Annotated in this window: 58 protein-coding genes, 1 tRNA gene and 1 pseudogene (1 of these 60 cut by a window edge); 25 read left to right on the top strand and 35 right to left on the bottom strand. The window is 64.3% G+C overall.

Annotated features, from left to right (window positions below):
* Nucleotides 1-2551 carry the 3' portion of a HAMP domain-containing protein gene (locus JJC00_RS11650; protein WP_200472697.1) on the top strand. 3743 nt of this gene lie to the left of the window's left edge, so only the last 2551 of its 6294 coding nucleotides appear in the window; its start codon lies beyond the left edge, outside the window; its stop codon occupies nucleotides 2549-2551.
* Nucleotides 2552-2565: 14 nt separating this feature from the next.
* Nucleotides 2566-4059, top strand: coding sequence for a sensor histidine kinase (locus JJC00_RS11645; protein ID WP_200472696.1), 1494 nt, complete (start codon nucleotides 2566-2568; stop codon nucleotides 4057-4059).
* Here the strand turns inward: JJC00_RS11645 and JJC00_RS38065 are convergent.
* Nucleotides 4056-4397 (bottom strand): hypothetical protein, encoded by a 342-nt coding sequence (locus JJC00_RS38065; RefSeq protein WP_246774178.1) that lies wholly within the window; start codon nucleotides 4395-4397, stop codon nucleotides 4056-4058. The two genes, JJC00_RS11645 and JJC00_RS38065, sit on opposite strands and share 4 nt — an antisense overlap.
* A gap of 21 nt (nucleotides 4398-4418) precedes the next feature.
* Between JJC00_RS38065 and JJC00_RS11635 the strand changes: the two genes are divergently transcribed.
* Complete coding sequence (locus JJC00_RS11635) at nucleotides 4419-4688, top strand: hypothetical protein (RefSeq protein WP_200472695.1); 270 nt, start codon at nucleotides 4419-4421, stop codon at nucleotides 4686-4688.
* Nucleotides 4689-4783: 95 nt separating this feature from the next.
* Nucleotides 4784-5017 carry a hypothetical protein gene (locus tag JJC00_RS11630; RefSeq protein ID WP_200472694.1) on the top strand — a complete coding sequence of 78 codons (234 nt, stop codon included), beginning with the start codon at nucleotides 4784-4786 and terminating at the stop codon, nucleotides 5015-5017.
* A 165-nt stretch (nucleotides 5018-5182) separates the two neighbouring features.
* Here JJC00_RS11630 and JJC00_RS11625 read toward each other — a convergent pair whose 3' ends face one another.
* Nucleotides 5183-5383: a hypothetical protein gene (locus JJC00_RS11625; RefSeq protein WP_200472693.1), complete on the bottom strand. Its 201-nt coding sequence runs from the start codon at nucleotides 5381-5383 to the stop codon at nucleotides 5183-5185.
* A 35-nt stretch (nucleotides 5384-5418) separates the two neighbouring features.
* Entirely contained in the window at nucleotides 5419-5628 is a 210-nt protein-coding gene (locus tag JJC00_RS11620; RefSeq protein ID WP_200472692.1) for a hypothetical protein, read from the bottom strand.
* A gap of 149 nt (nucleotides 5629-5777) precedes the next feature.
* Here JJC00_RS11620 and JJC00_RS11615 point away from each other — a divergent pair, with 149 nt between their 5' ends.
* The gene (locus JJC00_RS11615) at nucleotides 5778-5972 is read left to right on the top strand and encodes a DUF3072 domain-containing protein (RefSeq protein WP_200472691.1); all 195 of its coding nucleotides are present in this window, start codon (nucleotides 5778-5780) and stop codon (nucleotides 5970-5972) included.
* Nucleotides 5973-6044: 72 nt separating this feature from the next.
* The gene (locus JJC00_RS11610; protein ID WP_200472690.1) at nucleotides 6045-6326 is read left to right on the top strand and encodes a DUF6496 domain-containing protein; all 282 of its coding nucleotides are present in this window, start codon (nucleotides 6045-6047) and stop codon (nucleotides 6324-6326) included.
* A gap of 12 nt (nucleotides 6327-6338) precedes the next feature.
* Here JJC00_RS11610 and JJC00_RS11605 read toward each other — a convergent pair whose 3' ends face one another.
* The 12 genes and pseudogenes from JJC00_RS11605 to JJC00_RS11550 all read right to left on the bottom strand — a co-directional run bounded on the left by JJC00_RS11605 (nucleotide 6339) and on the right by JJC00_RS11550 (nucleotide 18157).
* Nucleotides 6339-6701 carry a hypothetical protein gene (locus JJC00_RS11605; RefSeq protein ID WP_200472689.1) on the bottom strand — a complete coding sequence of 121 codons (363 nt, stop codon included), beginning with the start codon at nucleotides 6699-6701 and terminating at the stop codon, nucleotides 6339-6341.
* Between the two features lie 284 nt (nucleotides 6702-6985).
* A complete protein-coding gene (locus JJC00_RS11600) occupies nucleotides 6986-8527 on the bottom strand; it encodes a Do family serine endopeptidase (RefSeq protein ID WP_200472688.1) in 1542 nt (513 codons plus the stop codon).
* Between the two features lie 198 nt (nucleotides 8528-8725).
* Nucleotides 8726-8938, bottom strand: a complete 213-nt coding sequence (locus tag JJC00_RS11595) for a hypothetical protein (RefSeq protein ID WP_200472687.1) — start codon at nucleotides 8936-8938, stop codon at nucleotides 8726-8728.
* Nucleotides 8939-9128: 190 nt separating this feature from the next.
* Nucleotides 9129-9402 (bottom strand): annotated as a pseudogene (locus JJC00_RS11590) (EAL domain-containing protein); the annotation flags it as partial.
* Nucleotide 9403: 1 nt separating this feature from the next.
* Nucleotides 9404-10141 carry a ribulose-phosphate 3-epimerase gene (rpe, locus tag JJC00_RS11585; protein WP_200472686.1) on the bottom strand — a complete coding sequence of 246 codons (738 nt, stop codon included), beginning with the start codon at nucleotides 10139-10141 and terminating at the stop codon, nucleotides 9404-9406.
* Entirely contained in the window at nucleotides 10138-11070 is a 933-nt protein-coding gene (gene cbbX / locus JJC00_RS11580; protein ID WP_200472685.1) for a CbbX protein, read from the bottom strand. The genes rpe and cbbX overlap by 4 nt, the downstream gene beginning before the upstream one ends.
* Before the next feature lie 97 nt (nucleotides 11071-11167).
* Nucleotides 11168-11575, bottom strand: coding sequence for a ribulose bisphosphate carboxylase small subunit (locus tag JJC00_RS11575; protein WP_200472684.1), 408 nt, complete (start codon nucleotides 11573-11575; stop codon nucleotides 11168-11170).
* 11 nt (nucleotides 11576-11586) lie between these two features.
* Nucleotides 11587-13047, bottom strand: a complete 1461-nt coding sequence (locus JJC00_RS11570; RefSeq protein WP_200472683.1) for a form I ribulose bisphosphate carboxylase large subunit — start codon at nucleotides 13045-13047, stop codon at nucleotides 11587-11589.
* 31 nt (nucleotides 13048-13078) lie between these two features.
* Nucleotides 13079-14164 carry a class II fructose-bisphosphate aldolase gene (gene fba / locus JJC00_RS11565; protein WP_200472682.1) on the bottom strand — a complete coding sequence of 362 codons (1086 nt, stop codon included), beginning with the start codon at nucleotides 14162-14164 and terminating at the stop codon, nucleotides 13079-13081.
* A 14-nt stretch (nucleotides 14165-14178) separates the two neighbouring features.
* Nucleotides 14179-16200, bottom strand: coding sequence for a transketolase (tkt, locus tag JJC00_RS11560; protein WP_200472681.1), 2022 nt, complete (start codon nucleotides 16198-16200; stop codon nucleotides 14179-14181).
* 31 nt (nucleotides 16201-16231) lie between these two features.
* The gene (locus JJC00_RS11555) at nucleotides 16232-17107 is read right to left on the bottom strand and encodes a phosphoribulokinase (protein WP_200472680.1); all 876 of its coding nucleotides are present in this window, start codon (nucleotides 17105-17107) and stop codon (nucleotides 16232-16234) included.
* Between the two features lie 12 nt (nucleotides 17108-17119).
* Nucleotides 17120-18157 (bottom strand): class 1 fructose-bisphosphatase, encoded by a 1038-nt coding sequence (locus JJC00_RS11550; RefSeq protein WP_200472679.1) that lies wholly within the window; start codon nucleotides 18155-18157, stop codon nucleotides 17120-17122.
* Nucleotides 18158-18277: 120 nt separating this feature from the next.
* On the opposite strand from JJC00_RS11550, the gene JJC00_RS11545 reads away from it, so the two are divergent.
* Nucleotides 18278-19255, top strand: coding sequence for a LysR family transcriptional regulator (locus JJC00_RS11545; protein ID WP_200472678.1), 978 nt, complete (start codon nucleotides 18278-18280; stop codon nucleotides 19253-19255).
* Between the two features lie 220 nt (nucleotides 19256-19475).
* On the opposite strand, the gene JJC00_RS11540 is transcribed toward JJC00_RS11545, so the two are convergent.
* The 4 genes from JJC00_RS11540 to JJC00_RS11525 all read right to left on the bottom strand — a co-directional run bounded on the left by JJC00_RS11540 (nucleotide 19476) and on the right by JJC00_RS11525 (nucleotide 22183).
* On the bottom strand, nucleotides 19476-19673 hold the full coding sequence (locus JJC00_RS11540; protein WP_200472677.1) for a hypothetical protein: 198 nt from the start codon (nucleotides 19671-19673) through the stop codon (nucleotides 19476-19478).
* A 135-nt stretch (nucleotides 19674-19808) separates the two neighbouring features.
* Nucleotides 19809-20228: a DUF4118 domain-containing protein gene (locus JJC00_RS11535; RefSeq protein WP_200472676.1), complete on the bottom strand. Its 420-nt coding sequence runs from the start codon at nucleotides 20226-20228 to the stop codon at nucleotides 19809-19811.
* A 139-nt stretch (nucleotides 20229-20367) separates the two neighbouring features.
* A complete protein-coding gene (locus tag JJC00_RS11530) occupies nucleotides 20368-21561 on the bottom strand; it encodes an MFS transporter (protein WP_200472675.1) in 1194 nt (397 codons plus the stop codon).
* 67 nt (nucleotides 21562-21628) lie between these two features.
* Nucleotides 21629-22183 (bottom strand): TetR/AcrR family transcriptional regulator, encoded by a 555-nt coding sequence (locus JJC00_RS11525; RefSeq protein ID WP_246774177.1) that lies wholly within the window; start codon nucleotides 22181-22183, stop codon nucleotides 21629-21631.
* Between the two features lie 1190 nt (nucleotides 22184-23373).
* On the opposite strand from JJC00_RS11525, the gene JJC00_RS11520 reads away from it, so the two are divergent.
* Nucleotides 23374-23526, top strand: a complete 153-nt coding sequence (locus JJC00_RS11520) for a hypothetical protein (protein ID WP_246774176.1) — start codon at nucleotides 23374-23376, stop codon at nucleotides 23524-23526.
* Between the two features lie 214 nt (nucleotides 23527-23740).
* Nucleotides 23741-24067, top strand: a complete 327-nt coding sequence (locus tag JJC00_RS11515) for a hypothetical protein (protein ID WP_200472673.1) — start codon at nucleotides 23741-23743, stop codon at nucleotides 24065-24067.
* A 35-nt stretch (nucleotides 24068-24102) separates the two neighbouring features.
* On the opposite strand, the gene JJC00_RS11510 is transcribed toward JJC00_RS11515, so the two are convergent.
* From JJC00_RS11510 to JJC00_RS11500, 4 genes are all read right to left on the bottom strand, one after another.
* Nucleotides 24103-24384, bottom strand: coding sequence for a hypothetical protein (locus tag JJC00_RS11510; RefSeq protein ID WP_200472672.1), 282 nt, complete (start codon nucleotides 24382-24384; stop codon nucleotides 24103-24105).
* Nucleotides 24385-24466: 82 nt separating this feature from the next.
* Nucleotides 24467-25063 (bottom strand): type ISP restriction/modification enzyme, encoded by a 597-nt coding sequence (locus JJC00_RS38585; RefSeq protein WP_283816813.1) that lies wholly within the window; start codon nucleotides 25061-25063, stop codon nucleotides 24467-24469.
* Nucleotides 25064-25077: 14 nt separating this feature from the next.
* On the bottom strand, nucleotides 25078-27807 hold the full coding sequence (locus JJC00_RS38580; protein ID WP_283816812.1) for a type ISP restriction/modification enzyme: 2730 nt from the start codon (nucleotides 27805-27807) through the stop codon (nucleotides 25078-25080).
* A gap of 303 nt (nucleotides 27808-28110) precedes the next feature.
* Nucleotides 28111-28187, bottom strand: a tRNA-Pro gene (locus JJC00_RS11500).
* 68 nt (nucleotides 28188-28255) lie between these two features.
* Between JJC00_RS11500 and JJC00_RS11495 the strand changes: the two genes are divergently transcribed.
* The 6 genes from JJC00_RS11495 (at nucleotide 28256) to JJC00_RS11470 (ending at nucleotide 34153) form a co-directional block, all read left to right on the top strand.
* Nucleotides 28256-29245 (top strand): L-threonylcarbamoyladenylate synthase, encoded by a 990-nt coding sequence (locus tag JJC00_RS11495; protein ID WP_200472671.1) that lies wholly within the window; start codon nucleotides 28256-28258, stop codon nucleotides 29243-29245.
* A gap of 21 nt (nucleotides 29246-29266) precedes the next feature.
* Nucleotides 29267-30694 carry an FAD-binding oxidoreductase gene (locus JJC00_RS11490; RefSeq protein WP_200472670.1) on the top strand — a complete coding sequence of 476 codons (1428 nt, stop codon included), beginning with the start codon at nucleotides 29267-29269 and terminating at the stop codon, nucleotides 30692-30694.
* Nucleotides 30691-31134, top strand: a complete 444-nt coding sequence (locus JJC00_RS11485) for a GNAT family acetyltransferase (RefSeq protein ID WP_200472669.1) — start codon at nucleotides 30691-30693, stop codon at nucleotides 31132-31134. Before JJC00_RS11490 ends, JJC00_RS11485 begins: the two co-directional genes overlap by 4 nt.
* 9 nt (nucleotides 31135-31143) lie before the next feature.
* Nucleotides 31144-31725 (top strand): NUDIX domain-containing protein, encoded by a 582-nt coding sequence (locus JJC00_RS11480; RefSeq protein ID WP_200472668.1) that lies wholly within the window; start codon nucleotides 31144-31146, stop codon nucleotides 31723-31725.
* 266 nt (nucleotides 31726-31991) lie between these two features.
* Nucleotides 31992-32921 carry a glycine reductase gene (locus tag JJC00_RS11475; RefSeq protein ID WP_200472667.1) on the top strand — a complete coding sequence of 310 codons (930 nt, stop codon included), beginning with the start codon at nucleotides 31992-31994 and terminating at the stop codon, nucleotides 32919-32921.
* 38 nt (nucleotides 32922-32959) lie between these two features.
* Nucleotides 32960-34153, top strand: a complete 1194-nt coding sequence (locus JJC00_RS11470; protein ID WP_200472666.1) for a CaiB/BaiF CoA transferase family protein — start codon at nucleotides 32960-32962, stop codon at nucleotides 34151-34153.
* Nucleotides 34154-34164: 11 nt separating this feature from the next.
* Here JJC00_RS11470 and JJC00_RS11465 read toward each other — a convergent pair whose 3' ends face one another.
* On the bottom strand, nucleotides 34165-34929 hold the full coding sequence (locus JJC00_RS11465) for an SOS response-associated peptidase (RefSeq protein ID WP_200472665.1): 765 nt from the start codon (nucleotides 34927-34929) through the stop codon (nucleotides 34165-34167).
* Nucleotides 34930-34990: 61 nt separating this feature from the next.
* Here JJC00_RS11465 and JJC00_RS11460 point away from each other — a divergent pair, with 61 nt between their 5' ends.
* The 4 genes from JJC00_RS11460 (at nucleotide 34991) to JJC00_RS11445 (ending at nucleotide 36772) form a co-directional block, all read left to right on the top strand.
* Nucleotides 34991-35488 (top strand): hypothetical protein, encoded by a 498-nt coding sequence (locus JJC00_RS11460; protein WP_200472664.1) that lies wholly within the window; start codon nucleotides 34991-34993, stop codon nucleotides 35486-35488.
* An 18-nt stretch (nucleotides 35489-35506) separates the two neighbouring features.
* The gene (locus JJC00_RS11455) at nucleotides 35507-35941 is read left to right on the top strand and encodes an NUDIX hydrolase (protein ID WP_200472663.1); all 435 of its coding nucleotides are present in this window, start codon (nucleotides 35507-35509) and stop codon (nucleotides 35939-35941) included.
* Nucleotides 35942-35988: 47 nt separating this feature from the next.
* Entirely contained in the window at nucleotides 35989-36366 is a 378-nt protein-coding gene (locus JJC00_RS11450; protein WP_200472662.1) for a TIGR02301 family protein, read from the top strand.
* Between the two features lie 139 nt (nucleotides 36367-36505).
* Nucleotides 36506-36772 (top strand): hypothetical protein, encoded by a 267-nt coding sequence (locus JJC00_RS11445; protein WP_200472661.1) that lies wholly within the window; start codon nucleotides 36506-36508, stop codon nucleotides 36770-36772.
* 41 nt (nucleotides 36773-36813) lie between these two features.
* Here the strand turns inward: JJC00_RS11445 and JJC00_RS11440 are convergent, their stop codons facing one another.
* The 5 genes from JJC00_RS11440 to JJC00_RS11420 all read right to left on the bottom strand — a co-directional run bounded on the left by JJC00_RS11440 (nucleotide 36814) and on the right by JJC00_RS11420 (nucleotide 40952).
* Entirely contained in the window at nucleotides 36814-37134 is a 321-nt protein-coding gene (locus JJC00_RS11440; RefSeq protein WP_200472660.1) for a cupredoxin domain-containing protein, read from the bottom strand.
* A 10-nt stretch (nucleotides 37135-37144) separates the two neighbouring features.
* Nucleotides 37145-37678, bottom strand: a complete 534-nt coding sequence (locus tag JJC00_RS11435) for a DUF4142 domain-containing protein (RefSeq protein ID WP_200472659.1) — start codon at nucleotides 37676-37678, stop codon at nucleotides 37145-37147.
* 90 nt (nucleotides 37679-37768) lie between these two features.
* Nucleotides 37769-38458 (bottom strand): RNA polymerase sigma factor, encoded by a 690-nt coding sequence (locus JJC00_RS11430; protein ID WP_200472658.1) that lies wholly within the window; start codon nucleotides 38456-38458, stop codon nucleotides 37769-37771.
* Between the two features lie 102 nt (nucleotides 38459-38560).
* Nucleotides 38561-39430, bottom strand: a complete 870-nt coding sequence (locus tag JJC00_RS11425; RefSeq protein WP_200472657.1) for a sulfurtransferase — start codon at nucleotides 39428-39430, stop codon at nucleotides 38561-38563.
* Nucleotides 39431-39617: 187 nt separating this feature from the next.
* The gene (locus JJC00_RS11420) at nucleotides 39618-40952 is read right to left on the bottom strand and encodes a dihydroorotase (protein ID WP_200472656.1); all 1335 of its coding nucleotides are present in this window, start codon (nucleotides 40950-40952) and stop codon (nucleotides 39618-39620) included.
* A 101-nt stretch (nucleotides 40953-41053) separates the two neighbouring features.
* On the opposite strand from JJC00_RS11420, the gene JJC00_RS11415 reads away from it, so the two are divergent.
* The 6 genes from JJC00_RS11415 (at nucleotide 41054) to JJC00_RS11390 (ending at nucleotide 47533) form a co-directional block, all read left to right on the top strand.
* Nucleotides 41054-41935 (top strand): YgfZ/GcvT domain-containing protein, encoded by an 882-nt coding sequence (locus JJC00_RS11415; protein ID WP_200472655.1) that lies wholly within the window; start codon nucleotides 41054-41056, stop codon nucleotides 41933-41935.
* Nucleotides 41932-42558 carry a DNA-3-methyladenine glycosylase I gene (locus tag JJC00_RS11410; RefSeq protein WP_200472654.1) on the top strand — a complete coding sequence of 209 codons (627 nt, stop codon included), beginning with the start codon at nucleotides 41932-41934 and terminating at the stop codon, nucleotides 42556-42558. Before JJC00_RS11415 ends, JJC00_RS11410 begins: the two co-directional genes overlap by 4 nt.
* Complete coding sequence (locus tag JJC00_RS11405; protein WP_200472653.1) at nucleotides 42555-43172, top strand: YfbR-like 5'-deoxynucleotidase; 618 nt, start codon at nucleotides 42555-42557, stop codon at nucleotides 43170-43172. Before JJC00_RS11410 ends, JJC00_RS11405 begins: the two co-directional genes overlap by 4 nt.
* Nucleotides 43173-43306: 134 nt before the next feature.
* On the top strand, nucleotides 43307-43813 hold the full coding sequence (locus JJC00_RS11400) for a tyrosine phosphatase family protein (RefSeq protein WP_200472652.1): 507 nt from the start codon (nucleotides 43307-43309) through the stop codon (nucleotides 43811-43813).
* A gap of 19 nt (nucleotides 43814-43832) precedes the next feature.
* Nucleotides 43833-44795 carry an NUDIX hydrolase gene (locus tag JJC00_RS11395; protein WP_200472651.1) on the top strand — a complete coding sequence of 321 codons (963 nt, stop codon included), beginning with the start codon at nucleotides 43833-43835 and terminating at the stop codon, nucleotides 44793-44795.
* 47 nt (nucleotides 44796-44842) lie between these two features.
* Nucleotides 44843-47533 (top strand): DUF2339 domain-containing protein, encoded by a 2691-nt coding sequence (locus JJC00_RS11390; RefSeq protein WP_200472650.1) that lies wholly within the window; start codon nucleotides 44843-44845, stop codon nucleotides 47531-47533.
* 3 nt (nucleotides 47534-47536) lie between these two features.
* On the opposite strand, the gene JJC00_RS11385 is transcribed toward JJC00_RS11390, so the two are convergent.
* The 6 genes from JJC00_RS11385 to JJC00_RS11360 form a co-directional block, all read right to left on the bottom strand.
* On the bottom strand, nucleotides 47537-49225 hold the full coding sequence (locus tag JJC00_RS11385; protein ID WP_200472649.1) for a methyl-accepting chemotaxis protein: 1689 nt from the start codon (nucleotides 49223-49225) through the stop codon (nucleotides 47537-47539).
* A 329-nt stretch (nucleotides 49226-49554) separates the two neighbouring features.
* A complete protein-coding gene (locus tag JJC00_RS11380; protein WP_200472648.1) occupies nucleotides 49555-51315 on the bottom strand; it encodes a methyl-accepting chemotaxis protein in 1761 nt (586 codons plus the stop codon).
* A gap of 194 nt (nucleotides 51316-51509) precedes the next feature.
* Complete coding sequence (locus JJC00_RS11375; RefSeq protein ID WP_200472647.1) at nucleotides 51510-51761, bottom strand: DUF6894 family protein; 252 nt, start codon at nucleotides 51759-51761, stop codon at nucleotides 51510-51512.
* A gap of 167 nt (nucleotides 51762-51928) precedes the next feature.
* Nucleotides 51929-52531 carry a hypothetical protein gene (locus tag JJC00_RS11370; protein WP_200472646.1) on the bottom strand — a complete coding sequence of 201 codons (603 nt, stop codon included), beginning with the start codon at nucleotides 52529-52531 and terminating at the stop codon, nucleotides 51929-51931.
* 113 nt (nucleotides 52532-52644) lie between these two features.
* Entirely contained in the window at nucleotides 52645-53631 is a 987-nt protein-coding gene (gene acuI / locus JJC00_RS11365) for an acrylyl-CoA reductase (NADPH) (protein WP_200472645.1), read from the bottom strand.
* A 40-nt stretch (nucleotides 53632-53671) separates the two neighbouring features.
* On the bottom strand, nucleotides 53672-54922 hold the full coding sequence (locus JJC00_RS11360; protein WP_200472644.1) for an MFS transporter: 1251 nt from the start codon (nucleotides 54920-54922) through the stop codon (nucleotides 53672-53674).
* Between the last annotated feature and the right edge of the window lie 58 nt (nucleotides 54923-54980).

Below are 54980 nucleotides of genomic sequence, written 5' to 3'. Positions count from 1 at the left end.
CTATGCCGGCGACGGTGTCTATCCCTATCAGCGCGTGCTGCAATTTGGCGACGGCCTGATCGGCCAGTGCGCGCTCGACAGGCGCCCGCGCGTGGTCGCCGACATTCCTCCCGATGTGGTGCCGATCAACTCGGCGCTGCTTCGCGTCGCACCGAAGAACCTCGTGGTTCTGCCGGTGCTGTTCGAGGGCCAGGTCAAGGCGGTGATCGAGCTCGCCTCGCTCACCTCGTTTACGACCTCGCAGATGACGTTCCTGGAGCAGCTCACCGACTCCATCGGCATCGTGCTCAATTCGATCGAAGCGACGATGCAGACCGAAGGCCTGCTGAAGCAGTCGCAGCAGCTTGCCGGCGAGCTCCAGACCCAACAACGCGAACTGCAGCAGACCAACGACCAGCTCGAGCAGAAGGCACAACAGCTCGCCGAACGCAACGTCGAGGTCGAGCGCAAGAACCAGGAAATCGAGCAGGCCCGCCGCGCGCTCGAGGAAAAGGCAACCGAGCTCGCGCTGACCTCGAAGTACAAGTCCGAATTCCTGGCCAATATGAGCCACGAGCTGCGCACGCCGCTGAACTCGATCCTGATCCTCGGACAGCAGCTCACCGACAATCCGGACGGCAACCTCACGGGCAAGCAGGTCGAATTCGCCCGTACCATCCACGGCGCCGGCACCGACCTCCTGAACCTCATCAGCGACATTCTCGATCTCTCCAAGATCGAATCCGGCACGGTGACGGTTGACGCCGAGGAAATCCTCACCGCCAACCTGCTCGAGACGGTCGGACGGCCGTTCCGGCATGAGGCGGAGAACCGCAACCTGTCGTTCAAGATCGACGTCGATCCGAACCTCGCGCGCAGCATCGTCACCGACTCCAAGCGCCTGCAGCAGGTCCTGAAGAACCTGCTCTCCAACGCGTTCAAGTTCACCGGCGAAGGCGAAGTGCGGCTGCAGGTTGCCGGCGCGCTCGGCGGCTGGAGCACGGATCATCCGGTCCTGAATTCCGCCCCGGCCGTGATCGCCTTCGAGGTCTCCGATACCGGCATCGGCATTCCGCTGGAGAAGCAGAAGCTGATCTTCGAGGCATTCCAGCAGGCGGACGCCGGCACCAGCCGCAAATACGGCGGCACCGGCCTTGGCCTCGCCATCAGCCGCGAGCTCGCGAGCCTGCTCGGCGGCGAGATTCACCTGCGCAGCGCGCCCGGCAAGGGCTCGACCTTCACGCTGTATCTGCCGCTGAAATACTCCGGCCCGACCCTGGCGCCGCGCGCCGCGCCAGGGTCGCAGCACAACCAGCCGCCGGCACTCCAGCCGACCGCGCCGGAGCAGCAGCGCGTCATCGAGCAGCTTCCCGACGACCGCCTCAATCTCGAGCCTGGCGACAGCATCCTGCTCATCGTCGAGGACGATCCGCATTATGCCCGCATCCTGGTCGACCTCGCGCGCGACAAGGGCTTCAAGGTCCTGGTCGCCGCACGCGGCGCGGAGGCGCTCGAGCTTGCCAAGCAGTATCAGCCGCGCGCCGTTTCGCTCGACGTGTTCCTGCCCGACATGCTCGGCTGGACGGTGCTGAGCCAGCTCAAGCACAACCCGCTGACGCGCCACATCCCCGTGCAGATCATCACGCTCGACGAGGACCGCCAGCATGCGCTGGCCCGCGGCGCCTTCTCCTTCGTCAACAAGCCGACGACGACAGAGGGGGTCGCCGCGGCACTGACGCAGATCAAGGAATATGCGCAACCGCGGCGCAAGCGGCTGCTGATCGTCGAGGACAACGAAGCCGAGCAGCTGTCGATCCGCGAGCTGCTGCATCACGACGATATCGAGATCGTGACCACCGGCACCGGCGCCGGCGCGCTGTCGACGCTGCGCGAGGCGCCCTGCGATTGCGTGGTACTCGACCTACGCCTGCCCGACATGAGTGGCTTCGAAGTGCTCGAACAGATCCGGCGCGACGATACGCTGTCAAATGTTCCCGTGGTGGTGTTCACCGGCCGCGAGCTCTCTGCGGAAGAGGATGCGGAGCTCCACACCATGGCGCGCAGCATCGTGGTCAAGGGCGTGGAATCGCCCGAACGCCTGCTCGACGAAACCGCGCTGTTCCTGCACCGCGTGATCACGGAACTGCCGATCGAGAAGCAGCGCATGCTGGAGAAGCTGAACAGTTCCGACGAGGATTTGATCGGCAAGACCGCGTTGCTCGTCGACGACGATGCCCGCAACATCTTCGCGCTGTCGAGCGTGCTGGAACGGCGCGGCATGAAGGTGCTGACGGCGACAACCGGCCGCGAGGCGGTGACGCTGGTCGAATCCAACCCGGAAATCGCCATCGTGCTGATGGACATCATGATGCCGCAGATGGATGGCTATCAGACCATCGGCGTGATCCGGGAGAACCCGGCCTTCCTGCGCCTGCCGATCATCGCACTGACGGCGAAGGCAATGAAGGGCGACCGAGAGAAATGCCTGGAGGCAGGCGCGTCCGACTATCTCGCAAAGCCCGTCAACACCGATCAATTGCTGCTTGCGATCCGCATGTGGCTGCACCGCTGAGTTTGGATCCGAGAATGGACCACGAAAAGGTCAACATCCTCCTCGTCGACGACCAGCCGGCAAAGCTGCTTGCCTATGAGGTGATCTTGAAGGAACTCGGTGAGAACCTCGTGATCGCCTCGTCCGGCCGCGAGGCGCTGGAGGTTCTGCTCAAGACCGAGGTCGCGGTGATCCTGGTCGACGTCTGCATGCCCGAGCTCGACGGCTTCGAGCTCGCCGCCATGATCCGCGAGCATCCGCGTTTCCAGAAGACCGCGATGATCTTCATCTCGGCAATCCAGGTCAGCGATATCGACCGCCTGCGCGGTTACGAGATGGGTGCGGTCGATTACGTTCCGGTGCCCGTCGTGCCGGAAGTGCTGCGCGCCAAGGTCAAGGTGTTTGCCGAGCTCTATCGCAAGACGCGCGAGCTCGAACGGCTGAACCAGGATCTCGAGGATCGCGTCCGGGCCCGCACGGCCGAGCTCGAGAACTCCACCGCAAAGTTGCGCGAGAGCGAAGAGCGGCGCAGCATGGCGATTGCCGCCGGCAAGATGGGATCCTGGGACTGGGACTGGGTCAACGGCGACTGGATGTGGGACGAAGGCCAGTACCGCATTTTTGGCGTGACGCCTGAGACCTTCAACGTCACCTCTGCCAACATCCAGGCGCTACTGCACCCGGATGACGTCGACCAGTTCGGTCAGGCGATTGCCGCGTTCAATACCGGTGCCCATGCCCATGAAGGAGAGTTTCGCGTCCGCCGGCCCGATGGCGAGGTGCGCTGGTGCGTCGGCACGGCGGCCGCAACGGTGGATCCGGGCGGTCGCGTCGTGCGGGTGAGCGGCGTCACCGTCGATATCACCGAACGCAAGCGCGCCGAGGAACGGCAGAACCTGCTGGCGCGGGAAGTCGATCACCGCGCCAAGAATGCGCTGGCGCTGGCGCAATCGATCGTGCGCCTCACCCGCGCCGACGAGGTCAAGGCTTATGTCAGCGCCGTCGAGGGGCGCATCAATGCGCTGGCGCGCGTGCACACCATCCTGTCGCTGTCGAGCTGGCAGGGTGCCGAGCTCTCCAAGCTGATCGAGGAGGAACTTGCGCCCTATTCGCTCGGCGGACAGATCAAGCTCGCGGGTCCCGAAGTGCAGTTGCCGCCGGCGACCGCACAGACGCTGGCGCTGGCGCTGCACGAGCTCTTCACCAATTCGGCCAAGTATGGCGCGCTGTCGACCCGGTCGGGGCGGCTCGCGATCGGCTGGCAGGCCGAGAACGATCTCCTCGTCTTGACCTGGGAGGAGACCGGAGGGCCGCTGGTCAGGACGCCGAAGTCGCGTGGCTTCGGCACAAGAAGCCTGCTGGCCAGTGTTGAATCCCAGCTCGGCGGACAGGCCCAGTTCGATTGGCGTTCAGAGGGCCTGCTGTGCCGTCTCGATGTGCCGTTGACGCGCAAGAGCGCGGCGACATCGGGGGCGCAGGACAAGTACGAGGCCAGCACCTCTCCCGAACTTCAGCGCGCGTCGGGTTAGCGCGACCTAGCGACCTTCAACCGTGGCAACGGCCGCGGTTCGTCAGCGACGCGCCCCTCGAGCCAGGCTTCCGTTTGCGCGAGATCACGCAACGCCGTCGCGTAGCGGCGGGCGGCGCTGCGCTCTGCACCGCGCGGCAGCTTGCGTGCCTTGCGCAGCATGTCGGCCGCTGCGTTACGGTAGGCCAGCGAGCGATAGAGAAAGACCACCTTGCCCATATCGAATGTTCCCGTGTTGATGGCGTTTATCCTCGCAAAGTCGGCATGAACGTCGGATGAAGCGGCTGATAACAATTCCTTCATGAAGGTGGAACCCGTGATCACCGCGCGCGTTTTCACGCCAGATCGATCGGCAGTTCCATGCGCACAAAAAAGTCGCCGAAACAGTCGCAAAGTCTGATCTCTCCCGCCGGCGTCATCAAGCTGATGACGCATGCGATGATGGGCGCGGCACTCGGTCTGACCTTCACACTCGCGCTCATTCTGGCCAATCCTGCGGTCGCAGAACTGCTGAACCATGGTGGCCGTGCGGCAGCCTTCGTCTTTGTCGGCACGATGGTGACGACGTTTGCCATCGGCGCCGCATTGACGGGCGTCGTATTCATCCTCGACGAGGACAAGGAGTCTTGAAGCAAGCGCGAACGACAGTGACGCTTTGTTGGGAACTCCTGGGGGCAAATGATAGTTGGCTGCCTGCGTCAATTCAACTCAGGGAGTTCCCCCACATGAAGACGACCAAGCTGGCTCTCGCCGTGATGTTGGCAACCGGCCTTGCCGCCGCGCCGTTCGCAGCTGAAGCGAAATCGCACAAGAAGCACCACTCCTCTATGTCGCAGACCACAACGGGCGCGAACATGAAGAAGACCGTTCCTCCCGACGCGTCCGGCCAGGGCGGTGCCGGGCCTGGCAGCGATCAGGGTGGCAGCATGACCAAGCCCCAGAACGGAATGAGCAAGTAGGCGCGGCCCTCACGGCAATAAAAAGCCCCGCGGCGACGCGGGGCTTTTCGTTGCGTGTTCGCAGCTCCCTCATGCGCCGGTTCACGCTGCGCTACGTTGGGTGTCGCGCCCTTCCTTGATCTCTTCGATGATCTTGGCGCCTGAAGGCTTCAAGGTCATCCTCGCTCAGCGCCACATGGTCGGGGCGCGGATCAGAGCATCCCGGCCGGCCCGCCTCAAATCGTCGACCGAACATTGCCGCGCTCGAACAAGATCGCTCAGTCGTGCGCCAACGCGTCCGCGCGTCGTCGTATCCCACGGAGGAATTTCAGCACAGACTTCATCGAGCACCGCCCGCAGCAGGGCGGCCATTTCGGCATCCGGCATGGACGAGCTCCGGCATGTCGCGTTGCGCGACCGCTTTAGCTGCGTCGGATGTCAGTGATGTTAAGGCGGCGACTTGCGGAGCCCGCCTTCACGAGGTGGTCGAGCTGCGCCCGCTTGCGTGCAATCAGGAGCTGGGCCGCAGCATCGTCGAGGCCCTCACGCTGCAATTGCCGGATCGCAGAGCCCAATTCGAGGATCTCGGCGCGTAGTTTCAGAATCCGGTAGGTGTCCGGGTCTTCCTCCACCGCCTGTCTCCATCCGTCGCCTGCGTGGCATCATTTCCAGCCTCAAGGCGCTGATTTTACGTCGAATTTCATCAATTCTGTTGTCCACGACTTGTTAGAACAAAATAAGAACATATAGTCAAGCCACGAATTCAGAATGGAGAGCGGACATGCAGGTTCAGGGTAAATACGACGCCAAGGCTTTTCTGATGGAGCAGATGACCCGGGCGCAAGGGCTGCGGCTAAAGCGGCTCAGTGAAGAGGCCTATCAGCCCGCCCAATACGATCGCGGTCTGTCCTCTGCCGAAGCCGCGCGCCGCATCCAGGTGCTTGAAGCGGAGATCGAGCTCGCAAACTCCTTCTGAGGCACACAGCCGGCGCCTTTGGAACGTTACGTCAGCACTCCTGTTCTCTTCCGGGGCCAAGGGAGAGAGTTGATGGCACGCAAGGCAAAGAAACGCCGCTACTCACGGAGCTCCGGCAGCGACGTCGAGCGCGAGATGCGGCGTTACAAGAAGGGTACCGCGAAGAGCGGACGCGGCGGGCGCGGTGGGCGCGTGAAGAGCCGCAAGCAGGCGATCGCGATCGGCCTGTCGGAAGCGCGCGCGAAGGGTAAGAAGGTCCCAAAGAAGGCGTCGAAGCGAAAGGCATCCAAGAAGAAGACCAAGAAGAAGACGACCAAGAAGAAGAACTCGAAGCGCAAATCCGCCAAGCGCTGACGCCGGCCGGCGTCAGGTCATGGTGCCGGGCATGAAGCAACGGATCGAAATGCCGAACGCCGTCTTGACCGGCCAAACCATGGTGCGGCCGGCGCGGTTCGGCTCGGTGATCACGGCTTCATCGGGGACCTCAACCCACTGCCCATCAAGACGGACCCGGTAGTGCCCGTTGTGCGAGTCCCAATCAGGATCGGCCACGGCAACGCCGTCGGCATCCGAACAGCACGGACCGAGATGGCTGCGTAGGCTGTCGAACCACGGCTTTAGTGGCGAGTCGGTGAAGCGGCCGTCATCGCGCCCCATGGCACTTCCGGACGACAGCACGAAAGGCGCCGCGAGCAGCGCAAGCTTCAGCGAGAGTTTCAATCGATCCATGTCGGCACCGATCAAATGCGAACTACCGGCCGGTTCCACAAAGCCGCCGGACGTCCGAAGTTCCACTCCTGCACTTTGCCTCGGCGCCGTCATTGCCGCCGAAGCCCACACGCTCCTCCAAAGTATGACGAGCGAACGCGGCTTTTTCGGACGAACCCGTCATCATCGCTGCCGTTAACGAGAATGTTATCGGCGGCCTGTGGGTATCTCGCAAGCGCGCACGAAAAAGGCGGCCCGCAGGCCGCCTTTTGAATTTGCCGTCGAGGCCAAGAGAGGCAAACAAATCAGGCGAGCGGCACCGCCACGAAACGAGTCGCCTCCGCGTTCTTCACCTGCAGCAGCACGCTGTTCTTGCCGGACGATTTGGCCTGCGCCAGCTCGGAGCGGACGTCGCCGACATTGGCGACCGCCTTGCCGCCGACGTTGAGGATGACGTCGCCGGTCTGGATGCCGCGCTGCGCCGCCGGCCCCTGCGGGTCGACCTCGGTGACCACGACGCCCTTCTGGCCTGCGCCCTGGACGTCGCCGGCCGGCGCCAGGCTGAGGCCGAGGCGCGGCGTGCCGGGGGCCTGCTGCGTCTTGCCGTCGTCAGTATTGCCGCTTCCTTTGGCTTGCCGCTCGTTCGGCAGTTCGCCGAGCGCCAGCGTCACCGTCTTGGTGTCGCCCTTGTGGACGACATCGAGCTTCACGGACGTACCTGGTGCCAGCGTGGCGATGGTGCGGGCGAGATCGCGGGAGTCCTTGATCGCGGTGCCGTTGACGGCGGTGATGACGTCGCCCGCCTCGATGCCGGCCTTCGCCGCCGGGCTGCCGTCCTGCGGGTTGTCGACGATTGCGCCGCGCGCCGCCTTCAGGCCGAGGCTGTCGGCGATTTCTGCGGTCACCGGCTGCACCTGCACACCGAGCCAGCCGCGGGTGACGGCGCCCTTATCCTTCAGCTGCGCGACCACAAGCTTGGCGGTCGAGGACGGAATATCGAAGCCGATGCCGACCGAGCCGCCCGAGGGCGAGAAGATCGCGGTGTTCACGCCGATCACGTTGCCGTTCATGTCGAAGGCCGGGCCGCCGGAATTGCCCTTGTTGATCGGCGCATCGATCTGGATAAAGTCGTCATAGGGACCGTTGCCGATGTCGCGGCCGCTGGCCGAGACGATACCGGCCGTGACGGTGCCGCCGAGGCCGAAGGGATTGCCGACCGCAACCACCCAGTCCCCGATCCGCGGCTTCTGGTCGGAGAATTTCACGAACGGGAAGTCCTTCTTGCCGTCGACCTTGATTAGCGCGAGGTCGGTCTTCGGATCGGTGCCGACGACCTTCGCGGTGTAGATCGTGCCGTCGTCCATCGTCACCTGCACGGACTCGGCGTGGTCGACGACATGGTTGTTGGTCACGGCGTAGCCGTCGGCCGAGATGAAGAAGCCGGAGCCTTCGCCCGTGATCACCTGGTGACGCTGGCGCGGCATGCCGTTCATGCCACCCGGGAAGCCGAACTGCTGCGAGAACTGGTCGAACGGAGAACCCTCGTCCTGATCCATCCGGTTCTGTTGCAGCATCGCGCTCTTGTCGTTGTCCTGGTCGATCTTCACCCGCACCGAGATGACGGCGGGCTTGACCTTGCTGACGAGGTCGCCGAAGCCCGGCGGCGTCGCGGCGCTTTCAGCGGCATGCGCCGGTGAAATCAGGGAGTTCACGCCGAACGGCGTCGAAGCGGGAGACGCAGCCAGCACGGCCACGCCAAGCGCTGCCACGGTGCCAAGCAGCGCGAGCCGGCGCGGCTTCAGAATTGTACGGATCCTGGTGGTGTCGGAATTGACGCGATCGATCATATCGAAATGTCCATGTTGGGTAAGTCGCCTTGCACCCAACATGGACATCGTCACCTTACGACGTCCCGTCCACGCGATTAAATCTTGGCAAAGAAAGTGCGGCCGGCGGCCGCAGTCCTTGTTCTTTCAAGATCCTTGTTCTCTCAAGAGACGTCGAAGCCTCAACAACCGTCGCTGTGAAGAATTGCGGATAGACCCTCACGCCGCGGCGGGTCGCTCCCATGCCGCGGCTGCGACGGCGTCGTCTTCGCGTTGTGCATTGCACGCGTCGAAATGCGCTTTCAACGCTACCTCGGCGAGATATTCGAAATGTTCGGCCTGGCCGAGCAGCTGCCAGTTCTGGAGCGGCCGATAGGCGGCCTGCTGGCGACAGAGGGACGCCAGCGCGCGGTAGCGACGTACGTTCTCCATGAGACCCTCCCTCGCATTCACACAGAGCTTATTGCCCTGATTTGCGTCAGGCCGATGGCGATTGTGCAAAACATTTTTTGCGCGCGCCGCACGCCGGATCGCAGTTAACTTTTGAGAAATGCACGCGGGGACTTTAGTTCCAATCGCGCCGAATTGCACGTGGAACTTGGCTAGGTGGCTAGTGGGCCTAGGCGTAGCGGCGGCCGAGCGCCTTCAGCCTCCGCAGCAGATTGAGGGCGCGGGTGAAATCGTCGATCAGCACGCCCTCGGTGGTCTCGACCTCGAGCCGCGTCGGCGCAAGTCCGGTCTCCAGCAGGATCTGGTGGATGGACCGTTCGAGGTCGCCGGCCTGAAACTGGACCGGCGACAGGTTGACCGACCTGCAATGGCCGCGGCCAGGACGCCGCCTCGCGGCACGCCTCGCGCAAAACCCATTCGCCGATCTCAATGATCAGCCCGTTCTCTCTACCGGATACGCACGCTTTCTCCTGCACGCATCGGCAACGCGGAATTATCGTGCAGCTTCGGAACCCCGCCAGCCTCGGAGGCCACGCGAATGGCCGCGATGTTGGCAGCATAATCCGCACAGTTGCTGCCGCGGAACACGGCGGAACCTGCAACGAGTGTGTCAGCGCCCGCGGCGGCAACAGCAGCGGCATTGTCGCGCGTGATGCCGCCATCGACCTCGAGCCGGATCGGCCGCTCGCCGATCATGCTTCGAATGCGCGCGATCTTTTCGAGCTGAGATTCGAGGAAGGACTGGCCACCGAAGCCAGGGTTTACCGTCATCACCAGCACGAGATCCAGACGATCAAGCACGTATTCGATCGCGCTCTCGGGCGTTGCCGGACACAGGCTGACACCGGCCTTCTTGCCGAGTGCGCGGATCGCCTGGAGCGAACGGTCGAGATGCGGGCCCGCCTCGGCGTGGACGGTGATGACATCAGCCCCCGCCTTCGCGAACGCCTCCAGATAAGGATCGACGGGCGCGATCATCAGATGGACGTCGAAAATCTTCTTCGTCACCGGCCGAATCGCCTTGATGACGTCGGCGCCAAAACTGATGTTCGGCACGAAGTGGCCGTCCATGACGTCGCAATGGATCCAATCGGCGCCGGCCGCATCGATTGCTGCGATCTCCTCGCCGAGGCGCGCGAAGTCCGCCGCCAGGATCGAGGGGGCGATAATGATCTCCTTGGTCATGGATTTGCACTCCGCGCATCGGCTCCGCCACTGAAGACGCGGCTCGCCAGGACGTCGATGGGATCGATCGTCTCGAGATCGGCGACGTCGAGCATGCGATCGAGATCCGACACCAGGCGATCGGCCTGCCGCAGCCGGATACGGTCGACCGCGTTGCGGATCGAGCGCGCGTTGGAGAAGAACGGCTGGGTTCGGCGTAACGCGATGTACTTCTCGAACGCCTCGCGCGCCGCCGCCGAAAAGCGATAGCCGCGCTCCCGCAGCATCAGCTCGGCGATGACCAGCAACTCGGCTTCCGCATAATCGGGAAATTCGATGTGATGGGCGATGCGCGAGCGGAAGCCGGGATTGGAGGCGAAGAAGCTCGTCATGCGCTCGCCATAGCCGGCGAGGATCACCACGAGGTCTTCGCGCTGGTTCTCCATCACCTGGAGCAGGATCTCGATCGCCTCCTGGCCGTAGTCGCGTTCGTTGTCGGGCCGGTGCAGGTAATAGGCCTCGTCGATGAAAAGCACGCCGCCCATCGCCTTCTTCAGGATCTCCTTCGTCTTCGGCGCGGTATGGCCGATATATTGCCCGACAAGATCATCGCGCGTCACCGAGATCACCTGCCCACGCCGCACGAAGCCGAGCCCGTGCAGGATTTTTGCCATACGCAGCGCCACCGTGGTCTTGCCGGTGCCGGGATTGCCGGTGAACGACATGTGCAGCGTCGGTGGTGTTGATGCGAGCCCGGCGCGCTGGCGGATCCGCTCGATCAGCAGCAGCGAGGCGATCTGGCGCACGCGGTTCTTGACCGGCTTCAGACCGATCAGCTCCTGCTCAAGCTGTTGCAGCGTGTCGGTGATCCCGGCCGCTTCGGCCTCCTTGCGAAGATCGAAGCTGGTTTCGTTGGGCTCGGTTGTCGTGGCGTGGGGAACGTCGAGCATCGGCACCTCGAAGAAAAGAGCTTCGCCGCGGGGGAGCGGCGAAGCAGTGATCCGCCAAGGATACGGAGCAGGGAGTGCTCCGCGCGGAAGGGAGTGGCTATTGCGAGGCGTGGGTAGCTGGCTTGCGCACAGTGGTGTAGCGGATCGCGCGGCCGCCAACCTCCTGCCGCACCAGCTCGAACTCGGCCTCTTGCGGCGGACGGTTGACCAGGAAGGAGATCCGCACCGATTCCCAGCCGTGGCTCGAGTCGAAACCGCTGATGCGGATGTAGCGATCGCCATAGACCCTGCGGCATTCGGCGAGCTCCATCATCACGCCGGCGGCGTCCTGGAGATCGAACATCGGCAGGCCCCACATCTCCCAATAGGTGTTGCGGGGATGCGGGTCGTCGGTGAACTCGATGTTCACCGCCCAGCCATTGCTGAGGCAATATTGGACCTGCTTGGTGATCTGGTCGTCGGTGAGATCGGGCAGGAACGAGAAGCAACCCTGGGTTAGTTTCATGTCAAAACTCCTCAGACAGTTTCCAGCGCCGTCGGCACGAAGTCCGGCGTGTCGGTGGATTGATAGTTGAAGGTGACGTCCTTCCAGACCTCAAGCGCGGCCTTCAGCGGCGTGCAGGTCTCGGCCGCCCTCGCCAGGATCTCCGGCCCTTCATGGACGTAGTCGCGCCCCTCGTTGCGGGCGAGGATCATCGCCTCCAACGCCACGCGGTTGGCGATCGCGCCCGCCGCAATGCCCATGGGATGGCCGATGGTTCCACCGCCGAACTGAAGCACGACGTCCTCGCCGAGCAGATCGAGCAGCTGGTGCATCTGGCCCGCATGGATGCCGCCGGATGCGACCGGCATCATCTTGTTCAGGCTCGCCCAGGACTGGTCGAAGAACAGACCATGCTCGAGCTTCATCGGATTGAAATCCTCGCGGCAGACGTCGTAATAGCCGCGCGTGGTGTTGGGGTCGCCTTCGAGCTTGCCGACCACCGTGCCGGCATGGATGTGGTCGACACCGGCCAGCCGCATCCATTTGGCGATGACGCGAAACGACACGCCGTGGCTCTTCTGCCGCGTATAGGTCGAGTGGCCGGCGCGGTGCAGATGCAGGATCATGTCGTTGCGGCGCGCCCAGTTCGCCATGGACTGGATCGCGGTGTAGCCGATCACGAGATCGATCATGACAATGCATGACCCGAGCTCCTTGGCGAACTCCGCGCGCTCGTACATGTCCTCCATCGTGCCTGCGGTGATGTTCAGGTACGTGCCCTTCACCTCGCCGGATGCGGCCTGTGCACGGTTCACCGCCTCCATGCAATAGAGGAAGCGGTCGCGCCAATGCATGAACGGCTGCGAGTTGATGTTCTCGTCGTCCTTAGTGAAGTCGAGTCCGCCCTTCAGCGCCTCGTAGACGACGCGGCCGTAGTTGCGGCCCGAAAGTCCAAGCTTCGGTTTGACCGTTGCGCCCAGCAGCGGCCGGCCGAACTTGTCGAGCCGCTCGCGCTCGACCACGATGCCGGTCGCCGGTCCCTGGAACGTCTTCACATAGGCGACCGGGAAGCGCATGTCCTCCAGGCGCAGCGCCTTGAGCGGCTTGAAGCCGAACACGTTGCCGATGATCGACGCCGAGAGGTTGGCGACTGAACCGGGCTCGAACAGGTCGAGGTCATAGGCGATGTAGGCGAAATATGAGCCAGGCGTGCCGGGCACCGGATCGACGCGATAGCACTTTGCACGATACTTCTCGGCAGCAGTGAGGCGGTCGGTCCAAACCACCGTCCAGGTCGCAGTGGAGGATTCGCCGGCAACGGCGGCCGACGCCTCGATCGGATCGACGCCGTCCTGCGGCGTGACGCGGAACAGCGCAATGACATCGGTGTCCTTCGGCGTGTACTCGGGCTCCCAATAGCCCATGCGCTTGTATTCCATCACGCCTGATCGATAGCGTTCCTTGCCGCGGACGGTTCCTGCATGTGCATTCATGGCTCTCTCCTGCTCTTCTCTCTCTGAATGATTAGGCTGCGACCGACTCGCGAGAGCCGATGCGCGGGTCGAGCTCGCCAGTACGGTAGCGCCGCGCCATCTCGCTCAAGGGAACGACCTTGATCCTGCTCGCGTGGCCCGCGGTGCCGAACTGCTCGAAGCGATCGCGGCAGAGCTCGCGCATCGCATCCATCGCAGGTTTCAGGAATTTGCGCGGATCGAACTCGTTGCGGCTCTGTGCAGCGACCTTGCGGAACACGGCGGTCATGGCGAGCCGGCAATCCGTATCGATATTGACCTTGCGCACGCCGCTCTTGATACCGCGCACGATCTCGTCCACCGGCACGCCCCAGGTCTGTGGCATCTCGCCGCCGAACTGGTTGAACATGTCTTGCAGTGGCTGCGGCACCGACGAGGAACCGTGCATCACGAGATGCGTGTTCGGCAGGCGGTTATGGATCTCCTCCACCACCCGCATCGCGAGGATGTCACCATCCGGTTTGCGGCTGAACTTGTAGGCGCCGTGCGAGGTGCCCATTGCAATGGCGAGCGCATCGACCTTGGTGGCGCGAACGAAGTCGACGGCCTGGTCGGGATCGGTCAGCAACTGGTCGTGGCTGAGCTTGCCCTCGACGCCGTGGCCATCCTCCTGCTCACCACCACCATGCTCAAGCGAGCCGAGCACACCGAGCTCTCCTTCGACTGAGGCGCCGACCCAGTGCGCGAGATCGACGACGCGACGGGTGATCGCGACGTTGTAGTCGTAGTCGGCCGCCGTCTTGGCATCGGCCTTGAGCGAGCCGTCCATCATCACAGAAGTAAAGCCATGGGCAATCGCCGACGCGCAGGTCGCCTCGTCGTTGCCGTGGTCCTGGTGCATGCAGAGCGGAATGTCCGGATAGGTCCGCTCCAGCGCGTCGATCATGTGCGAAAGCATGAGATCACCGGCATAGCTGCGGGCACCGCGCGAAGCCTGGATGATGACGGGCGCATCGACCTCGGCCGCCGCCTGCATGATCGCGATGCCCTGCTCCATATTGTTGATGTTGAATGCCGGCACCGCGTAGCCGTGGCTGGCGGCATGATCGAGCAATTGGCGAAGAGTGATACGGGCCACGAGGAGTCCTCCTGTTATTGCTTGCGAGCGCGGGCGATCGCCCGCCGGGCAGCTTCGGCGACGCTTTGCGGCGTGATGCCGAATTCGCGGTAGAGCACCGGAGCCGGTGCCGAGGCACCGAAGCCGCGCATGCCGACGAATTCGCCGTCCGTGCCGATCCAGCGATGCCAGTCGCCAGCCACCGCCGCCTCGATGCCGACGCGCGGCGCGGTGCCAAGAACGGCTGCGCGATAATCGTCCGGTTGCTCCTCGAACAGGGCGAAGCACGGCGCCGACACGACAGCGGCGCGGACATGCTCTGTTGCGAGCAGGCGTGCAGCTTCCAACGCGATCGAGACTTCCGAGCCGGTCGCCATCAACGTCACGTCGCGTCCGCCATCGGGCGAGACAATGACATAGGCGCCGCGCGAGACCCGGTTCCTGCCGCGGACATCGCTGCGGAAGGTCGGCAACGCCTGGCGCGACAGACACAGCACTGAGGGACGATTTTCCGCTTCGAGCGCGCAGTCCCAGGCTTCCAGCGTCTCGACCGCGTCCGCGGGGCGAAACACGAGCAGGTTCGGAATGACGCGGAGCGCCGCGAGATGCTCGACCGGCTGATGCGTCGGACCATCCTCGCCGAGGCCGATGGAGTCATGCGTCATCACATGGATGACGCGCAGCCGCATCAGGGCCGCAAGGCGGATCGCCGGCCTGCTGTAGTCGGAGAAGGCGAGGAACGTGCCGCCATAGGGGATGAAGCCGCCATGCAGCGCGAGACCGTTCATCGCGGCCGCCATGCCGTGCTCGCGGATGCCGTAGTGGATGTAGTCGCCGGCGAACGCGTCACGCTTCACAGGGGCCTGCGCCTTGGCATACGTCAGGTTCGAATGCGTCAGGTCCGCCGAGCCGCCGACAAATCCAGGAATGGTTCCTGCGATGCCGTCGAGCACCTGTTGCGAGGCCTGCCGCGTCGCGAGCTTCGGACGCTCGGTGGCAAAGCGCTCGCGCAATTTCGCCGAGGCCTGGGCATAGGCATTCGGCAGGGCAACCGCTTTGCCCTCGATGAACAGGTCGCGCACCTCGGGCGTCGCATCTTCGTAGCGATCGAGCCAGGCGAGACGATCCACCTGCCCGCGCTGGCCGATCATCCGCCACGCCTTCATGATCGTGACAGGCACCACGAACGGCTGATAATCCCAGCCAAGCGTCCGCCGCGCCGCCGCGGTCTGCTCGGTGCCGAGCGGCGCGCCATGCGCCTTCTCGGTACCTTGTCGGTCCGGCGCGCCATAACCGATGATGGTGCGACAGGCAATCAGCGACGGCTTTGCGTTCTCACGCTCCTCTGCGATCGCCTGCGCGACGGCCTCGGGATCATGCCCGTCGACGCGGCGCACCGACCATCCGGATGCAGCGAAGCGCGCCAGTTGGTCATCCGAGGTCGCGAGCGATGTCGGTCCGTCGATCGAGATGCCGTTGTCGTCGAACAGCACGATCAGGCGGCCAAGCTGGAGGTGACCTGCGAGCGAGATCGCCTCCTGGCTGATGCCTTCCATCAGGCAACCGTCGCCGGCAATCACATAGGTGAAGTGATCGACGAGGCCATGGCCATGACGTGCATTGGCCATGCGCTCGGCGAGCGCCATGCCGACCGCCGTCGCAATGCCCTGCCCCAGCGGACCCGTCGTGGTCTCGACGCCCGGCGTGTGGCCATATTCAGGATGCCCCGGCGTCTTCGAGCCCCATTGCCGGAACGCCTTGATGTCGTCGAGGCTGACGTCGCCGCCGGTGAGATGGAGCAGCGCATAGAGCAGCATCGAGCCGTGGCCGGCCGAGAGCACGAAGCGGTCGCGGTCCGGCCAGTTCGGATGCGCCGAGTCGAACTTGAGGAAGCGCGAGAACAGGACGGTCGCGACATCGGCCATGCCCATGGGCAGGCCGGGATGGCCGGACTGGGACGTCTCGATCGCGTCGACCGCGAGGAAGCGGACGGCATTGGCGAGATCGCTGTGCGCGACTGCCGTGAGGTCGGCGTCGGCATGAACCGAGATGTTCATCAAACCCTCCCGTTGTTGTCGTTGTTGTGGATCATTTCAGGCCCCGCTTGCGCTCGATCAGCTGCATGATCAGCGGCGTCAGGATGAGCTGCATCGCGAGGTCAAGCTTCGCGCCCGGACACACGATCGAGTTCGCGCGGGACATCCAGCTGTGCGGCAGCATCGAGAGCAGATAGGGGAAATCGATGCCGCGCGGATTCTTGAAGCGGATCACGACCATCGACTCGTCCGGAGTCGGAATCCATCGCGCGATGAACGGATTGGACGTGTCCACCGTCGGCACGCGCTGGAAGTTGATGTCCGTCTCGGTGAATTGCGGGCAGATGTAGTGGATGTAATCCGGCATCCGCCGCAGGATGGTGTCGGTGACGGCTTCGGTCGAATAGCCGCGCGCGCTGCGGTCGCGATGCAGCTTCTGGATCCATTCGAGATTGATCACGGGCACGACGCCGATCTTGAGGTCGGCATAGCGCGCGACGTTCACCCTGTCGGTAACCACAGCGCCATGCAGGCCTTCGTAGAACAGCAGGTCGGAGTTCTCCGGCAGCCGCTCCCATTCGGTGAAAGTGCCGGGCGCGGCACCGTGCAGTGCAGATTCCTCGGCGTCGTGCACATAGTGCCGCGTCATGGCTGTGCCGGTCTCGCCATAGTCGCGGAAGGCCCGCTCCAGCTCCTCGAACAGATTGGTCTCGGGGCTGAAATGGCTGAAATGCTTGTTGCCGCGTTCGGCCTCCGTGGCCATCTGCGCGCGCATCTCGGCGCGGTCGTAGCGATGGAAGGCATCGCCTTCGATGTAGGCGGCGTTGACCTTCTCGCGGAAGAAGATCTGCTCAAACGTCTTCTTGACCGAGGTGGTGCCGGCGCCGGAGGAGCCGGTGATGGAAATGATCGGATGCTTCCTGGACATGTGTCACCTCGCTCACAAGCGGAAGAAGCCGCGCCGCGCGAACAGCGGCGCCGAGACGCTCGCAACCAGCAGCGGATCGCAGTGCAGTTCGGCGACGCGCCGCACCTCGTTGCTGGAGCCCATGACCAGCGGCACGCGCTGATGCAGGTTTTGCGCTGAGAGATCGAGAATGCGCTCGCGTCCGGTCGAGGCCGAGCCGCCGGCTTGCTCGATGACCATTGCCATCGGGTGTGCCTCGTAGACGAGACGCAGGCGGCCGTCGCCATAGCCAGGGCGCGCATCGGACGGATAGAGGAACACGCCGCCGTGGGTCAGAATGCGATAGGTCTCCGCGACCAACGAGCCGATCCAGCGCATGTTGAAATTGTGGTTGGCGGGCCCATCGATGCCGGCGAGGCATTCGTCGATGAAGGTCCGCACTGGCGAATCCCAATGGCGACGATTGGAGACGTTGATCGCGAACTCCTCGCACGCCTCGGAGATTTGCACGGCGCTACGCGCGAGACGGAAGCAGCCGGCCTTGCGGTCGAAGGTGAAGATGTCGACGCCGTCGCCGAGCGTCAGCACCAGCGAGGTCTGGGGACCGAAAGTGACGAAGCCCGCCGCTAGTTGCGCCGAGCCGCGCTGATGGAAGGCGAGACCGAGATCGTCCGGCGCGGGCAGAATCGAGAAGATCGTGCCGACGGTCATGTTGAGGTCGATGTTGGAGGAACCATCGAGCGGATCGATCGCGACGCAGATTTTGGCGTCGCGGTCGCCGATCTGCGGCTCGTGCATCTCTTCGGACGCCAGCGCCGCGATCGGTAGCTTGCCGAGGCAGCGGCGCAGGATCGCATCCGCCTGCACATCGAGGTCGCGCTGGACGTCGCCGTCGCTGTTGCGGCCGGTCGTGAGGCCCGAGGCGTCCGCAAGATCGCCTGTCGCGATGAGATCGGCGATCTCGATCGCCGCAGCTGCGATGGCGTCGACCGCGGCCGCGACGGCCAGCGCGTGCGACGCCGTCTCGGAATAGCGTTGAAGGTGGTCGTCCAGCCTGAATTGCCCGGTCATCTGCGTCCATCCCTTTGCTGGCGCCGCATCCAGTTCCCTCCCCGGCGGAGGTCGGTTGCGGTCGATCCCGGCACGAGGAGATTGACAGGAGCGGCTTAATAAGCAAAATTTCTATTCATAATGAGTGCCAAAGAATTTTCTTATAACGCCCCTGGCCATGCGGCGGCCCAGCTCCGGCATCTGACGATCCGGCAGTTGCGATCGCTTGCGGCGCTGTCGGCCAAGGGCAGCGTCACCGCGGCCTCGACCCAACTCGGGCTGACCCAGCCAGCCGTGACCCAGCAGCTGCGGCAGCTTCAAGACCTCGCCGGCCTGCCGCTCGTCCAGCGGACTGGCGACGGCATGCTGCTGACGGAGGCAGGCAGAGAGGTGCTGGCGCTCGCCGAGCGCGTCGAAGCCGCGATCACGGACTGCCAGGGCGCGCTTGATCTGCTCGCGGGCAGGACCGGCGGCACGGTGCATCTCGGCGCGGTCTCGACCGCGAAATATTTCGTGCCGCACGCGATCGCGGCATTCTCGAAGCGTTCACCAAACATCGAGATCAAGCTGACCATCGGCAACCGCGAGGAGATCCGCGAGGCCATGCATGGCTACGAGCTCGATTTCGCCGTGATGGGTCGGCCACCGGCCGATGTCAGCGTCGATGTGCGCCAACTCGGGCGCAATCCGCACATCATCGTCGCGCGCAAGGGGCACTGGCTGGAGAAGGATTCCGGCCTCAGCCTGACCGATCTCGTGCACGAGACCTTTCTCACCCGCGAGCCCGGCTCAGGCACGCGCACACTGATGGAGGGGATGTTCCAGAAGTCCGATCTCGAGCCGATCATCGGCATGGAGATGAGCAGCAACGAGACCATCAAGCAGGCGGTGATCGCGGGTCTCGGCATCGCCTTCATCTCGGCGCATACAGTGGCGCATGAGCTTGCCGAAGGCCGCCTCATCGTGCTCGACGTCGCGGGCCTGCCGATTGTCCGGCAATGGTACGTGATCCGCCGCAGCGACAAGGTGCTGTTGCCGCCGGCGCAGGCGATGTTTGACTTCCTCGGCTCGGAGGGCGCGAATTATCTGCCCGCGGTGCCCGATTTTGGCGAGCGATAGCGCCGCCCGCGCTCACCCCATCAGCTTCATTGCGGCCGTCGCCGCCAGGATGACGATGATCTGAAGCAGACGCTCTGTCGTGAAGATGCGGTTGAAAGTGGTCATCGCTCGCCCCCGGCCATCGTAGAGATCTGGGCCAGTTGCTAGCACAGGCGGGCAGCGGGGTAACTCCGTAATCGTCACGGGTTCTGCTCGCGACCGGGCGTCGGATGGTTAACGCTTAGGCGGCGCGCGGCGTGGCGTAATCGGCGCGCGCGGCGAAATAGGCTTCCAGCTCCGACAGCGCGCGGGCTTCCCACTCGCTGGCCTGCTCCAGCAGCGACCAGCGCTGGCCCGGCCGAAATGCCGCGGTCTGCCGATAGAGCGATGCGATGCCGCGGTAGCGGCGCACGTTCTCGAAAATGGCGTGTCCGTTCATGTCGAAAACTCCCTCGTATTCCCACGGGGGAAATTGCGGCCAAATCTTTTTTGAAAAGTTAGCGGCGCGATCCGGCTGCGCGGATGGTTGCCGGACTGTTGCGCGCGTGCAACGCGCGCTCCGTGCAGCACCTGATTATTGCGAATTCGTTGCCGGGCTCTCGCCCGACGCCTTCAACCCGCGACAGCTGTTGATCGTCATGCTCGCGCGGCAGAGGTCGGCCAGGCCAATCACAAGCACGGCGAGCAGGCAGAACAAATTGATGGAATCGGCGTTCGCGCTGGACAGCGGCGTGAACTCGAAGAAGGGCGGGATGAACGCCCACCACACCACCGGAATGGTGAGCAGTGCGGCGAACATCGCTGCCGGCGCGCCTGCGACAACGCCGAGCACGAACAGGCTCGGCAGGAATGCCGCGAAATAGAGCTTTGCGCCGAGCGCGACGCAGGCGCCTTGAATCGCAGCCGACACTGCGACGACGACAAATCCGAGCAGAAATGCCTGCCACGACCATGGCCGTACTCGCGGTACGCCAACCAGTCCCGCACGCCTCATAGGGCCTCCTCTGCCGCCGTTGACCAGGCCGCTTGCGACCAAAGTACTACAGCTGCAGGGACTCCGCGAGGTGGAAATTGCATCGACCAGGCCGCCGTATCGGCGGCTTGGTAAACGCCCACCCCGCATGATCGTACCGCTATTCGGTTGCCGCATAGAGCAGGCTCGCGACCGGCAGCGCAAGGCCAATGGCCGAGGCCAGCGGCCAGCCGCCTTGCGCGAACGCCCAGGTGCCGAGCGCGGATCCAGCGGCACCGGCGGCCAAGAACGTTGCCATGTAGAGCCCGTTGAGGCGGCTGCGGTGTTCGTGCCCGAGCACGAAGATGGCGCGGAAGCCCAGCACGACGTTGCCCTGCACGCCGAAATCGATCGCGATCGCGGCCACGACGAGGCCGGCGAGGTTGAGCATCGATCCGGCCGCGCCGACATGCGTCACCAGGAAGCCGAGGGCGACGAACAGCATCGCGGCGAGCGTGGCGATGCGGCTGTGGCCGCGATCGGCGAGCCTGCCTGCGATCGGCGCCGCGAACACGCCGGACACGCCGGCGAGCGCGAACAGGGCGATGCCACGCTGGGTGAAGTCGAATTGGCTCGCAAGCTGGAGCGGCACCACCGTCCAGAACAGCGTGAAGGCGCCGAACAGGCCCGCCTGGTAGAGCGCGCGCCGCCGCAACAGCGGCGTGGCGCGCACCAGATGCGGCATCGACAGCAGCAGCGCACCGTAATGCATCCGTGCCACCGGCTTGCGCTTCGGCAGCGTGAGACGCAGCACGATCGCGAGTACGATCATCAACGCAGCCGAGCAGAAGAACACCGCATGCCACGACAGCGCCGCGGTGACGAAGCTCGACACCGGCCGCGCCAGCATGATGCCGAGCATCAATCCGGTCGAGACATTGCCGACGACGCGGCCGCGAATGGCTTCCGGCGCAAGGTGCGCGGCATAGGGAATGATGATCTGCACCGCGACCGAGCCGAGGCCGATGAACAACGCGGCGATCAGGAACGGCAGCGCATGGGTCGCAAACGCGGCCGCGAGCAGCGACGCCGCGCCGAGCGTGATGACGGTGCAGATCAGCGTGCGGTTCTCGACGAGATCGCCGAGCGGCACGATAAACAGCAATCCCGTGCCGTAGCCGATCTGCGTCATGGTCACGATCAGGCCGGCGGCCGCGTGCGACAGGCCGAGCGCGGCGCTGATCGGAGCGATCAGCGGCTGGGCATAATAGATGTTGGCGGCGACCATGCCACAGGCCGCGGCAAGCACGAAGGTCAGTCGCTGCGACACCGCATCCGTCTCCGGCGCGGTCTCGATGGTGGCATTCATCGTCATTCCAAACTCTCCGACACGTCACAGTCTCCAGATATCGGAAACGATCATTTCCTAATTTGACACAAATTCAGGCAAGCAGTTTCATCGCAACGCCGACCAGGCGGTCGCCATCGAGCGGCAGCCGCGCCTTGCCGACGACGCGCAGGCCCTGCGTGATGCAGATCATCAGCCGCGCGGTATCGTCGGCCGCGACATGGTCCGGGATCGAGCCGTCGGACTGCCCCTCGCGAATGAGGCTGGCGATGAAGGTTTCGTTGGTCTTGAGCTGCGCCGTGACCCGCGTCCGGATCACCGGATCGACAGCCGACAGCTCGACCGCGCTGCCGACCACGATGCAGCCGCGCCGCCCCTCGCGGCCCTGGGAGTGCTCGACATAGGACTTAAGCACGTTGCGCAATTTTTCGCGGCCGTCCACACCCCGCGCCGCCGCGTCGCGGGTCTGGCCCAGGCGCACCGTGGTGTAGCGCTCGAAGGCAGCGACGAATACGGCATGCTTGTCGCGAAATGCCTTGTAGACGCTGCCGGTGGCAAGCCGCATGGCCGCCGTCAGGTCTCCGATCGAGGTGGCATGATAGCCACGCTCGCAAAACACCCGGATCGCACCGTCCAGGGCCGTGTCCATGTCGAACTCCCGGGGACGGCCGGGCGGCTGAGGAGAGGAGTGGGACTGGCGGTCGGCCTTTTGCATCGCGGGATAATAGGGAATGATTGTTTCCAAATAAAGACACGTGGTTGTGATTTGGGGAAGTGGGACCGACCTGCCAACCCGTCATCCTGAGGCGCGAGTGATGGGGCGCGCAGCGGCCCATCAGGAGCCTCGAAGGATGCACGGCCCGGATGCAGCGGGGCCGTCGCCCTTCGAGGCTTGCTCCGCGGCGCGGTTGCGCCGCAGAGCGCGCACCTCAGGGTGACGGTCGTAGAGTTTTGTGCGTTTCCTCGAGTTCTGCATTTTCTGGCTCCAGACACACCTTCGCTGCCTCGCGACGCAATTCGCCCGAGCTTTGCTTGATCTCTCCACCCTCTTGTCCAAGAGGGCGCAGGGAAGGCCGGGTGCTGACCTCGCACCCGCGGTCCGCTGCGCGAAAGCACACGCAGGAAGAACCGCACAGCAGCATACAGGTGGTGCCAATCACTCGGCCTTCCCTGCGCGATGGGTTGACGGCTTATGCCGTGCTCTCCCGGGAGCCGAGTTCCTTCTGGCCTCCCTCGCTTCCGCGAATTGACGATGCGGTTGACCCGGTTGGGCGCTCCACACCTCCGCGACAGGCTTGACCGTAGCAACGACGGCCAGGACCACACGGTTTTGCCGTACGCGCGCTCGCCTGTTGCCACAGGGTTCGATGGCATCGTGCACGTAGCCATCGAAATGTTGGCGAGACGAACTGAACAGCGCCGCTCATCCGCACGCGGTTGCGGGCTCACAGGGACTACCGGCCCCTGCCCGCACCTTTTCGTGCCGACGCTGCCGCGTCCACCGCAAGCCCGGCTCGCAATTCGTGACGACGTACGATCGCCCCTCAAGGATGAGCCGGGATGGGCGATACATACGACATTTCCGAATTTCGGTAAAGCGGAATATTTTTACCTGGAGGCATTGACGACCGGGCGAAACACCTGACGCCTGGAGCTTCCGTTGCCAATCTGCAACGGTTCCCGACGATCTAAGACCCGACAAAAGAAACACCCATTGCGGCCACGAACCCTGCTCACAACGCCGTGAGACAAGTCAGGGGAACGACGATGCGTGCACAACGCGTTTGGAACGTGAATGGAGCCGCCAGCATCGGGCAGCTTCAGTCCAGATTGGACGATTTGAACAAACGACTGAACCAGCTTGAAAGTCAGCATTCCGAGAGCTGGAAGGTCGACGAGCTGAAATCGAGCGCGCTCAGCCTGTCGCGGGAGATCGACGACATCCGCTGCGCCGAGGCGACGGCGGCGTTGCGGGAGCTCTTGCGGAAATAGCGGCCTGACGATTCGGCGTGGCGAGGGAACCAACGCCCGTGCCCGCCATTGCCATGGAGAGCATGGAGCAAAATCATGACCAGGCACCTGACGCGAGCCCATTTCGCGCGCGGTGTGACCGGCGCGATTTCCACGCTGGTCCTGTGCGCGACGGCGGCCTTCACCATCGCGCACCACTTCGCGCTGTGAGGGATATCGCAGTGAGGGATATCGCATGATGTCCGACCCCGAGGAATCGGTGCGGCTGCAAGGTTTTGGCGAGATGTCGTTGCGCACGGCGATCGCGACAGTGATGCCGCTTGCCCCGCGCGAGCGCGCGGAGGCCGCGATCTTCCGGGTTCGTGACGGTGTGCGTCTGGCAGAGGGCGAGATCGCCGAACTCGCATCAGAGTGGGGTATCGCGCCCGCACCTGAAGTCAGGTCGCCGAAACTCGCCCCGGAGCCGCACTGGTCCGACATCGTCCGCGGCATGGTGCGTGAGGCGCCGCTGCCGTCGCTGATGGTGGCGTTTTTGCTGGGCGTGCTGGTGACGCGGCGGTAGTCGCATACGCGCCAAACACCGGCGTATGCTGGTTTTTAAGCTGCCTTCAACCGGATGAGCTGAGTCTCGAACTCGAACCGTAATTGCGCCGCCTCATCATCAGGCAGGCAGCGCGTCATCTGTGGAAAGATTGTTTGATAGAGCGCCGCTTTTCGGGGTTCCCACGGAAGAGTCTTGGCAGCTCTGGCCTCGGTGAGGATGCGTTGCAGCTGGGCGCGCACCTCATCTGGATCGGGACGATATACGGGAGTAGGCGCATCGTCGAACAGCTCGGGCTGCTCTTCGTAAAATAGGTCGCGCTGGCGGGTCGAGTTCATGTCACATTCAGTCTTCGAATCGACGCATAATGGGCGATCTTCGTGCTACTTGCGACCCATCTATCTCAGTTGTCCCCACAGCTCACGGTTCCGGTTTGGCCTTGCTTTTGGGCTTGCTTTTTGCAGTGGTCATCAGATCGGGCATCGCAAGAGCGCCGGCCGCGCGCAGTTCTTCCAAGCTCAACAGTGGATTATCGCAGATCCGATTAAGAAGATCGCTTTGTTTCGGCTGCAACGCAATCAGCCGTCCAAGCACATGCAGCAGATCCATCAGATCATCCGTGTATTCCGGTAGCCAGTAGTCCGGCTGAATCTGACCTAGCGGTGAGGGTGAGCGACGATCGCCGATTACCGGCCGGCTGCGGTCACGGCGACGGTAGCTAAACCAGTGCCACAACACCTGCTTACCAGAAACCTCATAAGCGTACACTTCTGGCGCGACATTCGCGACATAGCCCTTGCCGATCTTCAACCGCCATGTACTGGGATCGTAATTCATGTCATCAGGCAGCGGCTCCGGCTCACCGGGAATGGCTCCATCTGCTGGGATGTAAGGCGCCCCCTCCTTCGGGAGACGCGGAGCTTGTTTTTTCCGTCCAGCAGTAGGATCTGTAAAACGCTCCCCGTACGTGTGTAGCCAGACGACTTCTGCACCAAGACCGACGGCTTCCGCGAACAACTTCGCGTCCGCGGTCAATGGAACACGCAAACCCGGGCGGACCAAATCGGCCTTGAGCGAGCTGTGAAGCCTGGATGTGCCATCACGGCCGCGAGATAGGCCATCACGTCTTCAGCCTTGACTTGCCGCGCATAGATGTTGGCGAGATGCGCGAGCAGCGCGGGCTTGATGTTCGGCTGAGTCGCAGCGCGGTCGCGCCAGAGCGGAACTGCGCGACCGGCAAACGAACCTTTGTAGTGGTCATTGTCAGGAGGCAAGCTTGCATAGCTTACTGCAGGTCCATTCTCTGGCGACTGCGCTTCAAGATATGTCATGTAGAGCTGCTTTGGAGAATCTTGTGCCCACAACTCAGGACGAGCTTGGCTGATCAGGCGGTGGTCTGGGACTATCCACTGTCGATCAAACGAGCGAAAGGCATACCGCGTAGGTGGAACTACAGAACCTTGATCCTGAGCGACGGTGATCGGCCTGACATGATGAGAGCCGAGGTCACGGTTTACTACTCGATCCAAGCTACGATCTCGATCCGGATGAAAGAGGTCCTTCTTCCTCTCCGGATCTTGCTCATTTCGCAGGACATCCCAACGTCGGTTCAGCGTTTGGACATCTGGCGCAATGACCCATGTGCGATGAGTCTTAACGCCCGGGCTGGACCATACAGAAAAGTCCAAGAGAGATGGAAAGGTCGCCCATTCGCCGCTCTGCTGCGGCAAGAATGGCTCGCGCCAATTAGCGGCACCATTCTTCCATGTCGGGTCATTCAATGAGAGCTTTTCGAGGGCGCTGAACTTGTTCTCGCGTTTGCCTTCAGGCAGCGTTATGTACCGTAGACGAGCTGGCACACTGGCATCCTTCGCCGCAGAGCGCGCAGCAAGGACGATGCATACGGGTTGCTGCACGTCTTGAAAGATTCGGGTCGGCACATCCGGCTGATGACCTTCCGGCGAGCAGTCGATTACCCAAATTTCATTGCAGTCGCGGCGCAAATCCTCTCGCATCTTCTGGAAGCCTGGGCCGTTCAAGAAGCCTGCAACCGTGATGAAACAAACTACGCCTTGGCGATCCTCAGTGGCCAATCCGGTAGACTCATTCCAGCCGGCGCCAAACACTTTCAGAGTCGCCCAGCGCCAGAAATAGATGTAGAGATTCTTGAGGTGGTGCGCGTGGGCGCCGATGCCCCATTCTCTCGGCGGCACCCAGCGACTGAGCGGTGCCGGACGGCCGGCACTGCCGCTTTCAATCCAGCCCCCAAGTCCGCCCGCGCGATTGTCATAGGGCGGGTTCCCGATCACGACAGTGATGGGCTCGTCTTTCTTCACCTTGTTCGCGGCCCGCCTTGACAGCGCAATGGGCTCATAGGTGTGGCCAAGCTTCTCCTCCTCGATGAAAGGGTTGCCCAGCGTATCGGTAATGAAAAGGCGAAGCTCAGGCAGCGGCGGCTTTCCCATTAGGGCCTGCAATTCAGCGATCAGCCGAAGCTGGGCCACCGCGAAAGGGCCAAATTGCAGTTCGAATCCTATCAAGCGCTTTGCAGCGTTCTCGATAGCGCCCCGTACGGCGCCTGGGCCCTGATCATCAGCCACTGTCAAGGCGATGCGTCGGAGCACTCCGAGCAGGAAGGTGCCTGTGCCGACCGCAGGATCAGCTACGACAACGTCGGATGCCGCGAAGCCGTTCGCGCGCTCGAACAAAGGCCCACGCAAGCATTCGTCCACGAGATTGACCATCGCCGAGACAACTTCCGGCGGTGTGTAGTAGGAGCCGGTGCGTTTGCGCAGCTTGTTGTCATAAACTTCGAGGAAGTTCTCATAAAAATAAAGCCATGCCTCCGGCTTGTCCTTGCTGATGGTGTGCCAGTTCACCTCGTTGAGCACGCGCGTGAGCGTCCCAAGGGATGTCTTGAGGGCTTCCTGATTTGATGAGTCCTCGGTCAGGACGCGCAGCGCCGTTCCGATCAGGGAGTTCGACTTGCGTAGTTCTTGTGCAGCAGCTTCAGTGCCGTTCTCCAAGGAGATGTCGCGAGCGCGGGCCACCAGCAAGCCGAAAGTCACCGCCTGCGCATAACCGTCCGCGAACTGCGCGTCATCCGCCTGGGGAAAGAGGAGCTTGCGCCAGTCCTCAGCGAGGCCAGTGAGCCCGGAAGCCTTGCGCTCCAATTGCTCGACAACTTCGTCGCGCAACAGACGACACAACCGAGCGCTAACCTCCGCAAGTTGTTTTGCCGTCTTTGGGACAATCGGCGTCCAGCGCAGAAAATCGCTGATGAGCGGCAAGAGGGTCGTCGGGGCGGAGAGCTTGGCGCCGGCACTTTCGACGTTTCCCTCCAGGTGGACAATCGACCCAGCGAGCTTGCCATCGCGCCAAAGGCTGAACGAATTACCGTCAGTGTAGAGCAAATTCGGCAGGGACTTGAGCTTCTCCCACTGCTCTCGGTCGTGCTGATCATTGAACTTGCGCGGATCTGCGCCCTTGCCCGGCGCCTTGACCTCGATGAATCCAACGAGCGCCTTGAAAACCGTGACGGCGAAATCGGGACGCGTTTTCAAGTCGGATTGGACGGTCTCTCCGACCAAATGAACCGAATTCGGCGGCAGTTCGGCAAGCTCGGCCAGAGCGCGCAAGAGCACGTCGAGCGGCCCACGCAACTGATCCTCAGGAGAGCCAACGATTGCGATATTGGAGAGCTTCGGCTTGACACTCGCGCCAAAGCTGGACACCGCGTCTTCGATTGTCTTGGCCGCCAATTCCCACCCCGCCAGCGCCCGCCCGTTTTCGACTGATACCAGCGGTACTTGAATCGCCCGGCAACTACAATCTCTCGGCCATTCTACTCGCCTTCGGGAGGGGGCAAATTACGCTTTGTGCGTTCGATGTCCATCGCAGATGCGAACCAACCTGGCGAAAGCCCAAAGCCATGCCGAGGGCTCAGACGCCCCTGCCCGGCCAAATCGGTCGTGGACCCGCCCCGAAAATCGTTGCAATAAGGCGTTCCGAGGCGTTGGCGGCCGGTCCGCCAAGCCTCTGGAAAACGTCGACTTTTGGAAGAATGGTCGGAGTGGCAGGATTCGAACCTGCGACCCCTGCGTCCCGAACGCAGTGCTCTACCGGGCTGAGCCACACTCCGACAAGAGGCCGGCTTATAGCGTCGGGTGTGACGCACCGCAAGCGGCCGAGCTGAGGAATTTTGTCCCTGTGAAAACGGGTCTTGAAACGTCGATTTTGCCGGCCGGCGAGGCTGGCGCGGAAGCTGCAGCCCGGACCTTGGCCGCCGGGGGGCTGGTCGCGTTTCCGACCGAGACGGTCTATGGGCTCGGCGCGGACGCCGCCAATGCCACCGCGATCGCCCATCTCTACGCCGCCAAGGGGCGGCCGGCCTTCAATCCGCTGATCGCCCATGTCGCCGACCTCGCCGCTGCACGGCGGATCGGAAGGTTCGATGCGCGCGCCCTGAAGCTCGCCGAGGCGTTCTGGCCGGGACCGCTGACCCTGGTGGTGCCGAAGACGGACGATTGCCCGGTGGCGGATCTCGCCACCGCCGGCCTCGACACCGTCGCGATCCGCATTCCCGCCCACCCCGTGGCGGAGGCCATTTTGCGCGCCTTTGGCGGGGCGGTGGTGGCGCCGTCGGCAAATATCTCCGGCCATGTCTCGCCGACGCTGGCCGCCCATGTCGAGAGCGACCTTGCGGGGCGGATCGACCTGATCGTCGACGGTGGGCCGGTCGCGGTCGGCGTCGAATCGACCATTGTCGGCTGCCTCAACGCGCCGATGCTGCTGCGCCCCGGTGGGCTGTCGCGCGAACGAATTGAGACCGTGCTCGGCATGCCCCTGGCGCGACCGCCGGTGGAGGCCGGGAGCGACGACAGCCAGCCGCTGGCGCCGGGCATGCTGGCCTCGCATTACGCGCCGCGCGCGACCGTGCGGCTCAATGCGCGTGACGTGGCACCGGGCGAAGCGCTGCTGGCGTTCGGCCCTGCGCGCCTGTCCGGACTTGAGGGCGCCGCCGCTGTCATGAATTTGTCGCCCGCGGCTGATCTCGATGAAGCTGCCGCCAACCTGTTCGGCTATCTTCGCGCCCTTGATGCCAAGGGCCCGCGGGCGATCGCCGTGATGGCGATTCCCGAAGAGGATTTGGGCGAAGCAATCAACGACCGGCTGCGGCGGGCCGCGGTGGCGAGATGAGAGCGGAGTAGAGACCAGACGATGAACATCAATAAGGCTGCCATCCCTCCGCTTGCGCCCGAGCTGATCGACCAATTCCGCAAGATCGTCGGCGAAAAGCACGCGATCACTGATCCGTCCGACATCGAGGCCTATGTCACCGAGGAGCGCAATCTGTTCCACGGCCGCTCGCCGCTGGTGCTGCGTCCGGGCTCGACGGCGGAAGTCTCTGATATCTGCAAGCTCGCTTCCGCGCATAAAATCGCGCTGGTGCCGCAGGGCGGCAATACCGGGCTCGTCGGCGGACAGACGCCGCATAATGGCGAGGTCGTGGTGTCGCTGCGCCGGCTCGACAAGATTCGCGAGGTCGACACTGCGTCGAACACCATGACCTGCGAGGCCGGCGTGGTGCTGCAGATCGCGCAGCAGAAGGCATCCGACGTCGACCGGCTGTTTCCGCTATCGCTGGGCGCGGAAGGAAGCTGCACCATCGGCGGCAATCTCTCGACCAATGCCGGCGGCACCGCCGCGCTCGCCTATGGCGTGGCGCGCGAGATGGCGCTGGGGCTGGAAGTGGTGCTCGCCGACGGGCGCGTGCTCAACGTGCTGTCGAAGCTGAAGAAGGACAACACCGGCTACAATCTGCACAACCTCTTCATCGGCGCGGAAGGCACGCTCGGCATCATCACCGCGGCGACATTAAAGCTGTTTCTGAAGCCGCGGGCGATCGAGACGGCCTATGTCGGGCTGCAATCGCCGGCGGCGGCGCTGAAACTGCTCACGATCGCGCAGAGCGAGGCCGCGAATGCGCTGACGAGTTTTGAGCTGCTGTCGGAGATGGCGGTGGACTTCTCAGTCCGCCACGGCATCGACGTGCGCGATCCGCTCAGCGAGAAGCATCGCTGGTACGTGCTGATGGAATTGTCCGCACCGAGCGATGACGCCCGCACGCCGCTGGAAACGATCCTGGCCCGCGCCATGGAAGAGGAAATCGTCGACGACGCGGTGATCGCGGCCAACCTCACCCAGCGCGCTAATTTCTGGAAGTTGCGCGAGGAAATGTCGTCGGCACAAAAGCCCGAGGGCGGCTCGATCAAGCACGACATCTCGGTGCCGATCGCCGCCGTGCCTGAATTCATCGAGGAAGCCAACGCCGCCGTGGTGAAGCTGATCCCCGGCGCGCGGCCGGTGCCGTTCGGCCATCTCGGCGATGGCAATCTGCACTACAATGTCAGCCAGCCGATCGGCGCCAACACCGCGGATTATCTCGCGCGCTGGCACGAGATGAACGCCGTCGTGTTCGCGATCGTGCTGCGCATGGGCGGCTCGATCTCGGCGGAGCACGGCATCGGCGTGCTCAAGCGCGACGAGCTGCCTGACGTGAAGGACAAGACCGCAATCGAGCTGATGCGCGCGATCAAGGCGATGCTCGATCCCCTTGGAATCATGAACCCGGGGAAGGTGCTGTGAGTGCTCTTGCGATCGACGCGATTGGGGACGCCGATGTCGAGCCGGTGGTGGCGCTGTGGCAGCGCTGCGGCCTGACGCGGCCGTGGAACGATCCGCATGCCGACATCGCGCTGGCGCGGCGGCGGGACAATTCGACCATACTGATCGGCCGCGACAATGGGGCGATCGTCGCAACCGTCATGGTCGGCCATGACGGTCATCGCGGCTGGGTCTATTACGTCGCGGTTGATCCGGACTGTCGCAAACGCGGCCTTGGCCGAGCGATCATGGCGGCCGCCGAAGCCTGGCTGCGCGCCGCCGGCATCACAAAGCTTCAGCTCCTCGTCCGCCGCGAGAATGCGCAGGCCAATGCGTTCTACCAGTCGCTCGGCTTCGAGGAATCGACCTCGGTGATGTTCCAGAAGTGGCTCGACGGCCGCGCGACCACTGCAAGCAACTGAGATCAAGCCATGACCATTTCCGACCGCGTCCGCATCAAGGACGTCCGCGTGCTCTCGGACGGCTGGACGCCCCTGAAGACCACGACGTTCGAGTACCGGCGCGCCAATGGCGAATGGCAGACGCAGCACCGCGAGACCTATGAGCGCGACAACGCCGCCGCCGTGCTGCCCTACAATCGCGCCGGGCGCAGCGTGATCCTGGTACGCCAGTTCCGCCTGCCCGCCTTCATCCGCGGCTACGACGACCTGCTGATCGAGGCGGCCGCCGGCTTGCTGGACGATGCTTCGCCCGAAATGCGCATCCGCGCCGAGGCCGAGGAGGAAACCGGCTATCGCCTGCACCACGTCCACAAGGTGTTCGAGGCCTTCATGAGCCCGGGCGCAGTGACCGAGAAGCTTCATTTCTTCGTCGCCGAATACGAGCCTTCGATGCGGGTGAGCGACGGCGGCGGCCTCGCGCACGAGGGCGAGGACATCGAGGTGCTGGAACTCGGCATCGACGACGCGCTCGCCATGATCGCCGACGGAAGGATCATCGACGCCAAGACAATCATGCTGCTGCAATACGCCGCGCTGCATGTGTTCAGGTAGCGTGCCGCCGCGAGCTCGCTGCACCTCTCCCGCTTGCGGGAGAGGTCGGCGCGTAGCGCCGGGTGAGGGCTCTCTCCTCATCGGGGCTGTCCCATTGCGGAAGCACCCCCACCCCAGCCCTCCCCTGCAAGCGGGAGAGGGAGCAGACTTCCGTCGCGGCAAGCTATTGCGATACGCAATTCTGGCCTGCGCGGACGTGGCGCCTGTTGAGCAAACCGCCGACTATCTCTAGTCTGGTCTCTAACCAAGAACCAGGAGACGCGCCCATGTCCGCTCCGCGCGACGACGAATTCGGCTTTGCGCCCGACTACGACGCCCCCGTCCCCTATATGCAGCGCACGCGGGACTATTACGCGGCGATCGGCTACACCACCGCCTATCGCTGGGCGCACTACACCGAGGCGCCGTTTCAGAAGCTGAAAAAGCCGCTGGCGCAATCGCGCGTCACGATCATCACGACGGCTGCGCCCTACGATCCGACCAAGGGCGATCAGGGGCCGGGCGCGGCGTATAATGGCAGCGCGAAGTTTTATCAGGTCTATGACGGCGACACCTCGCAGCCACACGATTTGCGCATCTCGCATATCGGCTACGACCGCAAGCACACGACGGCCACCGACAACGGCACCTGGTTTCCACTGCCGCAGCTATTGAAGGCCAGCGCCGCCGGCCGCATCGGCGAGGTCGCGCCACGTTTCTTCGGCGCGCCGACGAACCGCAGCCATCGCGTCACGCTCGACACCGATGCGCCGGAGATTTTGGCGCGCTGCATTGCCGACAAGGTGGATGTCGCCGTGCTGGTGCCGAACTGCCCGGTCTGCCACCAGACCACCGCGCTGGTGGCGCGGCATCTCGAGGCCAACGGCATTCCGACCGTGGTAATGGGCTGCGCCAAGGACATCATCGAGCACGCCGCGGTGCCGCGATTTTTGTTCTCGGACTTCCCGCTCGGCAATTCCGCGGGCAAGCCGCATGACATGGCTTCGCAGGCGCAGACGCTGGAACTGGCGCTGAAAGTGCTGGAGAGTGCGAGTGGGCCGCAAACGACGATGCAGTCGCCCCTGCGCTGGAGCGAGGACGCCTCTTGGAAGCTCGACTACAACAACGTCGCGCAGCTCTCGCCCGAAGAGCTGGCACGCCGCCGCGCCGAATTCGACAAGCAAAAGGAGATCGCGCGCGGCAATCGCGCCGCCTGACGTCCTCCAATCAAACAAGACAACAAGGGGAGAGCGACGTGACGCGACCGTTCGTGGGCGTGAAGATTTTGGACTTCACGCAAGTGCTGGCCGGCCCCTATGCGAGCTATCAGCTCGCGCTGCTGGGCGCTGATGTCATCAAGGTCGAGCGGCGCGAGGGCGAGGACATGCGCCGCACGCCGCTGTCGCGCGAATGGGCCGAGCGCGGGCTGGCGCCGGCGTTCCAGGCCATCAACGGCAACAAGCGCAGCCTGACGCTCGATCTGCAAAAGCTAGAGGCGATCGCGATCGTGAAGAAGTTGGCGGCGCAGGTCGACGTCGTCATGGAGAACTTTCGTCCGGGCGTGATGGACAAGCTCGGCATCGGCTATGAAGCGCTCTCGGCGATCAATCCAAAACTGATCTATTGCGCGGTGTCGGGTTTTGGCCAGACCGGCCCGGATCGGTTGCGGCCCGGCTATGACGGCAAGATGCAGGCGCTATCTGGCATCATGGCGATCACCGGCCATCCCGAGACCGGGCCGACGCGTGCTGGCTTTGCGGTGTGCGACGTGCTCTCCGGCGCGACGGCGGCATTCGGCGTGTCGAGCGCGCTGTATCAACGCGACCGCACCGGCACGGGGCAGCTCATCGACGTCTCCATGCTGGAGGCGACGATGGCGTTTCTCTCCGGCCAGATCGCGGATTGGTCTGTCGCCGGCCATCGCCAGCAGCTGTCCGGCAACCAGGCGGTGAGCCGTCGCACCACGGCGAACCTGTTCAAATGCGGCGACGGCCACATCCTGCTCGCCGTCAACAACGAGAAGCAATACCGCGCGCTGATGGCCACGCTCGGCCGCGAGGACACGCTGAGCGATCCGCGCTTCGCCGACTGGTTTTCCCGCAACGACAATGAACCCGCGCTGCGAGCCATCATCGAGGAGGCGCTCTCGGCCAGGCCTGCGCGCGAATGGGAGACGATCCTGGAGGACGCCGGTGCGCCCTGCGCCAGCATCTGGAAGGTCGAGGAGGTGATCGATCATCCGCAGATCAAGGCGCGCGGCGCGATCCAGGAGCTGGACACGCAATACGGCCGCCTGCGCTTCGCCGGCAGCGCCTTCAAGCTCGCGCATGGCGGCGGCAGACTGGACCGGATGGCGCCGGAATTGGGCGCGGACGCGGATGCGGTGCTGGGCGAGCTGGGCTTCGATGCGGCGGAGATCGCGGCATTGCGGGCGCGGGAGATTGTGTGAGGCGCGGCCGCCTAGAACAACGACCCCTGCCCGTCATCCGCTGACCCGGCCGCAACCTTCCGCGCAACCTTCTTCGGCTTCACCGCCTCTGCCTCCGCCTCCATCTCCTCTGCGCTGATCGGCAGGAGCAGCTGCTCATCGTCATTGGCGACGCGGTTGACGCGGGTGGAGACCGGGTGCCAGGCGAATTCGCCGATGCGGGGGGCGGTCATCAGCGGCAGGATCGAATCGATTTCGTCGCTGCGAGAATCGAGCCAGCGCTCGAAATCGCGCGGGCTGATGGTGACGGGCACGCGGTCGTGCAGCGCAGCCAGATCCTCGCCCGCGGCCGCCGTGACGATCGCGACCGTGTCGAGCTCCTCGCCGTTCGGCCCGACCCAGGTCTCGAACACCGCCGCGAAGCCGAGCGGCGCGCCATCGGCGCGATGGATGAAGAACGGCTGCTTGCGGCCGTCGACCGCCTTCCATTCGTAATAGCCGTCGGCCGGGATCAGGCCGCGCCGTCGGCGTATCGCTCTCTTGAAGGCGGGCTTCTCCGGCACCGTCTCCGAGCGGGCGTTGATCAACAGCGTAAAGCCTTTGGGGTCCTTGACCCAGCCCGGCAGCAGACCCCAGCGCATCAGGCGGAAATGGCGCGCGCCATTCTCGATCAGGACGACCGGAATCGGTTGCGTCGGCGCGACATTGTACCGCGGCGGGAAATTCGGCTGCTCGATATAGCCGAACAGTTGCCGTAAGGCCGCGGGGGCCGAAGTTATGACAAAGCGTCCACACATCGTTGCGCCAATATAGGGTCCGTTCAGGTCCTTTTAACCCCGAACGTTAACACTGCGGCCGATGAGCTCAACGGCCTCCCAACCCGCGACGCGCGCACAGACGGGCCCCGAGGCCGCGGCCTGGGCCGAGCGGCTGCGCGTGGCCAACATCAATCCGCGGACCGGGCTTGCCACGGACTATCTCAACCATTTCAATGAAGCCGTGATGCTTCTGGAAATGATCCCGGACATGCCGGAATGTGCCGAGGACTTTTTGACCTGGTCGCCGCTGTCCTATGCCGAGCATTTTACCGCCTCGAACTTCAAGGCACGGGATCTGGCAATCGAAGCTTATGAGAAGGCCGAGCCCAACGTGCGCGCCCAGTTCGACCACATCACCGACACCATGACCTCGATTCTATCGGCGGTCGGCACGGCCATGCGCGAGGTCGACAAGGACACGACCCGCATTAGCCTGGCTGAGCAGGCCACCCTCTGGGTCAAGCCGTTGATCGCGGCCTGCGGCGGCATCATCAATGGCGGCGCGGAGGCCGACGTCGACAGCATCATGGCGAATTGAGCCAGGGTCGTTGAAGATATGCCTGCCGTTATCCAGCCCACCCGTCCCCAGATCGCGGTCAGCGCGGCCATCTTCCGCGACGGCAAGGTGCTGCTGACCCGCCGCGCCCGCTCGCCCGCAAAAGGGTTCTATTCGCTGCCCGGCGGCCGGGTCGAATTCGGCGAATCGCTGCACCAAGCACTGAGCCGCGAGGTCGACGAGGAGACCGGGCTCGAGATCGAGATCGTCAGCCTTGCCGGCTGGCGCGAGGTGCTGCCGGCCGCGCCCGGTGCCGGCCATTATTTGATCCTGTCCTTCGCCGCCCGCTGGGTGGCCAGGGAACCGGTCCTGAACGACGAGCTCGACGACTACCGCTGGATCGCCCCGGACGCGCTAAGCAGCTTAGGCGATATCAAACTGACCGGAGGGCTGGAGGAAATCATCCAGTCCGCCTACCGGCTGATCGGCCCCTGAGGGCCCCGCCTTGCGTCCTCCGCCCTGAGGGGGCATACACCCCGCCGATGTCGACGCGATTTCTGGCCATTTTTGCCCTGATTCTCGCCTGCGCCTCCGCGCCCGCCCGGGCCCAGGACGTGGCGGCGCCGTTCGACGCCGATTTGCAGCGGCTGGCCGAAATCCTCGGCGGCCTGCACTATCTGCGCGGCATCTGCGGCTCCAACGAGGGCAACAAATGGCGCAGCGAGATGCAGGCGCTGATCGAGGCCGAAACCCCCGCGGGCGAGCGCCGCACCCGCATGATCGCCGGCTTCAACCGCGGCTATAATGGCTTTCAGCAGACCTATCGAAGCTGTACGCCGGCCGCGACGGTGGCGATCCGCCGTTACATCGAGGAAGGCTCGAAGATCTCGCGCGATCTCACGGCGCGCTACGCGAACTGATCTCTCGGGAACTCTGTCATCGACTTTGTTCACAGCCGTTAACCGTTCTTAAAGATGTGGCCTAGCGGTCGTTAATGCGCGTGCTACACCTCTTGCACAGCGCATCGCCGTGGATCGCGCCCCAGCCTGATTGAGATTCATGAGCCAGCCGATTTCCTACGCCCCCGCCCGCGCGCCGCTGCCCGATCACGAGCAGAAGCAGGCCGCACTGAGCTATCTCAACGAGGCCTGGGCCGAAGCGCGCCATGACGGCGTCGACGGCGACTGCCTGGCGCAGGCGAGCCTGTTTGCGGCACTTGCCGAGCTCGTCGGCACTTATGGCGAGGACGCGGTGGCGAAATTCGTCGAGGGTTTTCCGGCCCGCATCTGCAACGGCGAATTCTCGGTCTGCCTCGCAAGGCAGTAAGCGGCTTTCGAAAATGCCCCCGCCGCACGCGGGGCCATTCATCACGGCTCGATCTTGAGCGTCGCTTTCATGTTAGGATGATAGCGGCAGTAATAATCGACCGTTCCGGCCTTCTTCACAACTGACGTCACCGCCTTCTTCGGCGGCAGCGTCACGTCGAAGTCACCGTTCTTCGCGGTGGCGGTGTGGGCGAAGATATCCTTGTTGATCCATGCGATGGTGTCGCCGACCTTCGCCGACAGCTCGGCCGGCGAGATCACGAGATTCTCCATCGTGATCTCGATCGTCGCGGCGTGCGCCGGGACGGCCATCGACAGCAAAGCGACCGCAAACGCGATCGAAGACAGCCGCCCCGACATCATCACGCGCTCCCTATTTCAGCTCGGCCGCGACGTGCTCGGCGTGCTGCTGATGACCCTGAAATATCTTCAAGCCGGTCTGGAGCAGGCTCTTCAGCTCGGCATTGCTCGCGGACGGGATGAGCTGGGTCTCCAGCGCGCCGTTGACCGTCTTGTGGTAGGCGACCTCGTTGGCGACATAGGCCTTGTCGAAGGCAGCGCCATCCAGCTTGTCGAGCTCGGCCAGCTTGTCGCTCGCCTGCTTCGACAGCGCCTTGCTGGTGTCGTTATCCTCCGGCGTGACGTTCAGCTTCTTGACCAGCGCGAGCGCCTGCTTGTTGACTGCCTCGTGGTCGCGCAGCATGTCCTCGGCAAACGCCTTGACGTCCTTGTTCTTGGCCTTCTTCTGCGCCTGCTTGGCCGCATTGATGTCGATCACGCCTGCGGTGTAGGCAATGTGGGCAATCTGCGGATCGCTGAGCTTGTCGGCAGCGCGCGCGCCTTGCGGCAGCACGGGGCTGGACAACAGAATGGCTACGGCGAACGCCGCGCTCCAACGAACGAACATGGTTTGACACTCCTGTGCTGCCGGGCGGTTTTTCCGGCGTTGCTTCACAGGAATTGGATGGGCGTTTCGCGCAAACGTTCCCGAAAAATTTCAACCGCCGATTCCGAGCCGCTTCAAAACGGCCTCGGTCAGGCGCTCGCAGCGCCAGCCGGCAAACGGGAACGCGTCCATCATCACCGGGCCGATCTCCTTCTCGACGTTCTCGCGCAGCAAGGTGCGGGCGCGGTGCAGCCGCGTCTTCACAGTCTCGGGCTTGACGCCGAGCAGATCCGCGGTCTCCTCGATGTTCATGCCCTCCATGACGCGTGCGACGAAGACCATGCGAAAAACATCCGGCAACTCGTCGATGGCGCGTTCGACGACGCGCTGGATTTCACGTTGAGCCATGGTCCTTTCCGGATCGCCTGCGGGAGAGACGGGAAACTTGATGATCTGCGCCTCGAGCGCGGCTTCGCCCACCGAGCCGAGCTCGACATGCGGCTTGGCGCTGCGCGCCCGGCCAAGCGCCTCGTTGATGGCGATGCGGGACAGCCAGGTCGACAGCCCGGACTCGCCGCGGAAGCCGTCGAGATGGGTGAAGGCGCGAACATAGGTTTCCTGCACCACGTCCTCGGCTTCGCTGTCGCTGCGCAATATCCCGCGCGCGAGGCGGTAAAGCCTGCGGTTATTGGCCTGCATGATCTCGCGGAGCGCGGCCTCGTCACGGCCTCGCGCGCGGTCGATCAGCTCGGCTTCCGATGATCTGGCGCCGGCGGACAGGCCGGCTGCAGTCCGTTGCATGGCGGTCACCTGCTCGTTTCCGTGAGTTCCAGACATTGGATGTAGGCTGGTAGAAAAGGTTCCCAACTTTCTTACCCTCCGCCGGAGGGTCAGATTCGCCCCCTAATCCGTCTCGATCGGCAGCGCCGGGTCCCTCGCCCACTCGCCCATGGAGGCATCGTAGAGCGTCAGTTTGTCGTAGCCGAGCTGCGCCAGCAGAAACAGGTCGATCGTCGCCGAGATGCCGCCGCCGCAATACAGGATCACGTTCTTGTCGCGAGTGACGCCTTGGGCTGCGAATTTCGCTTCGGCATCCGCAAGCGAGGTCAGGGTCTTGTCGGCGTTCACGAGCGTTGCAGCCGACACGTTGACGCTGCCGGGCACACGGCCCGGCCGGCCGTAGCGGCTTGGCTCAAGCCCTTTATGAAACTGCGGTCCGAGTGCGTTGACGGTGACGGTCGAGGGATCGCCGATACGCGCCTTGACGGTATTCTTGTCGACGAAGAAGCTCGCGCGCAGCGTCCCCTTGAAGGTCGTTGCCGGATAGCCCTTCGGGGCGCCGGTCTCGACCGGCCGCCCCTCTTCCTTCCACTTGTCGAAGCCGCCGTCGAGCACCCGTGCGTCGACGCCGAGCGAACGCAGCGTCCACCAGAACCGCGTCGACCACATCATTGAGCCGATGCTGTAGAGCACGATGGTCTTGCTTGCATCCGCACCGTGGCGGCCGAAGGCGGCTTCGAGCTGGGCCACGCCCGGCATCATGAAGAAGTGCTGCGCGGAGGTGTCGGAGAACTCGCCTTGCAGGTCGAGGAAATCGGCGCCGGGGATATGGCCGGCCGCGAACGTCTTGTCGCCGGGAACGGCGCGATACGGCACGTCGCTGCCGGGCGGGACCGGCTCGTTGTAGGTCGTGCAGTCGTAGAGGCGGAGATTGGGGTCGCCGAGGATCGAGGCGAGTTGCTCGGTGGTGATGAGGGCGGTTGGCTGGGACATTGCTCTCTCCCAATTTTAGCTTACGCTTTCCGGCACCTTGTCATTGCCCGCCTTGTGCGCAGTTGCGCACTGGGGCGGGCAATCCAGTATTCCAGAGGCCGCAATGATTGAGCCGAAAGGCCGCGGCGTACTGGATGCCCCGCCTGCGCGGAGCATGACAGCGGAGCGAGAAGCTAGATGCTGCCCGCTACTGCTTCAGCGTCTCCAGAAAGCGCACCGGCTCGCCCTGCGACGGCGTCACGAGTTCGCCCTGCCACATCACGCGGCGGCCGCGGATGAAGGTGCCGACGGGCCAGCCCGTAACGCGGACGCCGTCATAGGGTGTCCAGCCGGCTCTGGAGGCGACCCATTTGTTGGTGATGGTCTCGCTGCGCTTGAGATCGACGATCGTAAAGTCGGCATCGTAACCGGCGGCGATACGGCCCTTGCAGGCCATGTTGTAGAGACGCGCCGGGCCCGCGCTGGTGAGATCGACGAACCTTGCGAGCGACAGCCGGCCGGCGTTGACGTGATCGAGCATCAGCGGCACCAGCGTCTGCACGCCGGTCATGCCGGAGGGCGACGCCGGATAGGTCTTCTGCTTCTCTTCCAGCGTATGCGGAGCGTGATCGGAGCCGAGCACGTCGATGATGCCCTGCTCGATGCCGCGCCAGATGCCGGCGCGGTGATCGGCGCCGCGCACCGGCGGGTTCATCTGCGCCAGCGTGCCGAGCCGCTCGTAGCATTCGGGCGCGACCAGCGTGAGATGATGCGGCGTCGCCTCGCAGGAGGCGACATCCTTGTGGTCACGCAGGAACTCGATCTCTTCCTTGGTCGAGATGTGCAGCACGTGGATGCGCTTGCCGGTCTCGTGCGCGAGCTTGACGAGGCGTTGCGTTGCCATCAGCGCCGCGGTCTCGTCGCGCCAGACCGGATGCGAACGCGGATCGCCCTCGATGCGGAGCGACTTGCGGTCGTTGAGACGATATTCGTCCTCGGCATGGAACGCCGCGCGGCGGCGGATCACCTGAAAGATGCGGCGCAGGCTCTCGTCGTCCTCCACCAGCAGCGCGCCGGTCGAAGAGCCGATGAACACTTTCACGCCGGCACAGCCGGGCGCGCGCTCCAGCACAGGGAGATCCTGCACGTTCTCGCGGGTGCCGCCGATGAAGAAGGCGAAATCGCAATGCATGCGGTGATGGGCGCGTTTCACCTTGTCGGTGAAGGTGGCTTCCGTCACGGTCAACGGAGACGTGTTCGGCATCTCGAACACGGCGGTGACGCCGCCCATCACGGCACTGCGCGAACCGGTCTCGAGGTCTTCCTTCTGCTCCAGCCCGGGCTCGCGGAAATGCACCTGCGTATCCATCACGCCGGGCAGGATGTGGAGACCCTTGCAGTCGATCACTTCAGCGGCGGAGCCTTGCGACAGCGGGCCAAGCTCGGCGATGCGACCATTGGTGATGCCGATGTCGCGAACGCCCTCGCCGTCCTGGTTGACGACGGTGCCGCCTTTGAGGATCACATCGAAGCGCTGGGTCATGGCTGGAGGCCTCTGTCATCCCCAAGCGCAGGGCTCGAGGTCTTGTCGTTTATGCCCTGCGGGCTTACGTTCCGGAGCAACATGTCGCAAGAGATTTTCACATGAAATCAGCGTTTCTTCCTGACCGGGGCGTGATCAAGGTCGCGGGCGAGGATGCGCGCAACTTCCTCAACGGGCTCGTCACGACCGATCTCGACAAGCTCAAGCCGGGCCTGGGGCGATTCGGCGCGCTGCTGACGCCGCAGGGCAAGATCATCGTGGATTTCCTGATCACGGAAGCCCCCGCCGGCCACGGCGGCGGGTTCCTGATCGATTGCCCGAAGGCGCTGGCCGACGGCCTCGCCACCAAGCTGAAATTCTACAAGCTGCGCGCCAAGGTGACGGTGGACAACCTCTCCAACGATCTCGGCGTGCTCGCGGCCTGGGACGGCCAGCTGGCCGCGCAGCCGGACCTCGCCTTCGCCGATCCACGCAATGCAGAGCTCGGCACTCGCATCCTGGTCCCCGAAGATCTCAAGCAGAAACTGTCGGACCTGATCGGCGCCGAGCTGGTCGATGCCGCCGACTACGAGGCGCATCGCATCGCACTCGGCGTGCCGCGCGGCGGGCTCGATTTCATGTACAGCGATGCATTTCCGCACGAGACCAATATGGACCGTCTGGCGGGCGTCGATTTCGACAAGGGCTGCTATGTCGGCCAGGAGGTCGTCTCGCGCATGCAGCATCGCGGCACCGCGCGCACCCGCAGCGTGAAGGTCCTGCTCGAGGACTCCTCGCCTGAGGCAGGTGTCAGTGTCATGGCCGGCGACAAGTCCGTCGGCACCATGGGCTCGTCGGCGCAAGGCAAGGGCATTGCGCTGGTGCGCATCGACCGCGTTGCGGACGCGCTCGATGCCGGCCAGCCGCTCACCGCTGGCGGTCTCGCGTTGAAACTGGCAGAACCCGACGTCGTCCGCATCCCCGCAAAGCAGCCCATCGCATGAGCCGTGCTCCCCGCCTGCATCCCGACGGAAAGACCCGCTGCCCCTGGCCGGGCGAAGATCCGCTCTACGTCGCCTATCACGACACCGAATGGGGCGTGCCCGAGTATGACGACCGCGCGCTCTATGAAAAGCTGATCCTCGACGGTTTCCAGGCCGGCCTCTCCTGGATCACGATTTTGCGCAAACGCGACAATTTCCGCAAAGCGTTCGACGATTTCCAGCCGGAGAAGATCGCGCGCTACAACGACAAGAAGGTGCATGCGTTGATGAACGACGTCGGCATCGTGCGCAACCGCGCCAAGATCGACGGCACGATTCTGAGCGCGAAGTCGTATCTGGAGATCATGGAGAAGGGCCCGGGCTTCTCGAACCTGCTGTGGGACTTCATGGGCGGACGGCCCAAGGTCAACAATTTCAAGACCACGGCAAGCGTGCCGGCCTCGACGCCGTTGTCGGTGCAGGTCTCCAAGGAGCTGTCCTCGCGCGGCTTCAAGTTCGTCGGCCCGACCATCGTTTATGCCTTCATGCAGGCGACCGGCATGGTCAACGACCATCTCGTCGACTGCCATTGCCACGCGACCTGCAGCAAGATGCAGCGCAAGCCGCGCCTGAAGGCCAAATGACGACGAAGAAGACGGCGTCGCGTGGCGTGCAAATGCGCGCCTGGCAGCGCATGCTGTCGGGCCGGCGGCTCGATTTGCTCGATCCCTCCCCGCTCGACGTCGAGATCGCCGACATCGCGCATGGGCTCGCGCGCGTCGCCCGCTGGAACGGGCAGACCATCGGCGCGCATATCTTCTCGGTCGCACAGCACACGCTGCTGGTGGAGACCGTGCTGCGGCACGAGATGCCGCGCGTCGATGAGCGCATGCGGCTCGCCGCGCTGCTGCACGATGCGCCTGAATATGTCATCGGCGACATGATCTCGCCGTTCAAGGCGGTGCTCGACGGCCATTACAAGGCCGTGGAGAAGCGCCTGCTCGGCGCCATCCACATCCGCTTCGGCCTGCCGCCGGTGCTGCCCGACGAGATCACGCTGGTCATCAAGGCCGCCGATCGCGGCGCGGCGTATCTCGAGGCAACCGAGCTTGCCGGCTTCAGCGAGAGCGAGGCCAAGCGCCTGTTCGGCAGGGACCCGGGCCTTTCCGACAGCGTCCGGCGCGATTATCTGACGCCCTGGACGGCGGCGCGGGCCGAGAAGCAGTTTCTGGAGCGGTTTGGCGCCGTGTTTGCGTAGGTCTTGTAGGGTGGGCAAAGGCGCATTTGCGCCGTGCCCACCATTCTCTTCACGCTTGCGACAAAAATGGTGGGCACGCTTCGCTTTGCCCACCCTACAGGCGCCCGCTATAGTCGCCGCCAAAAAGGTCCATCATGATCCACGTCTGTTCGCTCGCCGCCCTTCCCGAAACCGTCCGCCGCACCGGGGCCAGCCATGTGCTGACCGTGATGGCCAATGTCGAGCAGGTGGCGCGGCCGGTGTCGGTGCTCCCTGCCAATCATCTCAAGGTGTCGATGGACGACATCACCGAGGAGATGGATGGCTTCGTCGCACCCTCCGAGGCTCATATCGACCAGGTGCTGAACTTCGTGCGCGGCTGGAACCGCGGCGCGCCGCTTGTGGTGCATTGCTATGCCGGCATCAGCCGCTCCACGGCGAGCGCATTCACCGCCGTCTGTGCGCTCAATCCCGATCGCGACGAAATCGAGATCGCGAAGAAGATCCGCGCGGCCTCCCCGATCGCCTCGCCGAACCGGCGCATCGTCAGCCTTGCCGACCGTGCGCTCGGGCGCAACGGCCGCATGCTGCGCGCGCTCGACGAGATGGGCCCGGGCGAGATGCTGGTCGAGGGCCGCCCCTTCGCGATCGAGCTCGAATGACATCAGCGATCGTCACCGCATGAGCGACAAGCTGCTGACGCCGATCGAGATCGGACTGACTGCCGCGATCGTCGCGATCGAGGATCATGAGCCGCTGGTGCTGACCGCGCGCGGCGTCGACGGCTTGACCGGACTGCCGTTCGGTCCATTCGATGCGCCGAGCCATCGCACCTTCGAGATCGGCCTGCGCGCCTGGGTCGAGGAACAGGCGAGCTTGCGGCTCGGCTATGTCGAGCAGCTCTACACCTTTGGCGACCGCGGCCGCCATGCGGAAGCCGGTGACACCGGCGCGCATATGGTGTCGATCGGCTATCTCGCGCTGACGCGCGCCGCCGAGGGCGCTGCGAACGCGGCGAGCTTCGAGCCCTGGTATCGCTTCTTCCCCTGGGAAGACTGGCGCGAGGCGCCGCCCGCGATCATCGCCCGTGACATCATCCCGGAGCTCAACAAGTGGGCCGAGGAGGAGACGCCCGAGACCACACGCGCATTGCCGCGAAAAGATCGCGTGCGGTTCTATTTCGGCCTCGAAGGTGCGGCCTGGGACGAGGAGCGCGTGCTCGATCGCTATGAACTCCTGTACGAGGCCGGCCTCGTCGAGGAGGCGCGCCGCGACGGCCGGCCTGCGGCATTGGCGCGCAAAACGCTGCCTGCGCTCGGCACCTCGATGCGGTTCGACCACCGCCGGATCCTGGCCACCGCGATTGCCAGGCTGCGCGCAAAACTGAAGTATCGCCCTGTGGTGTTTGAACTTTTGCCCGCCGAGTTCACACTCACTGAGTTGCAGTACACGGTGGAGGCGATCTCCGGCCGCCACCTGCACAAGCAGAATTTCCGCCGTCTGGTCGAAACCGAAGCCCTGGTCGAACCGACCGGCGTGATGTCGACACAGACCGGCGGGCGGCCGGCGGCACTCTATCGCTTCCGCCGCGATGTGCTCCAGGAGCGGCCGGCGCCCGGCTTGCGCGTACGCTCCCGGCGCTAGGTTAAGATGTGGCGATCGGCCCGCGCGCCGATTCGCCTGGAGGCCTCATGTTCGACGCTCCGTTCGACGACATTGTGATGGTCATTGCGATCATCGCTTTCCTGATCGCAATCAAGGCCTCCAGCCAGGCGGCCGAGCTGCGCCGGCGGCTGAACACACTCGAAGGGATGTTGTACGCGCAGCGACAGGTCCAGCCGCCGCCGCTGATGCCGGTGCAGGAGCAGGCTGTTGCGCCCACGACGAGCGCGGCAGAGCCGCCGCCGCTAATGCCCGAAGCCGAGGTCGCGCCGCCGCCGCTCGCGGATCAAGTGGCTCCGCCGCCGCTCGAACCAAGCGCCGATGCGCCGCCTCCTCTGCCGGCACCAGAGCCTGGCTTCGAGGAGCGGCTCGGCACGCGCTGGGTGGTGTGGATCGGCGGGCTTGCGCTCGCGCTCGGCGGCTTCTTCATGGTGCGCTATTCGATCGAGGCCGGCCTGCTGGGCCCCGGCGTGCGTGTGTTCCTCGGCGCCCTGTTCGCGCTCGCTTTGCTGGGCGCCGGCGAATGGACGCGGCGCAAGGAGAGCATTTCCACCATCGCGGCGCTGCCGATCGCCAATATCCCGGCGATCCTCACCGCGGCCGGAACCGCGGTCGCGTTCGCAACCGTATACGCGGCCTACGCGCTCTATGGCTTCCTGGTGCCCGCCACGGCCTTCGTGCTGCTCGGCCTCGTCGGGCTCGGCACACTCGCGGCGGCGCTGCTGCACGGACCGGCGCTCGCCGGCCTCGGCGTGGTCGGCGCGTTCGCGACGCCTGTGCTCGTCTCCAGCGGCAAGCCGGATTATTGGGCGCTCTACATCTATCTCGCCATCGTCACCGCCGCGAGTTTTGGCCTCGCCCGTATCAGGCTGTGGCGCTGGCTGGCCGTGACCACCATCGTCTTCGCCGTGCTCTGGATCTTCCCGGGACTCGAAGCGAGCGAGCTGCAGGTCGCGCCGCATGCCTTCCATGTGATCGCCGGCTTTGCGCTCGCCGCACTGCTCGTCGTCTGCGGCTTCATGTTCGGCCCGACCATCGAGGACGGACAGATCGAGCCGGTGTCGTCGAGCGCGCTCGGCGCCTATCTGTTCGGCGCGATGCTGATCGTGCTGTCGAGCGCGCATGCCGATCTTGCGCTGATCGCCTTCACGCTGCTCGTTGCGGCGACGCTGTTCGTCGCCTGGCGCGCGGAGGCAGCAGTCGGCGCGCTGGGTGCGGCCGCTGCGACCGTGTTCATCGTGTTCGCCGAATGGGCCGTGCGCGCCAATCCGGACATGCTGGTGCTGCCGGGCGGCGCCATGCCCGGCATCACGCCGACCGCCACCGACAGTGCGGTGACGCTGCATCTCGTCATGGCCGCGATCTTCGCCGCCGGCTTCGGTCTTGCGGGCTTCTTCGCGCAAGGCCGCTCGAATTCGGCGGTCATTCCGGTGGTGTGGTCGGCAGCAGGCGTCGCTACGCCGATCGCCATCCTGGTGGCGCTCTATGCCCGCATCGCCCATCTCGACCGCTCGATCCCGTTCGCGATCCTCGCGGTGCTGCTCGCAGCTAGCCTTGGTGCCGCGACGGAAACGCTGACCCGCCGCGAGACCCGACCGGGGCTTGCGATCTCGACGGCGCTGTTTGCGACCGGCACGCTCGGCGCGCTGGCGCTGGCGCTGACCTTCGCGCTGGAGAAGGGCTGGCTCACCATCGCGCTGGCGCTGATGTCGCTCGGCACCGCCTGGATTGCGATGCAGCGGCCGATCCCGTTCCTGCGCTGGCTTGCCGCCATCTTCGCCAGCATCGTCACCGCGCGCATCCTCTATGATCCGCGCATCGTCGGCGATGCCGTCGGCACCACGCCGATCTTCAACTGGCTGCTGTGGGGCTATGGCCTGCCGGCCGCCTCGTTCTGGGCGGCGAGCATGTTCCTGCGCCGACGCGCTGACGACGCGCCGCTGCGCATGGTGGAGGCGGCCGCGATCCTGTTCAGTGCGCTGCTCGCCTTCATGGAGGTTCGCCATCTCGCGACCGGCGGCGACATGATCGCAGCGCCGTCGCAGCTCGAAGCAGGCCTCCAGGTCTGCGTGTCATTGGCCATGGCGATTGGGCTGGAGCGATTGCGGCTGCGCAGCCACAGCATCGTGCACAATGTCGGCGCGGTCGTGCTCACGGCGATCGCCGGCGTCGTCAGCGTGTTCGGCCTGCTGCTCCTGGAGAACCCGCTGCTGTGGCACATCGATGTCGGCGGCGCCGTGTTCAACCTGCTGCTGCTCTGCTACGCGCTGCCGGCGGCGCTGATGCTGCTGCTTGCGTATGCGGTGGTCGGTGCACGCGGTAAAGTCTATGCGAACACGATTGCGGGCGCGGCCCTCGTGTTTGCGCTTTCGTATTTGACGCTGGAGATCCGCCGCTTCTACCACGGCCCGTTCCTCGCCAGCGGCGAGACCACGGGCGCGGAGCAATACACCTATTCGATCGGCTGGCTCGCCTTCGGCGTCGTGCTGCTCGGCATCGGTATTCTCGTCAACTCCGAGCGGGCGCGGCTGGCGTCTGCCGCCGTCATCGCGCTGACGATCCTGAAAGCCTTCGTGATCGACATGTCGACGCTGACCGGCGTCTACCGGGCGCTGTCGTTCATGTGCCTCGGCATCGTGCTGGTCGCGATCGGCTGGCTGTACCAGCGCATCCTGTTCCGGCGGCAGGTCCCGCCGCCGGCTCCGCAGACAGGCAGTTGAGGATCAGGCCGCGCGGACCGATTCCAGGAACTGCGCGACCTCGACCTTGAGGCGGGTGCTGTCGGCCGCCAGCGACTTCGCCGCCGACAGAACCTGCGTCGAGGCCGATCCGGTCTCGATCGCACCGCGCTGCACGTCGGTGATGTTCATCGAGACTTCCTGTGTGCCGAGCGAGGCCTGCTGCACGTTGCGCGAGATTTCCTGCGTGGCGGCACCCTGCTCCTCGACGGCGGCGGCGATCGCGGAGGACACTTCCGACAGCCGCTCGATGGTGCCGCCGATCTCCTGGATCGCGCTGACCGATTCCTGCGTCGCAGACTGGATGCCTGCGACCTGCGCGCCGATCTCGCCGGTCGCCTTCGCGGTCTGCTCGGCCAGCGCCTTGACCTCGGAGGCGACGACCGCAAAACCGCGGCCGGCCTCGCCCGCGCGTGCCGCCTCGATGGTGGCGTTCAGCGCCAGCAGATTGGTCTGGCCCGCGATGGTGTTGATGAGCTCGACGACGTCGCCGATGCGGGATGCCGCCTGCGACAGCTCGTTGACGCGCGCATTGGTCCGCGCCGCCTGGTCGACCGCTTCCGCTGCCATGCGCGCCGAATCCTGCACGCGTCGGCTGATCTCGGTGACGGAGGACGACAGCTCTTCGGAAGCCGAGGCGACCGATTGCACGTTGGTCGATGCTTCCTCGGAGGCCGCCGCAACCGCGGTCGAGAGTTCCTGACCGCGGCGCGCGGTGTTGGTCAACGTCGTTGCAGACGCCTCGAGCTCGATCGAGGCTGAGGAGACGGTGCCGACGACCTCGCCGATCATCGCCTCGAACTTGCGGGTGATGGCATCGACGCGACGCCCGCGCTCGATCTTGGCCTCGGCGTCGCGTGCGGCTGCTTCATCGGCGATCCTCTTGGCAATCAGCGCTTCCTTGAAGATCTGGAGCGCATCCGCCATCGAGCCGATCTCGGTCTTCTCGCCGCGATGCGGCACCTCGGCCGAGAGATCGCCCTCACCGAGCGACTGCATCGGCTTGATGATCGAGGCAATGCCGCGCGAAACGTCGCGCACGAGATAATAGGCCGCACCAATCGCGATCGCCACCGAGGTGATGATGATGCCGACCAGCACGCGGAAGATCGTGGCGTAGCTGTCGGCCGCCTGCTTCGTCTCCAGCTCGGCGCCGTGATTGTTCATCTCAATGCCCTTTTGGAGCAAAGGATCCGCCGCCTGCGCCATCTTTGCGACCTTGGTCTGCAGCATCTCGTTGGCATCGGCCGGGAACTTGCCGGGACTCTTGCGCGACAGTGCCATCACGTCCTGCACGCCGTTCAGATACTCGGCCCACGCCTTGGCCCATTGCCCATAGAGCGAGCGCTCCTCGGCCGAGGTGATCAGCGGCTCGTAGACTTTACGGGTCTGGTCGATACGCTCGCGCAGCGAAGCCAGCCGCCTCTCGGCGGCATCCTTGCCCTCAGCGGTGTCCTGCATCAGGTGAAGGCGCAGCGCAACGCGCAGCTCATTGATGTCGGCGCGCATCGAGCCCAGCGCGCGCACGCTCGGCAGCCAGCTCTGGGCGATCTCGACGGTGTGGGAGTTGATGTTCTGCATCGTGCCGATCGCCACGACGCCGACGCCGGCGAGCGAGAGCACGAGGACCGACAACACGGACAGAAGCTTGAAGACGATCGACAACTTCGACATCACGACAAATCCCGATGATACCTGAACGCACAAGTCACCCGCGCCGCGGCCGTCGCGACGGACGGTGGGCGGTGGTCATTCCAACAATGCTGGCTGGTTCTTATCCGGTAAGATTGCGCCCATAATTGCAAACAGGCGTTAACAAGAACCTAGAGGAACTACTGATTTGCCGATTCTCGATATTTAAACTGACTGCAACTATTTGTTGCAGTTGTGAGTATATCGCGCAGCGCTGCTCCTTCGTCGCGGAGCCGCGATATGCTCGCGGCCAACGCTGCGCGATCACGCGCGGCGGTTGCAATCCTGTGTCTGCTTGAAGCATGCCGCCGTCAGGCCGCACGAACAGTGCCGAGGAACTTGCAGACCTCGACCTTGAGGCGATTGCTGTCGCCTGACAGCATCTGGGCAGCCGACAGCACCTGCGAGGATGCCGAGCCGGTTTCGCTCGCCCCGCGCTGCACCTCGGTGATGTTGGACGACACCTGCTGAGTGCCCTGGGCGGCCTGCGCGACGTTGCGGGAGATCTCCTGCGTCGCCGCGCCCTGTTCTTCGACGGCAGCGGCGATCGTCGAGGAAATCTCCGAGAGTTTCTCGATCGTGTCACTGATGTCCTTGATCGCGCCAACCGACTCCTGCGTCGCGACCTGAATGCTGGAGATCTGCTGTCCGATTTCGCCGGTCGCTTTCGCCGTCTGCTCGGCCAATGCCTTGACCTCGGAGGCGACCACGGCAAAGCCGCGTCCGGCTTCACCTGCGCGCGCCGCTTCGATCGTGGCGTTGAGCGCCAGGAGGTTGGTCTGACCCGCGATGGTGTTAATCAACTCGACGACGTCGCCAATGCGCGTCGCCGCTTTTGACAGTTCGCTGACGCGCTCGGTGGTGGTGCGGGCCTGGCCGACGGCTTCACCGGCAACGCGCGCGGATTCCTGCACCTGACGGCTGATCTCGGTGATGGAGGAAGACAGTTCCTCGGTTGCGGAGGCCACCGACTGCACATTGGTGGAGGCTTCCTCCGAGGCCGCTGCCACCACGGTGGTGAGCTGCTGCGCGCGCTCCGCGGTCGAGGTCAGCGTCGTGGCGGACGCTTCGAGCTCGGTCGAAGCCGACGATACGGTTTCGACGATCTCGCCAACTGCGGCCTCGAAACTGTCGGCCAGCTTGTGCATGTCGGCCTTGCGCCGCTCGGCTGCGACCTGATCCTGCCTGATCTTGGCCTCGGCTTCCGTGCGCGCCTTCTGCTCGGACACGACCTTGAATTTCTCGACGGCGCTCGCGACGCCGCCGACCTCGTCCTTGCGGCCAAGCCCGGGCAACACCACGGCGAAATCGCCACCGGCAAGCTTCTCCATCGCCGCAGTCAACGCGCGCATCGGACGCGCGATACTGAAAATCGAGAAGATACACGCCCCGATCAGGACCAACGCGACCAACACGCCCGCGACGAGCGACGTCCGCGCCACGGAGGCGGCTTCCGATTCAGCCTCGGCACGGCTCTCCGCACCGCCCTGCTTGGCAGCATCCGTGATCTGGTTGGTCAGCCGCGCGATCTCTTCGTTGATCGGAAGGGTCACCTCCTTACGGATGCGATCGATTTCCGACCCCAGTTTCGCAAGCTGGGCGATTGCGTCTGCGCTCGGCTCCTTGCCGACCTGCTTCGCCTCGAGCTCGATCGCCTGCTTACGCACCGCTTCGATCTGCTGCTGCCCTTTTCGAAAATCTCTGATCACGGTCGTCAAGCGGTCGATGCGCTGACGGTTTTCCGGAGAGCGCGAAAGCCTGGCCATTTCACCCGCGAATTTAAGGGCCGCCGTCTGGCGCTCGCTGAAATAGTCGGCGGCCTTCTTCAGATCGGTCGGCGAGGATGAGAGCAGCGTGTCGCGAATGCCGATCTGCATGCCCCGCACCGAGGCTTTCGCTTCCGCGGCGTTTTGCGCAATCGCCTGGTGTATCGATGCCGCGATATCGAGCTTCTGGACCTCGGCGTTGCCAGTCATCTGCAGGAAGATCATCAGCGCGACCAGGGCTATCGTGAGCGCCGAGGTGATCGCCAGCTTGGTGCCAATTCGCAGGTTCTGGACGAAGCTCAACATGGTGCATTTCCCGGAAACATGCAGCCAAGTCATTGCCGGCCGCCTGGACGTTGATCGCCCTTACCGGGAAAGCTATCGGTCAAAGTTCCATCTTCTGGTTAACAGGGGGCTTCGCAGAAATACTGACCTTTTACGCTAAATGATTGAAATCGAAGGGTTTAGGTCTCGTCATAGTTGTAAATTGCAGCCTGAAGTCAGCCTTGGAAAACTTTGCAGCCGACCGTCTCGCCGACCAGGCTAATGCGAAAGACCGGCTGCTTGTTCTCGTCGAGCAGCTCCATGCTCCACTTCGCATTCGGCTTCAGATTGCGCGAGATGCTGCCGAGCAGATTGCCACACACCTCGGTCATCTCTTTCCAGGCGGCGTCGCGATCCTCGAATTCGTATGGCTGGTCGGCGGCGCCGGAATAGCGGCCGGTGCTGATGCGGAAGAAGTACAGCGACATTTTTTGAACCCTTGCGTAGGGCCGCCCCCCGGCCGTTACGCAAGGCTGGGGCGCCAGTCGCTACCAAGGCATAAAAACCGCGGGCCGTATGACTACGGCGCCGCGGTTTCGCCTGCGATGCAGTCGTCAAAGCCGGGAAAATTGCACGCGCAGTTTTGCGCTCGATATCACTCGGTCGAGCGGCGCAACTCGAGCGGACCTTCGTTCTTCGGCTCGGATTTCACTTCCGACTTCACCGGTTCGATCCGGCTGCTCTCGACCCGCGGAGTCTCGACGCGCGCGGCGACCTCGGTGCTCGACGTGTTGACCGAACCGGTCTGCTCCGGCGCACGCAGCGAGCGCGGCCGCGCAACGGCGCGCGCCATCAGCATCTGGTTGCCGCCCTGGTGGTGGAAGTCGCAATAGGCGAAGCCCATGCCCGAGACCGAGCCACGGAAGCTGCGGTCGTCGGTCTTTTCCAGGTTGAAACAAGGCTCGAACGGAATGCCCTTGATCGAGGCGCAAACGTTTTGGCCGCGGATCTGGAGCGTGTTGCCCGGCAGGCGGAGATGGCGCACCGGGCCTGAGCCCGAGAACTGCACCGCGCCGGCGGCGCCGAGATCGTCGAGGATACGGCCTGCACCGCGGGTGCCGTCGAAGCAGGTGAAGGCGAACACCTTGCCGGCGACGAAGCGGCGTGCCTCATCCGCGTTCATACTCCCGGCCAAAGCGATGGCCGGCGCAAACGTCACGACTGCCGTGACAGCCCCCAACACGATACGCGCAAGCATGCTCAACTCCGAACTAACCCCCGCAGCGGGCGATGCCTTATCTCTTTACCCGCTGCTTACCATACTAACCAAGGCGACATTGAAGCAGCTTGGTTGGTAAAGTCTGAACGCCGTTAGACAATTTTTACCACGATTCGACCGCGGACCTGGCCGGCGAGGATCTTCGCGCCCCATTCCGGAACTTCGGCAAGCGGAATTTCCGTAGTAATTTCAGATAGTTTTGACCGATCCAGATCGGACGCCAGGCGCTGCCAGGCGGCTTTTCGGGGGTCGATCGGGCACATCACGGAATCGATGCCGAGAAGGCACACCCCGCGCAAAATGAAGGGTGCGACAGAAGACGGCAGGTCCATGCCGGCAGCGAGACCGCAGGCAGCGATCGCGCCACCATATTTCGTCATCGACAGCAAATTGGCGAGCGTGGTCGAGCCGACGCTGTCGACGCCACCCGCCCAGCGCTCCCGGGCCAGGGGCTTTGCCGGCGCCGACAATTCATTGCGGTCGATCACCTCGGCAGCGCCGAGGCTCTTCAGGTAATCGGCCTCCGAGGCGCGGCCGGTCGAGGCAATGACGTGGTAGCCAAGCTTCGACAGCACGGCGGTCGCGACCGATCCGACGCCGCCCGCCGCGCCGGTCACGACGACTGGGCCGCTCTTCGGCGAGACGCCGTGCTTCTCTAGCGCGAGCACGGAGAGCATCGCGGTGAAGCCGGCGGTGCCGATCGCCATGGCATCGCGCGCCGACAGGCCCTGCGGCAGGGCGACCAGCCAGTCGCCCTTCACCCGCGCCTTCTCGGCATAGGCGCCGAGATGGGTCTCGCCCATGCCCCAGCCGGTGCAGACGACCTTGTCGCCCGCTTTCCATTGCGGATGCGATGAGGCTTCGACCGTGCCGGCGAAGTCGATGCCGGCGATCATCGGGAAGCGGCGCACCACCGGCGCCTTTCCTGTCAGCGCGAGTCCGTCCTTGTAGTTCAGCGTCGACCATTCGACGCGGACGGTGACGTCGCCGTCCATCAGCTCGGCTTCGTCGAACTGGGTGAGCGCGGCGGTGGTGCCCTTGTCGGCCTTGTCGATCCGGATCGCCTTGAACGTGGCCATAGCAAGCTCCCTGACTTGTTTGACCGGGATGTTTAGCCGATCAGGCAGGCTGCGCAACCGCCCGGGCGACCGGCTTCTCCACGATCGGAAGATTGATCAGCGCCGAGAGCACGCCGAACAGGATCGAGAGCCACCAGATCGGCGTGTAGGAACCGTACTTTTCGAACACGATGCCCCCCAACCAGACGCCGAGGAAACCGCCGACCTGATGGCTGACAAAGGCGAAGCCATAGAGGGTGGCGAGCCAGCGCGTGCCGAACATCAGCGCCACCAGCGCCGAGGTCGGCGGCACCGTCGACAGCCAGGTCAGGCCGGAGACCGCACCGAACGCGATCGCCGAGAACGGCGTGATCGGGAACGAGATAAAGGCGAGCGTCGCGAGCGCACGGGTGAAATAGATCGTCGAGAGGATGTAGCGCTTCGGCAGCGAATTCTGAAGGTAGCCGACGCTGAGCGAGCCCATGATGTTGAACAGGCCGATCGCCGCGATCACCCAGCCGCCGGTTTGCGTCGAGAGGCCGCGGTCGACCAGAAACGCCGGCAGATGCACGGTGATGAAGGCGAGCTGGAAGCCGCAAGTGAAGAAGCCGAGCACCAGCAGCACATAGGAGCGATGGCCGAACGCCTCCGCGAGCGCCCTGGTGATGGTTTGCTCATCCGCAGGCGACGCATTGGCCGTGCTTGCGACCGGCGGCGTCGAGATCGCCAGCGCCAGCGGGATGATCAGCAGCATCAGGAAGCCGAACACGGTGAGCGCCTGCTGCCAGCCGAAATTGTCGATCAGCGCGACACCAATGGGCGCGAACAGGAACTGGCCGAGCGAGCCCGCCGCGGTGCCGGCGCCGAGCGCAAGGCCGCGCTTCTCGGCCGGCAGCAGCTTGGTGAACGCAGACAGCACCAGGTTGAACGAGCAGCCGGCGAGACCGAAGCCGACCATGACGCCCGCGCCGATATTGAGCGACATCGGCGTCGAGGAATAGCGCATCAGCAGCAGGCCGCCGGCATAGAGCAGTGCGCCGACGCACATCACGCGGAACAGGCCGAAGCGATCAGCAACTGCGCCCGCGAACGGCTGGCCCAATCCCCACAGCAGATTCTGGAAGGCGATGGCGAGGCCGAATACGTCGCGGCCCCAGGCGAATTCGTGGCTCATCGGCTGCACGAAGAAGCCCAGCGCCGAGCGCGGACCGAAGCCGAGCATGCCGATCGCACAGCCGCAGAGGATGATGACGGCCGGCGTGCGCCAGTTGGAGGAACGGGTCGGACCGAGCTCGCTTGCTTGCATCGACATGGTGTTCCTCCTCGGCCCTGGACGGATCTGCAAAATCGGCAGTCGCCTGTCAGGCGTT

Origin of the sequence: Bradyrhizobium diazoefficiens, from assembly GCF_016616885.1 — a bacterium.
Classification (GTDB): Bacteria; Pseudomonadota; Alphaproteobacteria; order Rhizobiales; family Xanthobacteraceae; genus Bradyrhizobium; species Bradyrhizobium diazoefficiens_F.
This window is presented reverse-complemented; position numbering and strand designations above follow the sequence as displayed.

Excerpts from the sequence above, each read along its gene's own strand:
- JJC00_RS11510 (WP_200472672.1), bottom strand. The coding sequence starts at position 24,384 with ATGAACTCGACCCGCCAGCGCGACCTATTTTACGAAGAGCAGCCCGAG.
- JJC00_RS11435 (WP_200472659.1), bottom strand. The coding sequence starts at position 37,678 with ATGTTCGTTCGTTGGAGCGCGGCGTTCGCCGTAGCCATTCTGTTGTCC.
- JJC00_RS11400 (WP_200472652.1), top strand. The coding sequence starts at position 43,307 with ATGATCCACGTCTGTTCGCTCGCCGCCCTTCCCGAAACCGTCCGCCGC.
- JJC00_RS11570 (WP_200472683.1), bottom strand. The coding sequence starts at position 13,047 with ATGAATGCACATGCAGGAACCGTCCGCGGCAAGGAACGCTATCGATCA.
- JJC00_RS11645 (WP_200472696.1), top strand. The coding sequence starts at position 2,566 with ATGGACCACGAAAAGGTCAACATCCTCCTCGTCGACGACCAGCCGGCA.
- JJC00_RS11480 (WP_200472668.1), top strand. The coding sequence starts at position 31,144 with ATGACCATTTCCGACCGCGTCCGCATCAAGGACGTCCGCGTGCTCTCG.
- JJC00_RS11450 (WP_200472662.1), top strand. The coding sequence starts at position 35,989 with ATGTCGACGCGATTTCTGGCCATTTTTGCCCTGATTCTCGCCTGCGCC.
- JJC00_RS11625 (WP_200472693.1), bottom strand. The coding sequence starts at position 5,383 with ATGCCGGATGCCGAAATGGCCGCCCTGCTGCGGGCGGTGCTCGATGAA.
- JJC00_RS11385 (WP_200472649.1), bottom strand. The coding sequence starts at position 49,225 with ATGTCGAAGTTGTCGATCGTCTTCAAGCTTCTGTCCGTGTTGTCGGTC.
- JJC00_RS11420 (WP_200472656.1), bottom strand. The coding sequence starts at position 40,952 with ATGACCCAGCGCTTCGATGTGATCCTCAAAGGCGGCACCGTCGTCAAC.
- JJC00_RS11460 (WP_200472664.1), top strand. The coding sequence starts at position 34,991 with ATGAGCTCAACGGCCTCCCAACCCGCGACGCGCGCACAGACGGGCCCC.
- JJC00_RS11545 (WP_200472678.1), top strand. The coding sequence starts at position 18,278 with ATGAGTGCCAAAGAATTTTCTTATAACGCCCCTGGCCATGCGGCGGCC.
- JJC00_RS11465 (WP_200472665.1), bottom strand. The coding sequence starts at position 34,929 with ATGTGTGGACGCTTTGTCATAACTTCGGCCCCCGCGGCCTTACGGCAA.
- JJC00_RS11635 (WP_200472695.1), top strand. The coding sequence starts at position 4,419 with ATGCGCACAAAAAAGTCGCCGAAACAGTCGCAAAGTCTGATCTCTCCC.
- JJC00_RS11430 (WP_200472658.1), bottom strand. The coding sequence starts at position 38,458 with ATGCAACGGACTGCAGCCGGCCTGTCCGCCGGCGCCAGATCATCGGAA.
- JJC00_RS11415 (WP_200472655.1), top strand. The coding sequence starts at position 41,054 with ATGAAATCAGCGTTTCTTCCTGACCGGGGCGTGATCAAGGTCGCGGGC.
- JJC00_RS11555 (WP_200472680.1), bottom strand. The coding sequence starts at position 17,107 with ATGTCCAGGAAGCATCCGATCATTTCCATCACCGGCTCCTCCGGCGCC.
- JJC00_RS11445 (WP_200472661.1), top strand. The coding sequence starts at position 36,506 with ATGAGCCAGCCGATTTCCTACGCCCCCGCCCGCGCGCCGCTGCCCGAT.
- JJC00_RS11525 (WP_246774177.1), bottom strand. The coding sequence starts at position 22,183 with ATGGACACGGCCCTGGACGGTGCGATCCGGGTGTTTTGCGAGCGTGGC.
- JJC00_RS11380 (WP_200472648.1), bottom strand. The coding sequence starts at position 51,315 with ATGTTGAGCTTCGTCCAGAACCTGCGAATTGGCACCAAGCTGGCGATC.
- JJC00_RS11375 (WP_200472647.1), bottom strand. The coding sequence starts at position 51,761 with ATGTCGCTGTACTTCTTCCGCATCAGCACCGGCCGCTATTCCGGCGCC.
- JJC00_RS11550 (WP_200472679.1), bottom strand. The coding sequence starts at position 18,157 with ATGACCGGGCAATTCAGGCTGGACGACCACCTTCAACGCTATTCCGAG.
- JJC00_RS11490 (WP_200472670.1), top strand. The coding sequence starts at position 29,267 with ATGAACATCAATAAGGCTGCCATCCCTCCGCTTGCGCCCGAGCTGATC.
- JJC00_RS11615 (WP_200472691.1), top strand. The coding sequence starts at position 5,778 with ATGCAGGTTCAGGGTAAATACGACGCCAAGGCTTTTCTGATGGAGCAG.
- JJC00_RS11390 (WP_200472650.1), top strand. The coding sequence starts at position 44,843 with ATGTTCGACGCTCCGTTCGACGACATTGTGATGGTCATTGCGATCATC.
- JJC00_RS11440 (WP_200472660.1), bottom strand. The coding sequence starts at position 37,134 with ATGATGTCGGGGCGGCTGTCTTCGATCGCGTTTGCGGTCGCTTTGCTG.
- JJC00_RS11475 (WP_200472667.1), top strand. The coding sequence starts at position 31,992 with ATGTCCGCTCCGCGCGACGACGAATTCGGCTTTGCGCCCGACTACGAC.
- JJC00_RS11540 (WP_200472677.1), bottom strand. The coding sequence starts at position 19,673 with ATGAACGGACACGCCATTTTCGAGAACGTGCGCCGCTACCGCGGCATC.
- JJC00_RS11605 (WP_200472689.1), bottom strand. The coding sequence starts at position 6,701 with ATGGATCGATTGAAACTCTCGCTGAAGCTTGCGCTGCTCGCGGCGCCT.
- acuI (WP_200472645.1), bottom strand. The coding sequence starts at position 53,631 with ATGGCCACGTTCAAGGCGATCCGGATCGACAAGGCCGACAAGGGCACC.
- JJC00_RS11370 (WP_200472646.1), bottom strand. The coding sequence starts at position 52,531 with ATGCTTGCGCGTATCGTGTTGGGGGCTGTCACGGCAGTCGTGACGTTT.
- JJC00_RS11630 (WP_200472694.1), top strand. The coding sequence starts at position 4,784 with ATGAAGACGACCAAGCTGGCTCTCGCCGTGATGTTGGCAACCGGCCTT.
- JJC00_RS11395 (WP_200472651.1), top strand. The coding sequence starts at position 43,833 with ATGAGCGACAAGCTGCTGACGCCGATCGAGATCGGACTGACTGCCGCG.
- JJC00_RS11530 (WP_200472675.1), bottom strand. The coding sequence starts at position 21,561 with ATGACGATGAATGCCACCATCGAGACCGCGCCGGAGACGGATGCGGTG.
- tkt (WP_200472681.1), bottom strand. The coding sequence starts at position 16,200 with ATGAACATCTCGGTTCATGCCGACGCCGACCTCACGGCAGTCGCGCAC.
- JJC00_RS11410 (WP_200472654.1), top strand. The coding sequence starts at position 41,932 with ATGAGCCGTGCTCCCCGCCTGCATCCCGACGGAAAGACCCGCTGCCCC.
- JJC00_RS11575 (WP_200472684.1), bottom strand. The coding sequence starts at position 11,575 with ATGAAACTAACCCAGGGTTGCTTCTCGTTCCTGCCCGATCTCACCGAC.
- JJC00_RS11595 (WP_200472687.1), bottom strand. The coding sequence starts at position 8,938 with ATGGAGAACGTACGTCGCTACCGCGCGCTGGCGTCCCTCTGTCGCCAG.
- JJC00_RS11610 (WP_200472690.1), top strand. The coding sequence starts at position 6,045 with ATGGCACGCAAGGCAAAGAAACGCCGCTACTCACGGAGCTCCGGCAGC.
- JJC00_RS11515 (WP_200472673.1), top strand. The coding sequence starts at position 23,741 with ATGATGTCCGACCCCGAGGAATCGGTGCGGCTGCAAGGTTTTGGCGAG.
- JJC00_RS11425 (WP_200472657.1), bottom strand. The coding sequence starts at position 39,430 with ATGTCCCAGCCAACCGCCCTCATCACCACCGAGCAACTCGCCTCGATC.
- cbbX (WP_200472685.1), bottom strand. The coding sequence starts at position 11,070 with ATGCTCGACGTTCCCCACGCCACGACAACCGAGCCCAACGAAACCAGC.
- JJC00_RS11360 (WP_200472644.1), bottom strand. The coding sequence starts at position 54,922 with ATGTCGATGCAAGCAAGCGAGCTCGGTCCGACCCGTTCCTCCAACTGG.
- JJC00_RS11455 (WP_200472663.1), top strand. The coding sequence starts at position 35,507 with ATGCCTGCCGTTATCCAGCCCACCCGTCCCCAGATCGCGGTCAGCGCG.
- rpe (WP_200472686.1), bottom strand. The coding sequence starts at position 10,141 with ATGACCAAGGAGATCATTATCGCCCCCTCGATCCTGGCGGCGGACTTC.
- JJC00_RS11600 (WP_200472688.1), bottom strand. The coding sequence starts at position 8,527 with ATGATCGATCGCGTCAATTCCGACACCACCAGGATCCGTACAATTCTG.
- JJC00_RS11535 (WP_200472676.1), bottom strand. The coding sequence starts at position 20,228 with ATGAGGCGTGCGGGACTGGTTGGCGTACCGCGAGTACGGCCATGGTCG.
- JJC00_RS11405 (WP_200472653.1), top strand. The coding sequence starts at position 42,555 with ATGACGACGAAGAAGACGGCGTCGCGTGGCGTGCAAATGCGCGCCTGG.